Raw genomic sequence first — 57,636 nt, forward strand, 5'->3', positions numbered from 1 at the left:
ATTTCATCTTTTGTTACTAGATATGGACCCATAGGACAAGAGCCATCTAAAGATTTTCCTAAGAAAAACTGAATATGACGTTCTTGAAGGTCACGAGCTGTAATGTCATTTGCAATCGTATAGCCAAATATGTAGTCAATTGCTTGGTTTTTAGGAATATCCTTCCCTGACTTTCCAATGACAACAGCAAGTTCACCTTCATAATCCAATGCATTTGTTTTGTTTGCATGAATAGGTAATACTTGTTGGTCTGCAGCGATGGAAGTTGGAGCTTTTGTAAACACGACTAAGTTTTTCGGTGCTTCTTTTGCACCCATTTCTTTTGCATGTTCATTGTAATTTTTACCGATACAAATAACGTTTTTTGGCGTTCTTGGAATTGGTGATAACCATTCGATGGAAGAAAAGTCATATTTATATTGATTCTCTACACCTGACTCCTTAGCAGCTTCAATTAGTTGTCTAATTTTCTCAACAAAATCAAAGCCTATAGCGATTCCGCCGATAATATCTGATGGAAAAGAAGGGAAAACTTTCAAATCTTGTTGGATTTTTAATACATCCCACACTGCATCTTCTTTCTTAACTTTCGGTCCAAATTTAACTTCACCATTTAATTTAAAAGATAAAATCTTCATTTTAAATGCGCTCCTTATAGTTAATACTGCGTGAAGAATAGTAATAATATTATTAGATTAATAACATTTCCTTTTCTATCATGCAATTTGTAAATAATTTATTGATTAAACTGCTCAATAAATTTGATTCCATCATACATCAAACATTTTCAATTTGCCTACTATTTTTAAAATGTTTTCTGATAATTTATTTTCTTTACTACTGCTTCAAGCGGTCCTTGTTTAAATTTCATGAACCAAGTAAGAGCAAATATAATCTGTACTATAAAAATAGCTATGGCAATTAGGACACCCATTTGTACAGTTACACGACCATATAAACCAAAACCAAAGTCATAAAAAATAATCGAACAAATGATAGATTGCATAATATAAATAGTTAATGACATCCGCCCAACTTGTCCAATAGGACGCAAAATCTTTGGTAATAGTGGTAACATGCAAATACAAACAATTAATGCCATATACCCTAATGATAAAATTGGTCCGCCTATATAAACTTTTAAATATTCAAGTAAATAAGTTCTTTCAAATATATATGGCGCGCTTTTAATAAATAACCCTAGACCCATTCCTACAACAGCCAGTGTGATCCATAAGCCTATTAAATTTTTTGCCCTTTCAATTAAACGCCATTTTGCCAAGGCAGCCCCTATTAACATATACGGAAGAATTGTGAATAAAGCTGATAGCCACATTGCTGGGTTCATTTGAACAGATAGATCATTCAATCTCTGATTAAATGCATCAAACCAGTTTCCAATTCCGTAAGCAGTAATAGCATTTTCAACCATTACAATATCAACTGACATCGCTTCGTAAACTTTATTTGCTATTCCAGCCATACCATAAACACTTAAAATTAAAAAGTGCATTAATCCGAAAATCACTAATCCAAACGTAAGAATCATTTTAGGACTAAAAGGAATAAATAATAGTAGAAAAACACCACAAAATGCATACATTGCCAAAATATCGCCCCACCAAATAAAGAGGGCATGAATCATTCCTAAAACAAATAGAATAATCATTCTTTTTCTTGCAAATGAATAGAACCGAATACCTGTATTCTCTGCTTTTACATATTGCATAGCAATACCATATCCAAACAACATTGAAAACAATGGATAGAAACTACTTTGAACATAGATATCCAATGTTTGAAGCCAAATAATATCCATAGCTTCTCTAAACCAGTCTTGCAAGTCAATATGTGGCATTGGCAAATAGAACCCAAACATGTTAACAAGTAAAATTCCTAATAAACTAAAGCCTCTTATTATATCTAATGAATCGATTCGCTCATTTAATGTAGTTGGTTTAAAATCCACAATTCGACCCCTTTCTAACAATCATATTTTGACGATACCGACTTATAATGACCGTCGAATTGGTTTGGGAGAGGATGTTTATTATAGAAACCTCCCATCCTCTCATCCTAATTTACAGTTGTATATCCTTTACTGCGTTGTACAAATAAACAACTTTTTCATCAACATCAAATCCTAAAACAGCTTTTACAGCTTCACTATAAATTCTGAGTTGAACACCATAACGTTCAGTCATTTCTTTCGTAAGTAGAGGTTCCTCTGCAAAACGTGGTAAAATTTTATCTGTTTTATAGTCCAGTAAGATCCATCTGTCATTTTCATCCAAGAATAAACAGTCGATAATCCCTTGTATAATCTGTCGGTCTCCATCTACATCCGTTCTACTTAATGTAAATGGTAATTCTCGATAGATTTTTTTAGCATGGATAAAACGTTTCCCGATAGCTGACTCAAAAAACTGCATAACCTTTTCACAATCAACTTCTTTCATTTCTTCTTCTGTTAACAGTTGTCGATTGACTAGATTTTGCAAGTACTCATTGATCTTTTCAATTGAGTCAAACCCTTCCTTAGGGGCATGTTGCATAACTGTATGAACAGCAGTACCTATTTCTGTACTAGTCAATCCTTCTTGATGGAGGAACACAGGTCTCTTTGCGACAGATTTAAATGTTCGGTGCTCCAAGAATTCCATTTCATCTTGTTCTTCTAAACGTTGCAGATTTTCGATTCGCTTAATTTCTGTAACACTTGTTTTAGATTTTTTTGTGATTGACTGTTGGAACGGATAGTTTGCAGTAAATCTTTTATTGATTTCTTCATACAAGGTTTCATCTACTTCATGTAAAACTTGTCCTTCCTTTTCGTCTTCAACATTCCAATTGTTACTATTTGAGAATGTTTCATTTGAAATAGCTGATATTTTCCATAAAGATGGATGTTGCACTGGCGAAAAAGAATGGTCATAGTATGATGAGAAGCATTCATGTCTTGCAATAGCTGGACCGATCCAATCTAGGTAAGTTTTTGCTCGTGCTCTTACATACTCTGGAAGCATTGCGCTTGATGAATGACCTGCTTCACACCATTTTGCGAAAGTTTTCTCATAATCCTTAACTGATCCAACTAAAATTAGGCGTTCTTTTGCACGGGTCATAGCGACATATAAAATACGCATTTCTTCCGCTTTCATCTCTAAAATCTTCTTTTCCTTCATCGCTAAAAAAGGTAGAGATGTATACATAATCCTGTTTTCTGGATCTATAGCTTTTACAGCAAAACCATATTTTTGGTCGAACAAATAGGAGTTAGAGAAGTCTTTTTGATTGAATTCTCGTCCAAGTCCTGCAACAAATACAACAGGAAACTCTAGTCCTTTCGATGAGTGGATCGTGACTAATCGAACAACGTCATCTTTCTCACCAATTGATTTTGCTACACCTAAATCATCTCCCCTAGACTTCATTCGATTGATAAAGCGTAAAAATCGGAACAATCCTCGGAATGATGTTTTTTCATACATTAACGCACGATCATGCAATGTTCTTAAATTGGCCTGGCGCTGTTTGCCATTTGCCATAGCCCCTGCCATTTCATAATAGTTGGTGTCACTATAAATCTTCCATATTAAATCTGCTAGTGACCCTCTTCTTGCCATATCTCTCCATACTTCAAGGTTCTGTAGGAACACATGGAGTTTCTCTGCAGTCGTGTATGAAATGCCCGAGCGTTCTTCTTTGACAAACGTCTTCATAGCCTCATAGAAAGGCACATTTTTCTTCGCTAAACGAATAAGTGCTAGTTCATTTTCCTTTAATCCAACAAATGGTGAGCGTAAGACAGAAGCCAAAGGTATATCTTGATATGGATTATCTACAACAGATAGAACATTTAACATAACCATGACTTCTAACGCCTCAAAATAACCTTTTGAGGATTCAGCATAAAGTGGGATTCCAGCAGCTTTAAATTCTTCGACCAAATCGCTAGACCAATTCATTGATCGCATTAGAATAACGATATCACTATACCGCAGTGGACGAACTCTTTTTTCCGGATCTTTTTCTTTGGCATTATAAACAGTTGCTCCACTTGCCATTAATTCTTTAATTCGTTTAATAATAAATCTTGCTTCTTGTTGAGATTTTGCAATTTCTTCTTCACTAATTGTATCAACTGCTTTAAATTCATCTTCTAGTTCTTCAGATTCCCCATTATCTTGATACTCATATAAAACTGCTAATTCAACAGGGGTTTCCACTTCATCATAAGGCGCACTTGGTTTTAAGCCTGCTTTTTCGTCATAAACAATTTCACCAACTGATTGTCCCATAATTTGTTCAAATACAAAATTTGTTGCATGTAAAACTTCTTTTCGACTTCGGAAGTTAGCATTCAAATCTATTTTCAAACCAGATGAAACAGAAACAGGTTTTTCTTCAAAGGTTAAATATTTGTTTAAAAATAACATAGGCTCCGCTAGACGGAATCGATAAATTGATTGTTTAACATCTCCAACCATAAACAGATTTCCATCGGCTTCTTTACCAGACTTCACTAAATTCAAAATTGTTTCTTGAAGCATATTTGTATCTTGATATTCATCTACAAGAACTTCCTTAAACTTTGCTTGAAAATCATTTGCCACATCAGATGGTTGTAATTTTCCACTTTGATTAACAGATAAAATTTCAAGAGCGTAGTGTTCTAAGTCTGAGAAATCTAAAAGTCCGCGCTCTAATTTAGCATCTTTAAATTTCTTACCGTAGTTTTCTGTCAGTTCAACTAATGTTTCAATCATAGGTGCCATCAAACGAATTTCTTCTATTAATCTTAAAGGTGTTCTAGTGAAAAAATCGTCTTTAATTTTAGAAACTACTTTTTTCGCTTGGTCCCGTTTATCCTTGGCCAATTTCTTTAACTCAGGATCACTATCTTGTTTTTTTCGGGATAACGTCGCCCACTTTAACGAATGAAAGTATTCATACAATTCTTCCCATGTACTGTTCTCTAATCGTCTGAAAGCTTCCTGCAATAACACAAAGTCTAACTCAGCAGTTTCACCATATGGAGCAGGTCCATCTGGCAATAAAGCAAGTTCGCGTACTTCTTCTATATAAGAATAGGCTTCTTGGAGGCTGAATTTTATAGCACTTTTCACATGACTTATATAAGGTAAATCATCTATTTTGACATCATCTTCTAACTTGTACTGCTTTGATAATGAATGTAACCATTCATTAGGCTTTGGATGTACAAGTGAAGTTTGATATAGCTTATCAATTAATGTTTCGATTTCTTGATCATCTCGATCAGATGTAAAACTATCTACTAAACGATAGATAGCATTTACTTTATCTTCATCCTTGTTGTCATAGGCTTCTTCAAGAACTTCTGCTAAAACATCATCTTTTATTAATGAAGATTCTCCTTCATTAGCAATTCGGAACCCCGGATCGATATTAAGTAAATAAGCATATTGACGGACAATAGCTAAACAGAATGAATGTAGCGTTGAGATTTGTGCTTTATTCACCAAACTAAGCTGTCTTCTTAAATGCTGATTACTTGGGTCTTTGGCAATTTCTTTTTCTAATGCTTCTGCCATACGATGTCGCATTTCTGCTGCAGATGCATTCGTAAAAGTCACGACAAGCAATTCGTCAACATCAATCGGATTTTCTTTGTCTATTACTTTTTCAATCATTCGATTGATTAGGACTGCAGTTTTACCGGAACCAGCCGCGGCTGAGACAAGCGTATCTTGACCGGAAGCCCAAATTGCCTTCCATTGTTCATCTGTCCATGTTACATCTGGACCTTTAGTTGGAATCTCGCGCATCGTTATTCAACTCCTCACTAATTTTGGTCACCACAACATCTGATTTTTCAGTTTGTAATTTATGATATTTTTGCATATTATCAGAAACGTCAAATTGACAGACTGATTTAAATGAGCAAAAATCGCAAGCCGTTTTAGATTTTAATTTATAAGGGCGGATTGAAGTTTCCCCACTTAAAATTCCATTCCCAGCTTCTTGATGTTTCTTTCGAACAAATTGTTGTAAATTTTGCATATCTAATGGCTGAACAACACGAGAATTTCTTTGGTAAACAGATCCATCATTTTTAAATTGAACAGGAACAATAATCGACTTTCCTGATACTTCTAATTCTTCATCCATTAAAACAAGAGCAGTTGGATCTTCTGAGAGCAATCCTTTCATTCGATATTGTCTTAATCGTTCAATTTCAAGTTTACCTTCGTCCAATTCTTCTTCCAATTTTAGTAGAGGATTGTGAACATGCACATACAAAACTCCTGCTGGTTGTGCAATGCCTTCTATCCAATGGCTAGCATTATCTACAGCAACATTTAAATACGTTAATAATTGTAGAGATAAGCCGTGATAAACTTCATTTAAATCTAAGTCTCTGCTGGAAGATTTATAGTCGACCACTCGTAGATAGGATTTTTCGTTAATTTCCGCACTATCAATTCGGTCAATTCGTCCGCGCAATCGCATTTTTCTTCCACCGTCTAAGTCAATTTCAAGAGGAGGTAACATCTCTTTCCCAGGTCCAAATGATGCTTCAATCGCAATTGGTTTAAAGCCTGAAGATTTCGCTTGATGAGACAAAGCAATCATCGTTTTTTCTACAATGCGCATTAACTTATGTTGGATATATCGATAGCGGGCACTACTTAATAATATTTGGTGTGAGAAAACAGGTACTATGTGTTCGACAGCTTGTCTTGCTAGAAGAGTACACTGTTCACGGGATAGTTTATTCCAATGAATCTTATGTTTGTTCGTCTCCATGGAGATCCATTTTAACGCCTCATGGAATAAATCCCCCATCGCAAAGGTTTCTAACTTATATTCAACACGTTCTTCTAACCCTAAACCGTAAGTAGAAAAATGAGCAAATGGACAGCTATAGAACTTTTCAATACGAGAAACACTTGAATTCAAATCTGTTCCATACAATTCATCTGTAATGTCTTGGGTAAGATTTTCCGCTTCGTTTTTCTTTTCTAACGGTCGCATGACAGCTTCCAGCATGATTTTCCACTTAGCATCTTGCTCATAAAATCTTTTTAAAGCTACCCACTCTGGTGATAATTCATGTGTGTACTGGGCTTGTCTCAGTTGCATCATTAAATACGCAACAGATGTCCGTGGGTGTCTAATATAAGAAAGAACATTATCCTGTTCTAATTCTTCAATAGGGTCAATTAAAATTCGTTGATGAGGCAATGTTTTTTGTCCATCGACCTCAAATAATTTGTGTAATCGATTAACATATAAAGATGGTAATAATGATTTACTCTCCTCGTCGGAGCTTGCAAAGGTCACATATAGCCGATCAGTAGGTGATGAAAACGCACGATAAATTAGAAATGCTTCTTGTAATAGTCGGTGCTTCGATGTAGGTGACAGCTCTGTATCAACAGCAGCAAACCATCCACGTTCTGTATCGGTAATTAAACCTTCATAGTCCATACGCATCGGATATACACCATCATTGACACCGATGACAAATACAACTTTCATATTATCATAGCGAGAATATTCTACTGTCCCGACTTTTACTTCATCAACTGCAGGCGGGATATTTGAAAACTCTAACGTATCGTAGCCCTCGTCTAAGATTTTCGCAGCTTCTTCAACGGTCATTTTTTGATCGCCAAACATGATGACAAACTGATCTAGAACGTTTACCCATTTGTTCCAAGCTTGATCATGTTCACTTGCTTCATTTAACTGATGTTGACCAAGTTCTGAATCCTTTAACGCTTGAAGTTTCTCATAAATTTGTAACTCTTCGATAAATTGATAAAGGCAAATTGCAATCTCACGACCTGTTTCAGCATTTGCTAGTTTGTTCTGCAATTGTTCAAGTGGTCCACGGATCATATCCCTTATCTCGTCAATAATTTTTTGGATTGATAATTCTTCATCCGTTTGACGATTTGTTAAGAACTCTAATCCCCTATATTTTTTGTACAACCATCTTGATTTCTCAAACCATCTATACCCATAAATCCCTTGTGCAATTACAAAGTTTTCGAAGCGGTCAGCTTTTTCCCGCATTTCATTTACATCACTTTTCAATGGGAAAAACAAATCCGTCTTTACACTTCTAAAGACTGGCTCATACTGCCATTTTGAAGTTACTACTTCAAGAATTGAACGACTAAATTCAATTAAAGGGTGGTGTAACATCGTTTTCTTTTCGTTTGTAAATACTGGAATATCGTATTGAGAAAATGTCGTTAATATCAGTGGGTCATAAACATCTGCTTGACGATACATAATCCCAATATCTTTATAACGTACATTTTCCTCCTTCACTAATCGACATATTTCCCGGGCAATCGCGTGAACCTCTGCACGTCTATTTGCGCCTTCAAATATACGAACAAATCCTTGTGCTTTTCTTGAGTTCCAAATCGGCTCATGAAAATTCGCTTCTATATGTTTTAAATCAAGATTGTTATATCGATAGCTTCCAAAAAAATGTTCCCGCGGTTCAATATCGACTTGTAGATTTTTTGCTTCTTCCATTAATTTATCGTACATTACAGCACCACGGAAAAATAACGCTTGGTCATCATCTTTGTCGTGCTCATCTTCGAGTGGAAGCACTACCGTGACACGTTCAGCAAATAATAATAACTGTTTAATAATTTCAAACTCACGAACCGTAAATTGAGTAAATCCATCAATATAAATATGTGCCTCTTTAACTTTTTGCGAGTTTTTCAATTGCTCTAACAAAACTGGATAATAGGCTTCTCCGTCTACATAAGTATCCCCAAGCTCCTGCTCTAACTCTTGTAAAATAATTTGCAAATCTTTTGTTTTTGAAAGCAATGTATGTGGGGCTTGTTTTTCTTCGAGTTGTGCGATAATTTCATTTAAAGTATTACTTTGGATATTAAATTGACTGAATTCTTTTATTAACTGTACTACTTCATTTGTAAATCCTCGCTTATCCGCAGCTTGACGAAATAGTGAGAATTTATCTTTATTTTCCATTAATAATCTTCGTATTAACATTTGGTAACCAATTTTGTCTATTCTATCTCTAGCGATACCACCTGTTTCCTGCAATATGTACCATGCAAGACGTTTAAATGTCATTACTTGGGCACGCATAATACCACTGATTTCATATTTGTTCGTTAAGTCATATTCTGTTGAGAAGGACATTTGGTCTGGAACAATGATATAAATCGGTGCACCAAGTGGATCTTTCTTTAGCTCTTTTACAATCTCCTTATGAATGGTACTTGTTTTCCCTGCACCCGCTCGTCCACTAATGACTCTTAAAGACATTTCCTCTCCCCCTTTTTAGGTCTTTTCTATATGATTAAGTTTTAATAATATTATTTTACTATATTTATAACTTGCTGTTATGAATACAAAAAAGCGATTTACATAACACTTTATTGTAAACCGCATGATGTATAGAAACAAATATATTACTTCGCCTTTTTCTGGTAGGATGCTTCTTTTAAATCTTTTTCAACTCTCTTATTTAATCGTTTCTCCACGGTTTTACTTATTATCCATAGAAGGAATATACCAATCGCAACGAATAGAAGCTTTATTGGATTTGTAAAGTAGGAAGCAATATCATATCCGAGCACACTAATACTTAAAACCATGACAAACTTCCCTGCTAAAATAACAAAAAGATAATATTTTTTTTTTATGTGAGAAAGTCCAGCGACAATATTCACAAGGACAGATGGTGTAAATGGAAAGCATAATAAAATAAATAAGGGACTTAGGCCTCTCATATCGACAAATTTTATGAGCTTTTGGACATTTTCTCTTTCAATAAATCGCTTTAGCTTAGGATGTCTTCCGAATTTTCTAACAATTAAAAAGACAACATACGAGCCAAGCACAGTTCCAACCCACGATAGGAAAAAACCTAACCATAAACCATAAGAACTAACATTTGCTACAACGATGACGACAAGGGGCAAAAAGGGTAATAATGCTTCCAAGAAAGGAAGCAAAATTCCAATTAGCGGTCCGAGTGTACGATAACTTGAAGCCAATGATTGGATATTTTCTTCTGTAAACCATTCACTCAATTGGTACCACCTCAACTCACAATGATGTTTTAAATCTAAATCTGATGATTGGATAACTTTATATCTATGTACGACATAACATTAACGTGATAAAATTACAATTGGTTCCATAGACATTCTTTGGCACTATTTATTATAATATAAAACCAAATATTTTGAACATTATACTCCCTATTTTTGAAAGGAGATATTTCAATTGGTATCACAAACTGAAATGAAAACAGTGACTACAGATTCATTTTCTCAAGGAATACGAGATTGTATACCAACATTACTCGGATACATAAGTATTGGACTAGCTTTTGGAGTTATAGGAATCACATCTAACTTATCAATATTAGAAATTTTCTTATTGTCTGTTTTTGTTTATGCAGGCTCAGCTCAGTTTATTTTTTGTGGATTGTATGTTGCAGGTGCACCTGTATCCATCATTATTATTACAACATTCATCGTAAATCTTCGACACTTCTTAATGTCATTGACAGTTGCGCCTCATTTAACTAGATACTCGTCACTTCGCAATATTGGTTTCGGTTCATTATTAACAGATGAAACATTTGGTGTAGCTGTGACAAAGCTAATGAAAGAAAATCACCTTGGTGGCAGGTGGATGGATGGGTTAAATTTAACTGCTTATTTATCATGGATTGCTGCTTGTACATTAGGTGGAATTGTTGGTAAATGGATTCCTGATGCAGAAAGTTGGGGGTTAGATTTTGCCCTGGTTGCGATGTTCGTTGCTTTACTTGTACTTAACTTGGTGGATGTAGGAAAATCTAAACTAATGCATTATTTAAAGTTGATCGGTTGCGTCGCGGTTTGTATGTATATCCTTTCTTATTTTTTACCTGGCCACTTAGCCGTTTTGTTTTCAACAATTATTGTTGCAACAATTGGGGTGGTGACTGAGAAATGACAACTAATCTAGCTATGTTTCTAATTATTTTAGGGTGTGCTGTGGTTACTTGGTTACCAAGGGTCATCCCATTTATGCTTGTTCGAAGCGTTCAATTGCCAGATGTTGTACTTAGATGGTTAACATACATACCGGTTTGTATATTAAGTGCGCTAGTTATAGAATCCCTTCTTAATGCTGAGGGGAAATTTGTTACCTTTGAGTGGCTAAATTTAATGGCATTTATCCCAACGGTTTTTGTTGCGATTTTCACTAAGAGTTTATCTCAAACCGTGATTGCTGGTGTGTTGACGATGGCGGTTTTAAGAAATCTATTTTAAGCTAGTAGTTATATAGAGGGACAAACTGTACATAAAAATGCGATGGATTATAGAATCCATCGCATTTTCGTTGTTATTCATCATCACGATTACTATTCTTAACACGTTTTATCATTCTCGTAGCGTACCAAAAACCAATTGTTAATGATAATGCATCAACAACAAAAACAATTGCTGGAGTAGAATATCCGGCATAAACAGATGCTGCAATAAGGGCAATCGATAAAATTAGTGCTACGATGTGATTATAGGTTAATCGTGTAAAAAGAACGACTAATAATCCAGGTAAAAATAGTGCAAGTATTATTTTATCTACGACTGACTCCATAATAAGACTCCTCTTGTACCCCTTGCTTTGATTCCCGGAACTATTCAGCTACTATAAGACCAATTTGATGATGATCTTTACTATAAACAACTTGTTGCGTTAACCTTAACTCATCTTTATGATCAAGTACTTCTAATTTACAATGGGCTGCATTTATTTGTAATGCTTCATAAAGCTCTTGTTTCGTTTGAACATCTACACCGTTTACTTTACGAATCACTTCCCCAGCTTTCAATCCCATTTTTTCTGCTGGAGATACTGGTAGAATTGCTGCAATCATTACCCCATTAGATTTTTGTGATACGGCATACACATCTTTTCTTTCCTTTAATGTGTAATTAAACGAAATCATTAATCGTAAAACTGCCCCGCCAAATAAAACAATCAGACCGATAATTGGCATGAAATATGCAAATAAACCGCCAATCACAACAATTTGACCTAATATTAGAACTGTTCGACCTAATTTAGGATATAAATAGACTGGTAATGTCTTTCTTGCCATTTGTTGATATCCAATTACTATAGGGAAAAGAATGATTGAAAACTCGTTAGACCCTAAAGTGAATTGTGGCCAGTACGGTAAAAAGGACTGTATGGCATCACCAGGGACGATGAAAAAGATCGGTAACACCCAAAACTTTTTACTGAAAAAGGACACTGCTTTTAAGCCTCGTTTTGTTTGTTCAAATCGAGGAGATGCGTATTGGGCACCCTTCTTCCGTATAAGTAACCCTTCAGCAATAAGTAATAGACCTACTATTACCGTAATCGTTAAAGCGAACCCATCATTTATTGCTAATCCATTGAATTCTATTCCTAATACGTTAAATGACCAATTTTGCCATCCTATGATAAGAAGGGCTAAGACGCTTATGGCAACGTAAATGATCGGTGAAAGTAAATGGAAGAAGAAGGTTAGTAGCGATAATATACTAACTATCGTTACGATGTATAGTAGTTCTACTGGTAATGTTAATCCAATAAGTAGGCTGAGTACTGAAATACATAATGAGAATAATAGACTTTCACTTACAAGTCCTTTTACCTCAGCCCAACCAGATAATATTCGAATATGAAAATGTCTTCGCTCATTTTTCACACGTCTATATCCTACATAAACAGCCATTAATAATGTTAAATATAGAATTGGGTTAACAAAAACGCGACCAACCGCTCTTAAAAATTCGTACAATATATCTATCATCTATTAAACACCCACCGTTCGCTACTCACTATTATTGTCATTGTATCATTCTAATAGATTAGTTGCGTAGTGAAAAAGGGATTATTTGATAAATTATTAGAAAAAGTTTTTTCTTATGGTAGATTACGTTACGGGGGGTGCAATAATCATGAAACGGCATTCATCTGAGTTATGAAGGACATTTCGGGTGTGTTTCGGGTTTCGTTTACACTTTCTAAACGAGTGGTTACTTTTTCCATCAGATTTTCATGCCCAAAAGGTCTTCATCATCCTTATGATAACCTTTTCTAACCGATTTCCCGGCCCAAAAGGTCTTCATCTCCCTTATGATGACCTTTTCCAACCGGTTCCCTGGCGCAAAAGGTCTTCATCACCCTCATGATGACCTTTTTCAACCGATTCCTTAGCCCAAAAGGTCTTCATCTCCCTTATGATGACCTTTTCCAACCGATTTCCTGGCGCAAATGGTCTTCATCACCCTCATGATGACCTTTTCCAAAAGATTTCCCGGCGCAAAAGGTCTTCATTAGCCTTATGATGACCTTTTCTTGCGGATTTTCTGGTGCAAATGGTCTTCATTACTCTTATGAAGACCTTTTCCTGCGGATCTTCTGGCGCAAATGGTCTTCATTACCCTTATGATGACCTTTTCTTACGGATTTTCTGGTGCAAATGGTCTTTTCATTACCCTTATGAAGACCTTTTCTTGCGGATTTTCTGGTGCAAATGGTCTTCATCACCCTTTTGATGACCTTTTCCTACGGATTTTCTGGCGCAAATGGTCTTCATCACCCTTATGATGACTCTTTCCAACCGATTCCCTGGCGCAAACGTCCGTCATAGCCCACTTAAACAGTAAAACCATCAGCAGAGACTCTCCTTTCTCTCCACTGATGGTTATTTCTTTTAATCAAATATTCCCCTGTATCGTATGAATCATTACGCTTATACCCATCTGTAATTGCAAATCGTGTTGTTGCTCTTGTTTGTAAGCAACTACTTTCTCGCTAATGCTATTAAATAATTCGTCGTTCATTTGACGGCCTTCCGCTAAGTTGCTTCTTTCACGATATAATGCCACTGCATCTGCTGTTTCTTTATCATAAAAACCGTCAGTTCTCGTCACAGTATATCCAAGTCCGTTTAATACTTTTTGGACATACGCTACTTCTTCACTAAAGTCTCCTTCTTCAAAGTTACCTTTGAGAGGGATTACTTCTAGTAAAAATAATGGATGTTGCTCTACTTCAATATCTACTTTAATGCCTGTTCCATGGATCCAATCACGTTTTGGCGTTAACCATTTATTCGTCGAAAGCTTTAATTCGCCTCCATTTTGTAAATCCATTGTTTCTTGAACAGTCCCTTTACCAAAGCTTTGAACGCCTACAATCGTCGCGCGATCCCAGCTTTGCAGTGCGCCTGACATTACTTCACTTGCCGAAGCACTTCCTTCGTTTTGAAGAACGATGATTGGAATGTCATTCATTTTATTTATATATTCTTGTTCTACTTCTATTTTAGATGTATGCAGTGGTTCCATCGCACCTGCACCATTTTGCATATAAGCAAATACTTCTCCCTCTTTTTCAACACTACTTACAACAGCTGCAACGCTATGTAGATAGCCTCCTGGGTTATCACGTAAGTCTACTAACAAGCCATCAACATCTTGGGATAATAATTCATTTGTTGCTTCAACCCATTCATTTGCTGTTTTTTCGCCAAAAAGTGATATTGAAATGTAGCCAATTTTAGCATTTTCCACTTCAATTACTTGCGATTCAACAGTATCGTTCTTTATTTCCATTCTTTCTAATGTTACTGTAATATGCCTGTCTGTGCTTGGACGATAAATGACGAGTGTTACCTCTTGACCAGCTTCACCTTGAATAAGGTTTAACAACTCTCCCATAGTTTTTCCATCTAGTCTTTGATCATCAACTTGTACAATTTCGTCGAATGGTCGAATACCTGCTTTTTCTGCAGGAGAGGACTTCACCGGTGATACAACGATAAAACGCCCATTCTTTTCGGTTACTTCAATCCCTATTCCAACTCTTTGACCAGCAAGCGACTGCTTATGAAGTGCAGCTTCTTTCTCCGTATAGTATGTACTATATGGATCTTCTAGCGCATTTGTCATTCCTCGAAGTGCCCCTTCGATTAGCTTTTCTTGGGTAATGCTATAAACCGATTTCTCTGAAATCAATGAATATACCTCATCAATTACAGCTACATTACTAACACTTGTTTCTACCTTACTTTTACTATTCAAACTCTGCCAAACTATAAATAATGCAATCATTAAACAAACAGTACCTAATAAAATAAAAATTCGACCTTTTTGCAAAGATTAACCTCCTCTCCTTCAATTTATGAAAGAAGGTGGTCACCTAACACTTGCATAGGTCGAATTTCTTTTTCTTATTACAATCGTCATATTTTGTTAATCAATTTGTCTTACATATTCATGGATTGAATCTACGTTTAATGGACCTATAATTTGACGTTGAATTCTGCCTTCCGTATCAATCATAAATGTTGAAGGTATAGTAATTATTTGATAAGTTTTACTAATCGAATCTTCCTTCATTAACGGAATTGGAAACGTAAGATCGTAGCTTTCAGCAAATAGTTTAACATTCTCAACAACATCTGTTGTAGAAATAGTTCTCTCTGTATGGGTCAAGTTTACTGCTACAATTTCAACATTTTCTTCATTTGCAAATTTTTCATAGTAATGTTGTAAATCTGGCATTTCTTTTTTGCATGGAGGACACCAAGTTGCCCAAAAATTGAGTAATACCTTTTTCCCCTTTAAATCAGATAATGTAATAGGTTCACCTGATAGTGTTTCCAGTGTGAAATCTGGTGCATACTGTCCCTTTTTTAGGCCATACTCTGCTTTACTTAAATCTACTTCGTAACCTTTTACAAGGGATTTTTCATTGACCGTTTCACTTGCTTCTATCTGATTTTTTATATATCCTCCTAGCATAATAGCCACAAGTCCAAGTATGACGATTACACCAATAATGGATTTTTTCACAATAATCCTCCTTACATAAAGAAACCATTATATCAAATATAACTCGTATGTTTTCGTATAGTATTTTCCAATAGAATAACACATATTTCCTTAACTTAGTCAGAATAGACAATGACAATTTTCCAAATTATTATGGTATTCATAAAAAAAAGTGACTCAATCGGTCAATTAACCTAATGAGTCACTTTACTATTTTTTTATAAAGAGATATAACGTAATGGGTTTACGTTCCCTGCCTTTTGGCCATTCCAAGGACCAGTATGGATTTCAAAGTGTAGGTGAGGACCTGTAGAGCGTCCAGTACTACCCATTAATCCAATTTGTTGACCCTTACCTACAGATTGTCCAGGACTTACTTGAATTGAACTTAAGTGAGCATAAACAGTTGTAAAGATCTGTCCGTTAACTGAGTGAGTAATAATTATACAATTACCATAAGTTGATAACGGCGCAGCATAAGTGACGATACCACCTGCTGAAGATACAATTGGTGTACCTGTGCTATTGGCAAGGTCAATTCCATAGTGGAATTCTGCACCAAAGCCTAGATTACGCCATCCCCAAGGACTTGTTAATCTACCGTTTGCAGGCTTTGTAAATGTACCATCAGAAGTACTCGGTAAATTCCCAGCATTTTGCTTTCTTATTTCTTCTAGTATTCTTTGTTGCTCTGCTTTAATTTTCTGGTCTAATTCTTTATCTAAAATTAGAGCTTCTGAATATTCTTCTTCAAGTAATTGCTTTTCATTCTTTAATTTTTCTTGCTCAGCTTCTAATTGGCTAATATAACGATCTTTTTCAGCTTTTTGACTACTTAATGATTCTTTAAGTCTTTGAAGCTCTGCTTGTTTTTCTTCAAGTTCTTTTTTCGTATTCTCTAATACTAGTTTTTGTTCTTCTAATTGTTTTTGATCGTCTTGTTGTTCGCGCATGATTTGGCGATCTGCTTCGATTAATGTATTCACCGCAGAAAAACGGTCAATAAAATCTACGAAACTATTAGCACCAAGTAAAACGTCTAAATAATCGACCGTCCCATTTTCTTGAATGGCACGGGCACGATCTTGTAAAAGTAGATCTCGCTGATCAATTTTCTCTTGTAGAATTGCTATTTCTTCTATTAATGCATTGATATTATTTGTCGCTTCTTCAATTTCAGCATTTACTGTAGTAATTTCTTTGTTTGTAGATGTAATTTTTGCACTCAATGTTTCTATTTGAGCTACTAATTCATCGAGTTTTCCTTCGATTGTGTTAATCTCTGAGGATTTTTCTTTAATTTCTGAGTTTAATTCACTTTTTTGTTTCTCGATTTCACTTTTTTGCCCTTTTAGCTCAGACAAACTAGTTGCATATGTAATCGGAACTTGTACGATCAGTAGTATAGCTACAATCGCAGCGAATAAACTTATACGCTTTTTAATTTGTTTCTTCACTCACAAGACTCCCTTCAACTAAGCTTTTAAAAACTTACGAACTGACATGAAACTTCCCCATAAACCAATGAAGATTCCTAGAATAATCATTAATCCATTCACTTGCCAAATTAACGGTGATACTTCAAGTAGTTGTAGTAATTGTCCTTTTAGTCTTGGTGCTAACGCATCGTATATATTGTGGTAGGCAACAGACACTGCAATCATAGGAATAATTGATCCTAAAATTCCAATCCATATTCCTTCAAGTAAAAATGGAATCCGAACAAAGGAATTTGTAGCACCTACAAGTTTCATAATCTCAATTTCATCTTTTCTAGCGATAATTGTAATTCGAATCGTGTTGGAAATTAAAAATATTACTGTAAATAGCAGACCTAAAATTAATACTAAACCTATATTTCTAGCAGTTTCTAAGAAACCAAATAGATTTTCGACAGTATCTTTTCCATCTACAACGCTATGTACGTTTTCAAGTTTTCTAATCTTTTCTGAGATTGTTAGTATTTCTAATGGGTCTTCCGCTTTAACATAAATGGCACTACGTAGCGGGTTACTTTGTTCATAAAGCTTGAATTCTTCACCAAGTTTTTCAATGAGCAGGTTTAATTCTTCATCTTTAGAAGAATATCTTGCCTCAGCTACACCTGAAATACTCTTTACCTGTTGGATTAGCTTGTCCTCAGCAGCTTTTAATTGTTGCTCGTCTTCAATAATATTAATAAGGACTTTAACTTCCACGTCTTCTTCTACAGAACTAGCAGTATTGTTTAAGTTCAACATAATGATGGCAAATACCCCAACCAGTAATAGCGTAACAGTTACTGCACTAATTGACGCAAAAGACATCCAACCATTTCTACTGAGTGATTTTAGACTCTCACGGAAATGTCGACGAATTGTTCTAGCCTTCATAACCGTAATCACCCCCGTCTATATCCCTAGCAATCATGCCGCCTTCAATTGCTATAACACGTTTACGAATTGTATTTACAATTTCTCTATTGTGAGTTGCCATGACAACTGTAGTTCCACGTGTATTAATTTCTTCGAAAATTTTCATAATTTCCCAAGAGTTTTCAGGATCAAGGTTACCAGTTGGCTCGTCCGCGATAACAATTTTCGGAACATTAACAATGGAGCGAGCAATTGAAATTCTTTGTTGTTCGCCACCGGATAATTCACTAGGTAACATACGCATTTTATGTTTTAACCCTACTAAATCAAGTACTTCCATCACTCGTTTTTTAATCACTTTTGGGTGTTCCTCAATTACTTCCAATGCAAATGCCACGTTTTCAAATACACTTAGTTTAGGTAATAATTTAAAATCCTGAAAGACTACCCCTAATTCCCTTCTTAGTTGAGGAATTTGGTTTCTTTTCATTTTAGTTATATTTTTTCCATTTATAATAACATCACCAGATGTTGGTTTTTCTTCACTGTACATCATTTTTATAAAAGTGGATTTCCCCGCACCGCTTGGTCCAACCACGTATACAAATTCGCCTTGTCGAATATCAACTGAAATACCGTTCGCAGCTACAACGCCATTCGGATATTTTTTGTAGACATCTTTCATCGAAATCATGTATTCACCTAAATTCTATCTTTTTTTCCCGTTGTGAGCGTCCTATGTTCCCTACTACCAAATTCAAAAAAGTACGCAGAAGTTGGGTTGGAGTCACCGGATGCTAACACACTGTTCGGTTCAACTAACCACAAATGAATAATCGCAGGATTACTAAAAGTAACCCTGTAGTTTCCACTTATGGATGTTTCACTTCATTCCTTTTTTGATTATATCACTCTTTCAAACTCATATTATTACATTTTTATTTCATATTCCGTTTAGAATTGTTTTTTCTTCAAGCAAATGACAAATTTCTACTTACATAGACCGTCAAATTCAGATATATTGGCATTTTCATAAGTGAAAATTAATTTTCCCTTTAATATAAACAAAAACATAGAAAAAAGAGTGAACCGCGTTATTCACTGCGATTCACTCTTTATATTTGTACCTATTCTTTGTGGTCTGATTGTACTGTGTAGCGAACGATTATGCTACCTGTTCGCGATTCACCTAATAATTTCAATGTAGGAGCCCCTTCGACAATTTTACCAAAGGATAAAGTTTTACTTAAAAATTGGTCTTCTTCTGAACGATGTGTTACATCAGTTAAACCAATATCGGATTTTCCAAAGTTCGTTGAAACTTGTCCGTCAATACTAACATTCCTAGGAACATAAATTTCAACTGAACCAGCTACTGTATTGGCTTTAATCTTGCGTGGAGCTTCCGAAGTCGTTGTCACAACTACTGCTCCATTTACGGATTCAGCTTCTACTTCTTGCAAATTACCATCAATATAAATGCGTCCATTGACAGTTTCTGCTTCTATATCATCACCTGTCACGTTGCGTAAATCGATTGCTCCGTTACCACCATTTATCGTAGCTGTTTCGAATTTAATATGATCTAGTTTAACTGCGCCGTTATATGTTTTAATTTTTAATAATTTCGTATCTAGTTGTGAAACTGTAACTCCACCATTTAATAATCGGAACATTACTAAATCATAGTGCTTTTCAGGTAATGCTAAACGAATTGTAACTTGTGACATTTTAGAAGGTGTTGAAATATCTAATTTTCCTTCTTTTAGAGAGATAAATTGCTGTTCAAAGTCTTCTTTCGTCTTTGCCTCATCGTTATTAACAAGTGCAGCTTTTACATTTGTTTCAACGATGACTTGATCTGTTTCACTTTTTACGACATCAATTTTCCCTGTAGGAAGGTCAACTTCAATTCCTCTTACTTCATCACTATTGAATTCATAAGTGTTACTAAATTCTACTTTTTCACCGAAGGGAAATTCGAAATCAAAATCCTTAACTTTCGTGAATGTGGTATTTACTAAGTCCATCATTTTACTACTAAATTGAGACAAATCTTGCTTTAAGTCATTAATAAACTCATTCATTTTCTTATTTGATTCTTTATTGTTAAACATATTGCTGAACATTTCTTCAAAGTTATGTTTTGATTTATGCTCTTTGTTGTATTTTTCAAATTTTGGTTGATCTGATTCTTTTTCTTGGTTAGAAACCGCAGATGGTACTGGAACAGGTTTCCCCTGAGTGGATTCTTTTTCTTTTGATAACGCTTCTAATAATACAATAGCCTCTTCTGCTGAAATGGTTCCATTTTCAACTAAATTTAAAATGCGTTTTCTTTCATTTTCCATACTAAAAAGCCTCCCTCAACTTTGTATACCAAGTATACGTCAAGGGAAGCTAAAAAGTTTCATTTCTCTGTTGACAATTTCAAATATTTTGGAATAACAGGCTGGGCAATAAGTGAAAAGGTACAATCATTCAATTTGAATTGTACCTTTTTGATATAGCGACGTTTGTTTCCGATGCATGCTTCGCTTTCCGCAGGGAAGCCATGAGCCTCCGGAAGCTAAAGCTTTCCGGGGTCTCATGACTGCTTCTACGTCCTGCAGGACAAGGAATACTTCCTTGAATAATCATCGCAACGAGAAAATGCTTTAGCATTTTCGAGAGAGTCTCCGCATGCCTCTCCAACAAACGACTTTCTAATATAGAAATAGCAAATTTTTATTATACTTAATTTTGACTTTTGATTAAAAGTAATATTTTGTCCCAGCCTCGTTGTTTTTAGTAACTACTTGCTACTTGCGTTTTCTAGTAACTCTTCCATTCGTTTTCGATCTCGGTCTAAAATCGGCTTTAAATAAAGACCTGTATAAGAACCTTTTGCCTCAGCAACTACCTCTGGAGTACCTGTTGCAATAATTGTGCCACCCATATCGCCACCTTCAGGTCCAAGATCAATAATGTAATCTGCAGTTTTGATAACATCTAAATTGTGCTCGATGACCAAAACAGTATCACCATTTTCAACCAATCTTTGAAGGACTTTTAACAGTCTTGCGATATCATGAGCGTGTAAACCAGTTGTAGGCTCGTCCAAAATATAGAAGGACTTTCCTGTAGATCGGCGGTGGAGCTCAGAAGCAAGTTTTACACGCTGTGCTTCCCCACCTGATAAAGTTGTCGCCGGTTGTCCAAGTTTCATATAACCTAGCCCCACATCAACAATGGTTTGTAACTTTCGTTGAATTTTAGGTACATTTTCAAAGAATTTAACGGCATCTTCAATTGTCATGTCCAAAATTTCAGCAATATTTTTTTCTTTGTAGCGTACTTCTAGCGTTTCACGGTTGTAACGTTTCCCGTGACACACTTCACAAGGAACGTAGACATCAGGCAGGAAGTGCATTTCAATTCTTATAATCCCATCCCCACTACAAGCTTCACAACGTCCACCTTTAGTGTTGAAGCTGAAACGTCCTTTTTTATATCCACGGATTTTTGCTTCATTTGTTGAGGCAAATAAATCACGGATATCATCAAACACTCCTGTATATGTTGCCGGGTTTGAACGTGGTGTTCGACCAATTGGCGACTGGTCAATATCAATGACTTTATCTAAATGCTCCATCCCAGTTATTTCTTTATGTTGACCTGGTTTACTTCTTGCCCGGTTTAAATTATGAGCAAGGGATTTATATAAAATTTCATTAATTAATGTTGACTTTCCTGAACCTGAAACGCCTGTTACTGCAATGAATTGTCCTAAAGGAATATCAACTTTTACGTTTTTTAAGTTGTTTTCCTTCGCACCTTTAATCGTTAGCTTTCGTCCATCAGATGCTCTACGTTCTTTTGGAAGTGGAATGAATTTTTTACCACTTAAGTACTGTCCAGTGATGGAATCGTCATTGTCCATCACTTCTTGCGGAGAACCTGCAGCAACAATCTCGCCTCCATGTACACCTGCATGTGGCCCAACGTCGATTAAATAATCGGCTGCAATCATTGTATCTTCATCATGTTCTACTACTATCAATGTATTTCCCAAATCTCGCATTTCTTTCAGTGTAGAAATTAAACGGTCATTGTCACGTTGATGTAGTCCAATCGAAGGTTCATCGAGTATATAAAGTACACCAGTTAAGCGTGAGCCAATTTGAGTGGCAAGTCTAATTCGCTGTGCTTCCCCACCAGATAATGTACCTGCTGAACGAGATAATGTTAAATAATCTAACCCAACATTAATAAGGAAACTTAAACGCTGTGTAATTTCGCGAATAATGAGTTTTGCAATTTGCATTTCCTTTTCAGTTAAAGTCAATGTTGAGAAGAAGCCGTACATTTCTTGAATGGAATGTTGTGTTGCTTCGGAAATATTTAATCCTTCTACTTTAACAGCCAATGATTCTGGCTTTAAACGAAATCCTTTACAAGAAGGACATTTTTGTTCTGCCATGTATTTCGCCATTTGTTCGCGAACATATTCGGAAGAAGATTCACGGAAACGGCGATCAATATTGTTCACGACGCCTTCAAATGGAATTTTTTTATTATGAACACTACCGTAGTCACTTTCATAATAGAAATAAATTAGTTCTCCATTTGAACCGTATAAAATCTTATCCATTTGTTCCTTTGGAATTTCGGATACTGGAACGTCCATTGGAATTTCATAATGATCGCAAACAGACTTTAACAGCTGAGGATAATATTGCGAGCTTGTTGGCTCCCATGGTGCAATTGCATGTTCTTCTAATGATTTACTCCAATCAGGGATGACTAAATCTAGATCCACTTCTTGTTTAAATCCTAAACCGTCACAGGATGGACATGCTCCGAACGGACTGTTGAATGAAAACATACGAGGTTCTAGTTCACCAATGGAGAAACCACACATTGGACATGCATGATGTTGACTAAATAACAATTCCTCTTGTTCCATGACATCAACCAACACACGTCCCTCTGCTAAATTACAAGCTGTTTCTATGGAATCATATAATCTTGAATCAATTCCGTCTTTCATCACGATACGGTCAATTACTACTTCAATATCGTGTTTTTTATTTTTATCTAATTCAATGAGGTCGTCTAAGTCACGCATCTCCCCATCAACTCGCACGCGTACATACCCTTGTTTTTTTAAATCTTCAAGCAGTTTGACATGAGTTCCTTTTTTCCCCGAAACAATTGGTGCCAACAGCTGCATTTTTGTTCGTTCTGGGTATTCTAATAGTCGATCTACCATTTGCTCAATTGATTGTGATGCAATTTCAATACCATGGTTTGGACATATAGGTCTCCCAACTCGTGCAAACAATAGACGGAAATAATCGTAGATTTCTGTGACGGTACCAACAGTTGAACGCGGATTACGACTTGTTGTTTTTTGATCTATCGCTATTGCAGGTGATAGTCCTTCAATTGAATCCACATCTGGCTTATCTACATTTCCTAAAAATTGACGTGCATAGGCAGATAATGACTCTACATATCTACGTTGGCCTTCAGCATAAATCGTGTCAAAAGCAAGTGAAGATTTCCCAGATCCAGATAGGCCTGTTATGACAACAAGCTTATCTCGAGGGATTGTTAGACTGACATTTTTTAAATTATTGGAACGTGCGCCTTGCACAACAATTTCTGTATTTTTCACTTTGGTCACCCTTCTACCTTCAGTTCGAATATTGTATCTCGTAGTTCTGCTGCTCGTTCAAAATCAAGCGCTTTTGCCGCTTCTTTCATTTCTAATTCTAGTGTTGCAATGAGCTTTTCCAATTCGGCCTTTGTTAATTTTTTGCCTTTTGTCACTTTTGTCACGTATGTTTCTTCTACTTCGGCAGCCTGGGTCGCACGGATTAGTTCTGGGATTTTCTTCTGAATTGTTTGTGGTGTAATTCCATGTTTCTCATTGTATTCCTCTTGAATGGCGCGACGACGTTTCGTTTCACCAATAGCTTTTGTCATGGAATCTGTCATTTTATCTGCATATAAAATAACATGACCATTAGAATTTCGGGCAGCTCGTCCAATTGTTTGGATTAATGAACGCTCCGAACGTAAGAAGCCTTCTTTGTCTGCGTCTAATATTGCAACAAGGGATACTTCAGGAATATCAAGCCCTTCACGAAGTAAGTTAATACCAACTAAAACGTCATACTTTCCTTTTCGAAGTTCACGTATTATTTCGATTCGCTCTAACGTTTTAATATCAGAGTGAAGATATTCTACTTTAATGCCTATTTCTTTTAAATAATCGGTTAAGTCTTCTGACATTTTCTTAGTCAACGTCGTTATGAGAACTCGTTCTTGCTTTTTCACTCGTTCATTAATTTCATCTATTAAATCATCAATTTGTCCTTCAATAGGTCGAACATCAATTGTTGGATCAAGTAATCCTGTTGGTCGAATAATTTGCTCCACCATTTCTGGTGTATGCTCTATTTCATACGGACCAGGTGTCGCAGAGACATAGATTGCTTGGCTTATATGTTGTTCAAATTCTTCAAATCTTAATGGTCGGTTATCAAGAGCAGATGGTAAACGGAAACCATGCTCTACTAATACATTCTTCCGTGCTTGGTCACCATTAAACATTCCACGAATTTGTGGCAATGATACGTGACTTTCATCGACTACTAGTAAGAAATCTTTTGGAAAGTAATCAAGTAACGTATAGGGAGTAGCACCTGCTTCCCTTAATGTTAGATGCCTTGAATAATTTTCAATTCCTGAACAGAATCCCATCTCACGCATCATTTCTAAATCATAGTTCGTTCGTTGTTCTAGTCGTTGCGCTTCTAAAAGTCTATCTTCTGAACGGAATTGTTCTAGTCGGACTTCTAACTCTTTTTCGATATTTTCTATTGCTATTTTCATTTTTTCGTCTCGTGTAACGAAGTGGGATGCTGGGAAAATGGCTACATGATCACGTTCACCAAGAATCTCTCCTGTTAAAGCATCCACTTCACGGATTCGATCGATTTCGTCACCAAAAAACTCCACGCGAATACAGTGTTCGTCACGGGATGCTGGGAAAATTTCCACTACATCTCCTCGAACTCTAAAAGTTCCGCGCTGGAAGTTGACATCATTTCTCTCATATTGAACATCTACTAGTTTTCTTAGTAGTTGGTTGCGTTCGATTTCCATTCCTGTTCTTATTGAAACAACAAGTTCACGATATTCTTCCGGATTCCCCAAACCGTAAATACAAGAAACAGAGGCAATAATGATAACATCATCTCGTTCAAATAAAGCAGACGTTGCAGAGTGTCTGAGTTTATCGATCTCATCATTAATGCTTGAGTCTTTTTCGATATATGTATCAGTTTGTGGTACATAAGCTTCTGGTTGAAAGTAATCATAATAACTTACAAAATATTCAACTGCGTTATTTGGGAAGAATTGTTTAAACTCACTATAAAGTTGTCCAGCAAGTGTTTTATTGTGTGCGATCACAAGTGTAGGTTTATTAATTTCTTTTATAACGTTGGAGATAGTAAATGTTTTTCCTGTACCAGTCGCTCCTAGTAATGTTTGGTGACGTTTACCTTGTTTAACACCTTCAACAAGCTGTTTTATCGCTTCGGGTTGATCACCACTAGGTTGGTAAGGGGAGTGCAATTCAAATGTCATTAATTGGCCTTCCTTTCACCCATTTATCGTAAGTTTAGTGTAGCATACAAATTATAAAAAATCGATAAATAAGCGAACGTATATTCTTTTTCTTTTTTTGATATTTAGTTGCTACCGCTTAAAATCTTTTAGAAATAGTAAGGAAAAGCCGCTTATATCAACTTGTTCTTTAGTCTTTAGAACAAGTTGTATAAGCGGCCTTATATTGTTTATTTCATCGATTCTTGTAATTCACTTAACTCTTCTGCATACAAATGGAATGCATTTCGGTTTCTTTCGTCTAACGCTGTATCGATGAGATGTTTTAACTCTTCAATACGTTGCATTCTTTGAATTCGATTCAAAAACAAGTCCAAATAAATGTCATTCAACAATTTCTCAGATTCATTCGCATGTTGATATTGTCCAACTGCCTTAAGAAAATCTGTGTATGAATAATATTTATCCATCGATATCACCCCGATTCCCTTTTTTCTATTATAAAAAATTAAATATCAATTTGCAATATATTCTGAAAAATAGATTTTAATTTAAGTTTTTTTAATCTTTCGACAAAATGATGTTGAGTTTTGATGAGATTTGTATTAATATGTATTTGAATTGGAATTATTGTAATATTTTTACATAAAGGGAGGTGTTTAATATGAGTAAGCTGAAGCCGGTCAATTCCTATTATCTATCTTTCAATTCTTATTTAATTGAGCCAATTCAACATGGGGACAAGCTATATTCTCGGGTGTATGATAAGAGTGGAGAAGTTGTTGTCTCAAGAAAACCTCTTTACATCATTCGAAAATCATGTGATTTAATGGGCTCAAGATACAATGCAGCACGTGAAGTCTCTAAGAATTTCCTTGGTCCGGATAAACATAAATTGCCAATCATTATCGCCTATGATTATGGGGTTCCACTTGTTTTCTTTCCAATTCTATCTCCAACATCGCCAAGTAATGTTTGGGTTGGTCTACATAGCATCATTAATATTCAACAAGATATGGACCAAACAAAAATTACATTAAAAGATGATCGCGAGATAATTTTACAAGTGCCACAATCATCTTTCAACAATCAGTACGTAAGAGCAACCATGTTACAAAAACATGCTAGCAACCAGCGTTTAATCATTCAGAATGCCATACTTCTTTAACTTCATATAAAGCGTGTTTAAAGTAATATTCCAGTAAATTTTCTATTTTATTGCGAAGGCGTATATTTGAATACCTTCTTACTTCCATCGCCTGTTGATAATGAAAATAATACTCGGTAAATAATTCATCACTGTTACCACGGACAACCTTTAACTGGTGACGATGTAGATACGCCTTCGTCTTTTTAAAGTCCTCATGTACGTTATTCCTAGCTTTATCAATCAAATGAAAATAACGATATTTCAACTTAAACTCACCTGCATCAATTACAGCAAAGTCATTATCTAAAACATCTAATACCATTGGTAAATATATTGCAGCTTCTAGGGTTGGAACAGCTTCAATGGGAACATGTGCCACTAAAATACCCCCTTAAATAGAACGTTTGTTCTTATATTTTACACCGGATTTAAAATTATGCAACAGAGAACTAAAATTTTGAGCAGTTTTTTGACTGGTAATAAATCCCTCTATATTTTGTGGCATTGTTGTTCAATTATTATTTCTATATAATTTAAATTTAGCAAATACTAATTTTGGAGGTGTCAATATGAGTGAAATGAATGCGGTATTGCAAGCAATATTAGAGTTGTCTAATAAAATGGATTCGCTTGAGAGTAGAATGGCTTCTTTGGAAGATAGAATGGGTTCTTTGGAAGATAGAATGGGAATTCTAGAAGAAAGATTTAATTCTTTTGAGGAAAATTCAAACAAAAACCAACAGATTTTAATTGAAAAACTCGACAGTATCAATGAACAAATAATGATTCTATCCCACGACTCGATAACTTCAAAAGGCGATATACGTTTATTGAAAAAGAAAATTGGTATGCTTGATTACTAGTCCATTAACATAAATAAAACAGCATCCATTGTCTTTTTAACAAATGAATGCTGTTTTATATTTTATCCGATACGAGATCTTAAGTATGCATTAATAAATCCATCTAATTCGCCATCCATTACGGCATGAACATTACCCGTTTCAAAGTTTGTACGGTGATCTTTTACCATTGAATATGGATGGAATACATAAGAACGGATTTGTGAGCCCCATCCGATTTCTTTTTGTTCACCGCGGATTGCATCTAGTTCAGCTTGTTGCTTTTCAATTTCTAATTGATAAAGTTTTGCTTTTAACATGCTCATCGCTTTATCACGGTTTTTAATTTGTGAACGTTCTGCCTGACAAGATACTACAACACCTGTAGGTATGTGTGTAATACGAACCGCTGAGTCTGTAGTATTAATATGCTGTCCACCAGCACCAGTTGCACGATACGTATCTACTTTTAAGTCTTCTGTACGCACTTCGATTTCAATTTCATTGTTGAATTCAGGCATAACATCGCAAGAAACGAAAGATGTGTGACGGCGACCTGCAGAGTCAAATGGTGAGATTCGGACTAATCGATGGACACCTTTTTCAGCTTTCAAATAACCATAAGCATTATGTCCTTGTATCAATAACGTAACAGATTTAATGCCTGCTTCATCACCAGGTAAATAATCCATCGTCTCCACCTTAAAGCCGTGGTGTTCAGCCCAACGTGTATACATGCGTAGCAACATCGAACCCCAGTCTTGTGACTCCGTTCCACCTGCGCCAGGGTGAAGTTCTAAGATGGCGTTGTTTTTATCGTATGGCTCACTAAGTAGCATTTGTAGCTCAAAGGCAGCCATTTTTTGTTGGAAGTCGGCAAGTTCTTCACCAAGTTCAGTTTGTAAATCCTCGTCCGGTTCTTCTTTTAAAAGCTCCAAAGTCATTTCTAAGTTTTCCTGTGTTGACACAAGGTCATTAAATTCATTTACTACCGCTTTTAAACCATTTGCTTCATTGATCACTTTTTGAGCTGCTTCTTGGTCATTCCAGAAATCAGGCATCAACATCATTTCGTCAAGCTCTTGTATGCGTGGCTCTTTGTTCTCTAAGTCAAAGAGACCCCCTGAAGTCCGCCAATTTAGTGGCTGTTGTTTCTAATATATTTCTTACTTCTGCTAATTCAATCATCAAATGAAATCCCCCGTACTTTATTAAATTGAGAGAACCGTGCCGAAAAGATTTATGCGTGGCATCGGTTCAGAATGTTAGTAAGTAGAAAAGGTACACGAATTTAGTTATAGCTGATCGTGGCCATTATCCAGTAATTTTGCGTTTTTTTGTCCCCGAGATGCGGTCTCAAGGACATTTTTTCTGGTATTCTGCGGTTTTTGTCCTTGAGATAAGGTCTCAAGAACATTATTTCGAGTTTTTTGCGTTTTTTGTCCTCGAGAGGCGGTCTCAAGGACATTTTTTCGAATATCTTACGTTTTTTGTCCTTGAGATGCGGTCTCGAGGACACTTTTTCTTAAATCTAGCGGTTTTTGTCCTCGAAAAGCTTTCTCAAGGACACTTTTTTTGGAATTTCTGCTTTTTTAGTCTTCGAGAAGTGGTCTGATAGTCATTTTTTCGGAATTTCTTCAAATTCTGTCCAGTAAATCGCATTTATTAGATATTTTTCCGGGATTTCTCCATATTCTGTCCAGTAAATCACTTTTACTAGACACTTTTTTGGAATTTCTTCAAATTCTGTCCAGTAAATCGCTTTTACTAGACACTTTTTTGGAATTTCTTCAAATTCTGTCCAGTAAATCGCTTTTACTAGACACTTTTTCGATAAATCCCCAAACTTTGTCCAGTAAATCATCCATACTGACTACCCTTCCAAAAGGTCCCGTATGCATTTTACCTAAAGCTAATGCATCTTGTTCGCCGTCATCCACTTTACTTACTGCGCAGCACCATGACAGTTTTTATATTTCTTGCCGCTTCCACATGGACAAGGATCATTACGTCCAATGTTTTCTGCTTTACGAACTGGTTGTTTTTTCTTCGGTCCAGCTTCTTCTTTCGGATTTACCGCTTGTCCCTTTGCAACTTCTTCACGTTCTAAGTTGTTGCGAATCTGAGCTTTCATTGCGTACTTCGAAACGTCTTCACGGATGGAAGCAACCATATCTTCGAACATCGCAAATCCTTCTTTTTGATATTCGCGAAGTGGATCTGTTTGACCATATGCACGTAAATGAATCCCTTGACGTAATTGGTCCATCGCATCAATATGATCAATCCATTTCGTATCAATTGAACGAAGTAAGATAACTTTTTCAAACTCGCGCATACGTTCTGCTGAAAGTTCTTCTTCTTTCGCATCGTATTTTTTCTGAACCTCATCGTAGATAAAGTTAATAATTTCTTCTGGAGACTTCCCTTCAAGGTTAGCCGCCTTCACAACACCTTCATCTAAAAGATTCGCTTGAACATAGTCCTCGATTGCTTTTAAGTTCCACTCTTTTTCATCACCTTGTGTGTGAACACCAACAATGGATTCAATCGTTTCTTGAATCATAGACTCCACAAGTTCACGCATATTTTCAGATTCTAGTACTTGACGACGTTCTTGGTAAATAACTTCACGTTGTTGACGTAAAACATCATCATATTGCAATAAACGTTTACGAGCATCAAAGTTATTTCCTTCTACACGTTTTTGAGCACCTTCAACTGCTCTTGACACCATACCAGACTGAATTGGTTGAGAATCATCCATACCAAGACGTGTCATCATTGCTTTCATTTTATCTGAACCGAAGCGACGCATTAGCTCATCCTCAAGTGAAAGGTAGAATTGCGTATAACCAGGGTCACCTTGACGACCAGAACGACCACGTAACTGGTTATCAATTCGGCGTGATTCATGACGTTCTGTACCAATAACAGCAAGACCGCCAAGCTCTAAAACACCTTCACCAAGTTTAATGTCTGTACCACGACCAGCCATGTTTGTAGCAATTGTTACTGAACCACGTTTCCCTGCATCTGCAATAATTTCTGCTTCACGTTCATGGTTTTTCGCGTTCAATACATTATGTGGAATTTTATATTTAGTTAATAGATTAGAAATAATCTCCGACGTTTCAATCGCAACCGTACCAACTAACACAGGTTGACCCGCTTTGTGGCGTTCAGCAATATCATTCGCAACAGCTTTAAATTTACCTTCCATTGAAGCGTAAATTAAATCTGGTTTATCCTGACGTGCAATCGGTCTATTCGTAGGAATTGCAACAACTTGCATGTTATAAATATTACGGAATTCCTCTTCCTCTGTTTTTGCAGTACCAGTCATACCTGATAATTTTTCATACATACGGAAGTAGTTTTGGAACGTAATTGTAGCCATTGTCATCGATTCGTTTTGAATCTCTACGCCTTCTTTAGCTTCAATCGCTTGGTGTAACCCATCTGAGTAACGACGCCCCTTCATTAAACGACCTGTGAAGCCGTCAACGATTACGATTTCGCCATCTTGAACAACATAGTCAACATCAAGGTGCATAGAAGCATGCGCTTTTAATGACTGATTAATTGCGTGTAATAAGCGTACATGTGTTAAATCAAATAAATTATCAACACCAAAAGCTTTTTCCGCTTTTGAAATACCACTTTCCGTTAACGTTACGCCTTTTGTTGTTTCTTCGTAAGAATAATCTTCTTCCGGTTTTAACATGCGTACAAATGCATTTGACTGTACATAAAGTTTCGCTGATTTACCAGCTTGTCCAGAAATGATTAATGGTGTACGCGCTTCATCGATTAAGATGGAGTCAACTTCGTCAATTACTGCGTAATACAACGGACGCTGAACACGGTCTTCTTTATAAAGAACCATGTTATCACGTAAATAGTCGAACCCTAATTCATTGTTCGTTGTATATGTAATATCCGCAGCATAAGCTTCACGTTTTTCATCTTTTGATAAGCTGTTTAAGTTTAAACCAACCGTCAAACCTAGGAAGTTATATAGTTCACCCATTTGAGATGCGTCACGACTAGCAAGGTATTCGTTCACTGTTACAACGTGTACACCTTTACCTGTTAACGCATTTAAATAAACGGCCATCGTGGAAGTTAACGTTTTCCCTTCCCCAGTTTTCATTTCTGCGATATTGCCGTCATTCAAAGTTGCCGCACCCATTAACTGAACACGGAACGGGTACATTCCTAACACACGTTTAGATGCTTCACGACAAACAGCAAATGCTTCTGGAAGCATTTGTTCTAACGATTCACCATCTTGATAACGTTGTTTAAATTCTGTTGTTTTTTCTTTTAATTCATCATCTGACAACTTCTCTATTTGAGAAGCAAGAGCCTCTATTTGATCTGCTTTTTTTTCAAGTTTTTTAATTTCTTTTTTGTTCGGATCAAAAATTTTACTTAATATGTTAGCCATAAAATTTTTCACTTCCTATTTAGTCTCACTCTCCATTCTAACAAATAGTAAGGAGTGGGGCAAATGACCTTATCTATTTCTTTTTGCGCCTTGCCACTCACCCAGTTCGATAACGCCTTTTGGTTTAGTGAATAAAAAATATTCAGTTAGGATAAAAGGGATATGATGTACATTTATTGAATTAAAATAACGAAGTTAATTTTGGGAGGATAATAAAATGGGCGTAGAAGTATATTTAGTTTTTAACGGCAATTGTCGTGAAGCAGCTGAATTTTATGCAGAGGCATTTAAAACAGAAAAACCACAAATTAGTACATTTGGAGAAGCGCACAACGATCCGAATTTTGAAATGCCAGAAGAAGCTAAAAACTTAGTTATGCACACTCGACTGAATATCGCTGGAAGTCGTGTAATGTTTTCGGATACATGGCCAGGTCAACCTTATGTTGTAGGTAACAATGTGACAGTTGCAGTTCTATCAGATGATGAAGAATATTTAAGAAATTCATTTGATGCATTAAAAGAAGGCGGCACAGTAACCATGGAGCTACAAGAAACATTTTGGAGCAAAAGTTACGGTGCATTAAAGGACAAATTCGGAGTCGAATGGCAATTCAGCCATGAAGTTTCTGAAGGACAGTAAAATAAAACACCTTCGATAATTTCCTCGAAGGTGTTTTTATTGCTTAGTATTTAAACTTAGAAATTAACATGCGTAGATCTTCAGCCATTTCTGTTAAAGACTGTGCCATAGCAGACATTTCTTCTACAGCTGCCAACTGTTGTTCCGCAGAAGCGGCAACTTGTTCAGAAATTGCAGCATTTTCTTGTGCCAAAATGGCTTGTTCGTTCACAACTACAATTGTTTTTTGGATTGAATGAGAAACCTGTTTAGTCGTAATAGAAACTTCTTGCATTTGAGGAGTAACTGTATTCAGACTTTCTAAGATTTGATGGAACTTAATCACCGCTTCATTAGAAATCTCTACTCCTTCTTCTACCCCTTTTGTTACACGGGTCATAATTTCATAGGTATTATCAGTGTCATCTTGAATAGCATAAATAATTTCTCGGATATCCGTTGCAGACGCTCGGGATTGTTCAGCTAATTTTTTCACTTCATCCGCCACTACGGCGAACCCTTTGCCATGTTCCCCTGCTCTTGCTGCTTCTATAGATGCATTCAGTGATAGTAAATTTGTTTGTTCTGCAATCCCTGTAATAATTTTCAATATAGAATCTATCTGTTTAGAGCGATCAGTTAACGATTGAATAATCTTATTAGATTCTGTGACTAGTTGTTGAATGGATTGCATTTTATTAACAATATTTCCAACTGACTTTCCGCCTTCTTCAGCTTGCTTCGTTGCTTCAGAAGATAATTCTGTCACTTTATTTGAAGCTTGCGAAATGCGCTGTGCACCGTTTGAAATTTCAGCTAAGGATCTAACACTTACTTCTGCATCATCTTTTTGTTTTTCAGCGCTCACAGAAACTTGTTGAATAGATGTAGCAACCTGTTCTGTCGATGCACTCGTTTCCTCTGTACTTGCGGATAACTGCTCAGCTGAAGCAGCAACTTGTTCTGCATTCTGTTCAATATTACTTAACAGCGATTTCAAGTTATTTTGCATACTAATAAAAGCCTCACCTAACTGACCAATTTCATCATTTGTTTTCACGTGGATTGTTTCGGTTAAGTCCCCATTACTAACCTTAACTGCTTTTTCTTTTAAATCTTTAATCGGTCTAACAATTGAGCGGATGATAAAGAAGATCAGAATAGCACCTATTCCAGTAGCAATAACTAGAATGAATAACATAGAATCCAATATTGGAGAAGCTGCTTCATTTATTTCTTCTGTATACATATTTCCTGCAACTTTCCATCCTGTTAACTCATTGGTTGTGTAGCCCATTATTTTATGTTTTCCATCTAAATCATATTCAAACGTTCCAGAAGTATCAGTAAATAACGTTTGATAGAAAGATTCAGTTGCCTCAGAACCAGCTTTGTTCACTGGATGTGAAATATAATTTCTATTTTGGTCTAATAAAAGAGCGTACCCTTCATTTCCAATAGTTATTTGGTTCGTCAGTTCTTGAAGATAACCCATTTTCAAATCAATTCCGACTACCCCTATACCATTACTATGGGCTATAGTAACCGTTACTTCATTAGTCGCTGCTGATACATACGGATCCGAAATTAGTGACTGCCCTTTTTGAGCCATTGCATCTTGGTACCAACTTCTTTCTCCTGCATCAAAATCTGATCCTAGTTCAACATGCGGATAAATAATTAATGAACCATCAGGTCGCGCCATATAAATCGCTTCGGCTTCAGGGTGCAAATCGATATAATGTTTTAAAATATTCTCCACTAAATCCCTATCTTGCAGTTCGCTTTCACTAAACGAATTTGCTATTTGGCTTGCATCATTTAATTTCGGTTCAATCGCGGTGTCGATTGCGAGATTTAGGATATTAAGATTATTCTCAATAGCAGAGTAAAATTCGTTTTGAACCGCTTTTTTTGCAGCAAAAAACGAACTTGTTCCTATAAGGAGAGAAGGAATTATTAATATGAGGGCAAAAGATATTATTAGTTTTGGTTTTAAATTTTTAATGGTAAACCATCTTGATGTTTGTTTCATGTGTGAATTCCTTCCAATTAAATAATGTTATGTAAATTCGGTAACGAAATATTTTATTTTATAGTTTTTTGTAAGACAAATATTAGCAAAATAGTTATCACTATTTATATTACTGTGTATTTTTTTAGAAGAATACATGAAAAATTTTACAATGAATTAAAAAAGAACTGAGTTCAATAATTTCCCAGCTCCACCTCCCAACCGTTGCGATTTTCTCCCGTCTTCGCCCACTTCTTTGTATGTATGGTCGTGAAAGCACCGAATCTATTTCTACTTTGTAACTCTTGTATGTAAATAAGTAATGCTTAGTAAAATCAGTAAAATTTATAATCAAATAAAAGAATCCATTGTGAAATTGTGAATTTCAAACGGATTCTTCAACACCTTAATTTCGATTATTTGCTATGGCAGAACCAATCGCATAGAACATCATATGCGAACAATAGATTGCAGAAATTAACCAAAATGCTAGTAAATCGTGGAATACAGCAAGCGATAAAAACCAGCAAATAAAGATCACTACTAACGAACCAATCCAACCATAAGAACGGCCAATGTGATCGTTATAGACAAATCGCTCATCATGTTGCTTTTTCTTTTTCATAATCTGACGTGGAATAAGAAATGCACTTAACACAATGACCGCTAAAATACTCCAGAAAACAATCTGCACCCAAATATTTTCAAAATCCATTTACTTTTCCTCCCCTTCGAAAATAAATACATCTTCAATTCGACACTGAAACACTTTAGCAATCTTGTAAGCAAGCATTATGGACGGATTATATCTTCCCTTTTCAAGCGAACTTATAGTTTGTCTTGAGACTTCCAACTTTTCTGCGAGTTCATCTTGAGTTAAATCAAAAATCGTTCGTAAATCCCTAATGCGATTCTGCACCTTCTCACCCCTCATTAAAATGTAAAGTCAACTTTACGTAAAGTGTACTTTACATTTACGGTGAATGTCAAGTAGGCTTTACATATTTTTCGAAATTTTTGGTGTGTCTGGAGTTAATCGGACACTTTCCTAATTTTATCGGACAGTTTGGGAGAATTATCGGACACTTTTTTCATCTTATCGGACAAATCTACACTTTTATCGGACATTTCGGCCTTCCTCTGAACTGAAGAACTCTTGCACAGGCACCCTACAAGGCGAATGTCCATATATTAGAGGAAGATCTCTTATGGAGAGAAGGGTTGTTGTGGGAAATGAAGGCAGTAGTAAGTTAACCACATATAGTTTACTTATTTTTTTAATCGTCGTATGGGGTGTGAGTTGGCCCATCTATAAGAATGCAGTCCCCTATATGCCACCATTTCTATTTGCAGGATTCCGCGCATTTGTAGGCGGCCTAATACTCTTAATATTCATTTTAAATCGAAGACATCTGCTCAAACTAAAAGAAAATTGGCAGTTTTATATACTATCAGCCACGCTGAATATTACATTCTATTTAGGAATTCAGACAGTTGGCCTAAACTTTCTACCTGGGGGACTCTTCTCTGTACTCGTTTATTTTCAACCAGTGCTACTCGGCTTACTTTCTTTTTGGTTTCTAAAAGAAAATATGACTTTATTAAAAATTCTCGGGCTTATTCTTGGTTTTATAGGAATAATTTTTGTTAGTGTGGATGGTTTAACAATTCACTTATCTGTAATCGGTGTTTTACTCGCCCTCGCTACCGCATTGAGTTGGGCGATTGGAGTTGTCTATGTTAAGAAAAATAAATTGAGAATCGATGCCTACTGGATGGTTGTCATGCAGTTGCTTATTGGGGGAGCAACTTTATTAATTGCTGGTGGGTTTACTGAAAAAGTGAATGACATCGTTTGGAATACAGATCTCATACTCACTTTAATCTGGGGTTCGACATTAGGTATGCCGATTGCACAATTTATTTACTATAAGTTAATGAATGAAGGCGAAGCAAGTAAAGTAGGAGCATTTACCTTCTTAGTACCGATCATTTCAGTGTTAGTCAGTGCACTATTCTTAGGAGAAGCTATTACATTTAAATTGTTCATCGGAATGATCCTAGTTGGTGTGAGTATTTATTTAGTAAATGTGAATTTTAGAAAAGGAAAAAAAGTACCAGGTTCTAACTAATTAGCCCCTGGTACCTTCTATTAATTTGCAAACTTCAAAATCTCTTTTTCGATTTGATCAATAACTGAATCTTCTTGATTAACCAATCCCATATAGAACTTACATTTTGGTTCAGTTCCTGATGGACGGGCACAAATCCAAGAACCATCTTCAAGAATGAACTTCAACACATTCGAATTTGGTAACTCAATCGTTTCCTCTGTTCCATCAGCTAAAGTAGCAATTCCTGTTTTATAATCCTCAATTCGCGAAACTTTTAAACCAGCAAACTCATTTGGCGCAGATGCACGTAAGTTGGACATGATGGCACCAATCTTTTGTTGGCCTTCCATTCCGTCAAACTTCAAGGAAATCAGTCTTTCTGTATATTGGCCATACTGAGCGTATAAAGCATCAAGTACTTGCAACAGTGATTTGCCTTCATTTTTATAATATGCAGCCATTTCAGCGGTCAATAAAGCAATTTGCACTGCATCTTTATCACGAACAAAATCTCCTGCTAAATAGCCATAACTTTCTTCATACCCAAATAGGAATGTATGCTCACCTGTTTTCTCAAAGTGTGCCATTTGTTCTGCAATAAATTTGAAGCCTGTTAACGTATTAATCGTCTTAACGCCAAATGACTCTGCAATTGCAGCACCCATTTCAGAAGTAACGATAGTTTTCACCATTGCACCATTCTCAGGTAACGTTCCATTTTCTTTTTTCGTAGATAATAAATAATGAAGAATCATTGCGCCAAGCTGATTGCCCGTTAATAATTTATACCCTTCTCCATCCTTCACCGCAACCCCAAGACGATCTGCATCTGGGTCCGTTGCAAGAAGCAACTCTGCCCCAACGCGTCCACCTACTTCAATCGCCATTTCAAATGCAGCTTTTTCTTCTGGATTTGGATAGGAAACAGTTGGAAACGCACCATCTTGTACAGCTTGTTCTTCCACAGTGTGAATGTTTGTAAAACCTGATTCACGCAGTCCACGAACAGTCGGTACAAGCCCTGATCCGTGTAAAGGTGTATACACAATACTTAAATTCTTCTCTATGTCTTTACGTTGCATCAATGACATTAACGCCAAGTTATAAGCGTCATCGATTTTTTCAAGAATTTCCGTGCAATATCCGGAAGCTAGTAGCTCATCCTTCGACATTGAACGGATCTCAAAAATATCATCCACTGCTTCCATATGAGAAACAATTTCGTCCGCAAATTCAGGAGTTAACTGCGCACCGTCTTCTCCGTATACTTTAAACCCATTATATTCTTTTGGATTGTGACTCGCTGTAATAACTACACCTGCAATAGCATGTAAATAACGTACTGCGAAAGATAACTCAGGCGTTGGGCGACTTTCAGTAAATATGTATACCTGAATACCATGTCGCGCTAAAACTCCAGCTGTTTCATAGGCAAACTCTTGAGAAAAATGACGTGTATCATAAGCAATGACAACACCACGAGCTTTCGCTACGTCGCCTTGACCTTCGATTTGTCTAGCAAGCCCTTCAGCGACTAAACGAATCGTATGGTAATTCATACGGTTTGTTCCAGCACCAAGAAGACCGCGCATACCACCAGTCCCAAAAGGTACTGTCTGGTAAAAGCGATCTTCAATATCTGCTGTTCGATCTAATATGGATTCAAGTTCTGATTTATATATAGCATCTGCACGCTCAAGCCATTTTGTATAGGTACTACTCATGAATATTCACCACATTTTCTTTTAATAACTCTAACATTTTCTTCTTATATGCTTCTACGCCTGGTTGGTCAAATGGATTCACTTCTAATAAGTTCGCACTTATTACACAAGCCTTCATAAAGAAGAACATTAAATAGCCAACATGATAAGCATCAAGCTTCGGTATGCAAATCTTCATTACTGGTACTCCGCCTTCTTCGTGAGCAAGGACGACACCATCTTTAGAAGTTGCATTGATTTCGTTCATCGAGCGGCCAGCTAAATAATTTAGTCCATCCGCATCATTTAACATAAACGGAACTTCAATATCTTCTTCGATTTCATCAAAATGAATTAATGTTTCAAAGAGAATACGACTTCCTTCTTGGATGAATTGACCAATCGCATGTAAATCAGTTGAAAACGATACCGTTGTTGGATAAAGGCCTTTATGCTCTTTCCCTTCGCTTTCGCCAAATAATTGCTTCCACCATTCATGGAGCTTTATTAAACGTGGCTCAAAGGATGCAAGTAGCTCAAGCGAATATCCTTGGTTGTAAAGGTCAAAACGAGCTAAAGCATATTGATAGGCAGCGTTTGACTCTACATCTTCATTGTCCAAGTCACTTTCAGCACGCTTAGCCCCTTCTACAAATGCTTGAATGTCAATACCGCTCGCTGCAATTGGTAATAATCCAGCAGGTGTAAACACAGAATAGCGTCCTCCTACCTCTGAAGGAATTACAAACTGACGATATCCACATTGTTCTGCAATTTGTTTCAAAATCCCTTTATGTGCATCTGTTGTTACTAAAATACGCTCACTAGCTTCAGATCCGTAGCGATTTTCCATATATTCTTTTATGATACGGAATGCAAGGGCTGGCTCCATCGTAGAACCTGACTTTGATACAACATTTACATAAACACTTTTATTCTCTAAATACGAAATAAGTTGTTTTAAGTAAGCACCGCTCATGTTATTTCCTGCGTATATGATCTCTACACCGTTATTTGTACGGAAATAAGGTGTTAACGCATCAATAACAGCTCGAGCCCCAAGGAAAGAACCCCCTACCCCGATGACAAGCAAGACATCGGCATGTTCTTGAATCTCCTCTGCCACTTGTTGAATTGCAAATAGTTCTTCCACTCGGCAATCTATATAATGCTTCATATCTGGAACTACAACCATATCAAACTGTCCAGTGTTATTTGGATAATCAAATTTTAGCATGATTCTACTCCTAAAAAATGCTTGCTCAAACGACCTCAAGCAAGCGCTATATTTTTAATACTATTAACTATTATATTTATAAAGGATAGGCAAATATGTTTCAATAACAATATTTACCTTGGCTCTTGGCACATTAAATCTCGCAAATAAGTTACGAGTCCCCTAGGTTCAGAAAAATAAAGGGCCACCCTAAAAATAAAACCTTTTGAGGGGCCCTGCCTAAAAATTCTACAATTCCTCTTGAATAAATGTACGCAAGTATTGGCGTAATCGATCTTGTAAATCTTCGCGCTCTAATGCAAATTCAAGTGTCGCTTGGATAAAACCGAATTTACTTCCAATATCGTAAAGCTTTCCAATAACATCTTGTGCAACAATACGTTCACTATGATTTAATAATTCAATCGCATCTGTTAACTGAATTTCTCCACCAACACCTGGTCTTGTCGCTTCTAACGCTTTGAAAATATTTGGCGTTAATACATAACGACCCATAATAGCCAGGTTAGAAGGTGCATCTTCTGCTTTTGGTTTTTCAACAAATCCTTTTACCTCAATCGGTTTTCCTTTTTCAATGCCGTTTGCTGGATTGATAACACCATATTGATGAACAGCACTCATCGGTACTTCTTGAACACCAATAACAGACGCTTGTTCTTTTTCATATGTTTTAATTAATTGCTCTAGTGCAGGAGTTTCTGCATTTAACACAATATCTCCTAAAAGAACGGCAAATGGCTCGTCCCCGATGAAACGATGTGCACAGTAGATCGCATCTCCTAAACCTTTTTGCTCTTTTTGACGGATATAGTGGATGTTGGCAAGGTTCGTAATATCTTGAATTTCCTTAAGATCATCCCACTTACCTTTTTTCGCAAGTAATTCTTCAAGCTCATACGTTTTATCGAAATGGTCTTCAATAGCGCGTTTATTACGACCACTAATAATGATGATATCCTCGATCCCAGATTGAACAGCTTCTTCTACGATATATTGAATCGTTGGCTTGTCCACGATTGGTAACATTTCTTTTGGTTGTGCTTTTGTAACAGGTAGGAAACGTGTACCTAAGCCTGCTGCTGGAATAACCGCTTTTCTAACTTTTTGACTCATTTCAACAACTCCGATTCGTATTATAAAAATAAAAATTAATTTTGATTTTGATAGATACAATAATTGTACTATATTCTTTTGTTAAATTCGTTAAATTTCCATAAATTAATACTAGCATAAAAAAGAATATCTTCAATATATTATCCCGAATAATTGTAACTATTTGGATAAAAGGAGGAAAATGAGCACATAAAAACCTCGATTTAGGAGGAAATTTTCCTAAATCGAGGCTGGAAAGGCTGTTATTGAGTTTCAATTAAACCGTATTTACCATCTTTACGTTTATAAACGATGTTTGTACCGTTTGATTCTGCATCTGTGTAGATGTAGAAATCATGGCCAAGTAAGTTCATTTGAAGAATTGCTTCTTCATCGTCCATAGGTTTAAGGCTAAATTGTTTTGTTCGAACGATTGTGAATTCTTCTTCGTCAGTTGTTGTTTCTGGAGCTGTTCCATTCGCTGCGTAGAAGATCCCTACACCTTCACGTTCACGGAACTTACGGTTTACCTTTGTTTTGTGTTTACGAATTTGTCGTTCTAATTTATCGACGATTAGGTCAACTGCTGCATACATGTCATTATGACGTTCTTCTGCACGGAGTGTTACGTTTTTCATTGGGATAGTGACTTCCACTTTTGTTTGCTTGTCGTTGTAAACTTTCAGATTGACATTGGCTTTGGCTTCAAAATCTTCGCCAAAATAACGCTCAATTTTTTCAATTTTGTTCTCAACATACTCGCGTATTGCTGGAGTTACCTCAATGTTTTCACCACGAATGTTAAATTTAATCATGTAAACTCCTCCTTTTAGTCAATTGCGCCTTGGCTTTTTTTACTTCCTAGATTTTTTCGAGCACGCTCGATCAAACCTGTGGCATCCGCCAGTGGCTATAACTGCATTCAGTGATAGTTAAACTATACTGATAGTAGTATCTTCGTCTTAAGCTAACAACATTCATCATTGTAAAAACTATGTGAATGAAGTTAACCCTTAGTAAATATATTCTACATAGTGTGAAGAATATCCTGCCATTCCTGTCGAAATCTTTCATTATCTAGCAACAAATTTCGCATCACCTGAGATTGATATAAAAGACTCAACAAAGTTAATCATATATACGATTTGGAGTCCAATTATTTATATTTCTTTGCAAATACCTCTTTTTTTCTACGCTGCTTCATCTCGTTAATGATTAAATCCACTATGTCTGGCTGGTCAACAATTTGAACCCCTAACTGTTTACCTTGTCCAAATCGTTTTGACCAAACGACCTCACCTATGACACGAATATTTGTCACATCGAGAACGAATTGGACTTCTAATTGTAATGGCTTACTTTTACTTTCCCCAATTTCGACATTCGTATATATTTTTATACCTCGAGGACTTAAATCGAGAATTTTACAAGGATGACTAATATTAATGATTTTATCATTGGCTTGTTCATCCTTATCTATAAAGACGAAACTGGCTTCAATTGGTTCATTAAACACGAACCGAAAGCCTTCTTGCCTTTTAAATTGCATGGAGTTTCCTCCTATACTTATTAGTTACTTCTTACTATTATTATCTTCCTTACGTTTGGGAAAGTCGAATAAAATCATTGGTTTGTGAAGTGAATTTATTAAGGATGTTCAAGGATTTGTAAAAAATATTAAGGGGATTATTTGTGTTTGGTGATATGAAAATTTGAGTATTTTTGGATTATCTGAATATGTCTTGTGTTGAGATTGGGTATCTTCGGTTTATTGAATAATTATAGGGAAATATAATAAAAAGCTCTGCAGGAAATTTCTTTCATGCAGAGCCGGTAGTTACTATTAAATTTGTTGTGCATTACTAAATTGTTGTTGTCGTGTAATTTGAATGACTTGCTTCCAAGTGTCGCGGAACTCAGTTGTAAGACCAATTACTTCATCGATAATTTCTTTATTGTTATTGATATTTGCCTCCATTAGACGTCGATTCATATAGTCATATAACGAAAGCATTTGTTGACCAACTTCTTGATCTGTTTTTAACGTAACCATCAATTCATGGATAATGGCTTGAGCTTTTTGAATGTTTGTGTTTTTTTCTTGAATATCATTTGCGTCAATCGCCATTTTCGCTTTAGTCAAAAACTTTAAACAACCGTTGTATAACATTAATGTCAATTCACCTGGAGAAGCGGTTGTAACACTATTTTGTTGATATGCATTAAATGCTGCATTGTTTGTTACCAATGTTAACACTCCTTTTTTAGATAGTAGAGATTATTTTTTCTTATCGTAATATTTGCCATCCATCACTCGAACAGATGAATAGGGATTAATATATTGTTTTTCCTTTTTCTTTGCAGTTTGTAGGGTTTTCATATCTGATTTTACTTCTTGCATGACTGTTTCCAATCGTTCACGAATTCCTCTGTCTAACTCTATGAATATGGCGTGAACTTTGTTTTCAGGATTTATTTTGAATCCTTCATCTTGTAATAAAGCTAATACTTTCCCACGTTGATCCAGCTGACGATCAAGTTCTTGTAAAAACGTGTCCCTTTCTTCTCCCTTTGGAACCTTTTCTAATAACTGAAATAGCTTCGCTGAAAGTTGCAGGAACTGTTGCTCATGATCCATTGATGTCAACTCCAATCAAATTAATAAAATTGATTCATTAACATAGTCGATTGATTATTCGCCTTGCTAATCATCGTTTCCATTGCGGAGAACTGTCTCCAATAGCGATTTTCAATATCAACTAATTTATCCTCAAAAGAGTCAATACGCTTATTGACATCGCGCAAGTAATTTCCAAGTGTAAACTGAGTTTCATTCCAAGTAGCTTTACCAGCTCGTTCATCGATATTATTCTCAATGGTATCAATCGTTGTACGAATTTTACGTAATATGCCGTTTGTATTAATTTTTTTAGTTTCATTATTAATAGTAAATTCAGCTTCTTTTTCACCGCTTAATGTAAACAACTGAGTTACTGCATCGGGATCTTCTTCAAGAGCTTTTTGTAATTTAAACTCGTCGATTTCTAAAGTTCCACCCGACCTATAATCCCGTGAAGTCGTAATCCCAATATTGAATAATGTGTTAAATTTCGAATTGGAGACAGCAGGATTTGATTCATAGATTAAACTTCTCAATGAAGAAAGACCATTTTGAATAATGGCATCACCGCGCAACATACCACTTTTCGCTTTTTCCTCCCAAAGTTCAATCTCTTTTTCTTCCATTTCTTTACGTTGAAGGGATGTTAATGGTTTAAAATCACGATATTTTGTTTCACTTGTTTTATTTTTTAAATCTGTAATTAAACCGTTGTAAGTTTTTACAAATTCTTTAATTTTATCAATAATTTCATTGACATTGCTATTAGATGTAAGTTGTACTGTATTTACTTTAGTTTCTGCATTAACATTCGTTTGATTAATCGTTTTGTCAGGATTTAAAATTCCTGCTTCTTGTGCATCTTTTTCTGCTGTATCCAACGCATATTTAGCATTCGTTTCGCGTGCAATTGCAGCTTCATAATCCTCTTTTGCTTCAGTGTAATTTTTATGAAGTTGATCTTGTTTTGCTAATTTTTTAAATGCATCTTGTTGTGTGGTTGAAATATTATCCCATAGACTTTGCTTATCTCCTAATTCACCAACTGTGACCGTATCAGTGTTTGAATCGTAAGTTAGTTTATCTTTAAGAGAGTTATACTTCGTTTTTAAATCATCAGCACTTGCTTTTGCCTTATAGGTAGATAAGTTACTAAATAAATGGTCTAACTCTTCTTTATCATATGATTTTAATGCATTTTTCAAATCATCATTAAAACCAGTAAAACCGCTAATCTCATTACGAATTGTATCAATATCTTTATTACTATCATAGGTGAAATCTGATAACTTCGTGAAATCCTTCAATTTGTTTTTATATTCTTCGTATTTCGCCTGTTCTTTATAAATTGCGATCTCCGATTGATTCGAGAGACTTAATAAGTTGTTATCCGTAATAGTTAATAAATTTTCTTTATTTTCTAAGCTACTTTCGTTAATCGCTGTTTTAATAGCATTAACAGATAATCCATCGCCTAGTTCGTCAAAAAACTTTTTTTCTGAATCAGAAAGGTTTTTCCAAATGTTATAAGTTTCCTGTTGGGATAGATTTAAGGTTGCGTATGTGGGACTTACCCCAAAAGCTGCTAAATATGCGTAGTCATGGTCTTGTGCATAACTTTTGGAAGTGTCATTACCACCAAAATATTTATCCTTCTCACCTACTATTGGAGGTTCAGAATCTGTTGAGCCATTAAGTACAATATTTTTTGCAGTTTTATCTTCTGTAGCAAGTTCCATCTCTTTTAATGCTGCTTTATATTTTTCAGCAAAAGTACTTTTAATATTAAATTTCTCTTTTAAAGTAACACTGTAGCCCGAGATAGTAAAACTGTTCGTAGATCTCTCCGTTGCAATACCATTTACCTGAAAGACTGCATTTGTTCCATCTATAGATTGAACAAGCCCTTCAGCATCAGTTGAAAATCCGAGTTTAGTTAAGATTGCATCATTGCTAGCTACAATCTCAATTTCTCTACCTTCTTTATTGTCCCCCGTATTTTTAGCCGTAATTGAAAATCGACCATTTTCAAAAACCATTGTAACTCCAGCTTTACTTGAGTTCACTTTGCTAACAAACTGATCCACAGTCATATCTTCTGTAATTTCAATTTTTGTTGCAGTATCCGCCATCTTACCATTACTTTGAAGTGCTTTTAATTCAATAAATCCTGTCCCCGTTAAATCACTAACTTTTGAAGTATTCGTTAAATTTACTTGAGATCCAACTGCACGTGCTGCTGTTGCAAGTTGGGATACTCCTTCAATTGATAGCGTTCCTGAAGCTGCGCTTGTAGCAACAGCAGTTAAATAATCTGAATTTGACGATGTTACGGTTTTCGGATTCATACTTTTTAATATAAAATTATCGGCAATATACGTATCAAAGGTTTTTAATTTTGTATTAATTTCTCGATATGCATCTCGTTGCCATTCATAGGTTTGTTTTTTCTGTTCTAGTTTATCTAAAGGTGCACGTTCAGCAACCAATAACTTTTCTACTAAACTATCGATATCCATACCAGAGGCTAATCCGCCAATTCGCATTGTCATCTTTGAATCACCCAATTCCTATATCTTTTTATCTATAATCATTCCTGCTAATCTTTGCATCTCATAAAATACATCTAATAATTTTTTTGGAGGAATTTCTCTTACAACTTCTTCAGTTTCAGAATTTACAAGTTGTACAAAATATTGTTCTAATCCCTCATGGTAAATAAATTTTAGCTCACTGTTGTTAATTTTAAAGAACTCATTTACCGAATCAACTGCTTTTTGTAATTTTTCGCTAGACTGTTCTTGTTTATTTTCTGTAAAATTTGGTAGGTGTTCTTCAACCCTATCCTGTTTTACAGCATAATCTTGATTTACATTTTCTAGTTTATTATTTGAAGCTACTTTATCTATTGTATGGCTATGAGAATCTATACGCATAAATCTATCCTCCAAACAAAAAGTATCTTGTTATTATTATCGGTTGATTATTTTAATAGTTTACTTTTTGAATGAAAGTGGAGTAATTTCTTTCAATAAATAGCCCCTACTTTTCAATAGGTAGTGGTGAATTATGAAACTATTTTATCCTCAAATGTGGGCAATCTAGATGCATGTTTGTTGATTCCTCGTATCCAGGCATATTACCATAGAGTGCTCTCGATCCACGTCACCTAGAAATTCCTTGATTAATAAATAAGCATTATGAGCTGAACAAATACGACGATTCTTGTACATCAATATTTTCTCCTCACTAACTTCACCTAATGCTACAGGTTTTACAGGTTGTTGCTTTTCCATGTGAATTCCTCCTAAAATTAAAATCGACCCTACTCCGATGATTGAAGTAGAGGCTTTGTCACTTGATTCTTGAACATCTGATGTTCTTGTTTTGTTGTTACTGATTATGTATTTTTGTAACTTTAGATTCGGTGTGCAACAGGGGGAATTGTAATATAAGTGTACTTTCGGGGCACAATTGATTTTCTTTGTTTTCCTTAAAAAAAGCAACATCCCCAATCCTAATTGACTTCGGATTGTAGCTGCTGCTCTAAGGAATGTACTCCCTGATTTAATGTATTCATTTGCTCTTGCAACCTGCTACGCTCAATTGGCGTAAGTTCATTGTCACGAGCATACTCTGCAAGTTCTTTCATCTCATATAGCTTGTTCTCTATCTGTTCTAAGATAGCGTCTCTCTGTCTACCCCATTCAACCTGTTCTTCTAGAAATTTTTTATGCTCCTGTTGATCTTTGTCCATGGGTCACCTCCTATTGAACAACCTTTTACTGTTAAAAAAGAGACCCTAGCATTGCTAGAGCCTCTAATATTGTAATTATTAACGTAATAATTGAAGTACTCCTTGTGGTTGTTGGTTTGCTTGAGCCAACATAGCTTGAGCAGCTTGAGAAAGGATAGAGTTTTTAGTTTGTTCCATCATTTCTTTTGCCATATCTACGTCACGTACACGAGATTCAGCAGCTGTTAAGTTTTCACTAGCAGTACCTAAGTTATTAATTGTGTGCTCTAAACGGTTTTGGAATGCACCAAGTTTAGAACGCTCTGAAGATACTGATTTGATTGCCCCATCTAAAACCTCAATTGCTGCTGTAGCAGATTCAGATGAAGTAATATCTAGAGAATACTCTTCAGTTGTATTACTTGTACCATTTGTCGCTGCTGTAGTTGATGTCCACTTAGCACCAGCAATAGCCTCACCATTACTGTTTTTTATAGCTTCAGTATTATCTTTAGAACTGATTCCTAATGCATCAGAACGCATATCATTAATATTTACTGCAAATGTTTGACCATTGTTAGCACCAATCTGCATTAGTAATGATTGATCGTTTACTCCGCCTTCAACTTCAAATGTTGCAGTACCATTTGTAGCATCAGCTATATCCATAGTCAATCCATTACCCCAGTCTATACTACCTGCAGTAATATCAGCCGAAATGTCAGTTTTGCTTGCTATAGTAGTTGCTCCAAGCTTTAGCTCGGCTCCTGTTGTTGCGTTATCAACCACATCAAATGTTGCAGTTCCAACAGCAATTGGATCCGCACCCGTTGTAAATGAAATTCCATTACCGAAATTATATGATCCGTTTGATGCAAGGTTAATTGTTCCTACACCAGATACTGCGTCTCCATTACTATCTTGGAGTTCAGCCGTATATACATCAGCATTTTCAACTACAATTGTTGAACTTTCTTCATTACCAGTACCAGCAGTGTAATCCGCAAGATTATTACTTAATGTAACTTGTACACCAGTAGCTGCATTTATTGTATCCCCAAGTGATGCAGCATTATATGCACCGCCATTCACCGATACATTAATATCATTTTGAATATCAAAATCTGTTGTTTTTCCTGTAATTAAAGTATTTCCATTTCCAATATCAAGGGTAAAATCAACACCGTTTGCATCAGTAATTGTCGCAGTTCCTGTTACATCTGTCGCATCTACTGTTACACTACCTTGTGAAGTAGCACCTTTAAATAGTTCGAGTTTAGTGTCAACATCAAAGGTATTAGAACCAGACTCATTAGCTCCATCCATAGCAGTATTAACACCAGCAACTGTTGTAAAAGAAATACCAGTTGCTGTACCACCACTAAATACCTCATATGTTTGTACATTGTTATCCAATGTTACAGCATCACCAATATTGACTCCAAGTGCATCTTTAAATTGCGCAGTGAATACACCTGATGTTCCAACTTCAGCAAATTCAACAGTAAATCCATTGCCTGCAGCAACAGAAGCTGTGTCACTAAATTGCACACCACTAATATAGTTAGCATTTGCTGTACCGGCTGAAGTGCTTCCAGCTACCGCTGTAGATTTAATAGAATATGATCCATCTACACCTGCATCATCAGCTATTGCTACAGCAGTAATACCTGTATTTCCACCATTTACAAAAGAAGTAACAGAATCTAAACGTTGAACATCAACAGTAGTAGTTCCCGTTGAAGCTGTGTTTGCAACCGTAACTGAACCTACAGTATCTTCAATTGTACTAGAATCGCTATCTAATGATTTTGTTTGAGTTAAAGAAACATCAATTTTATAAGAGCCTTCATTTAATCCTGTTGTAGATGCAGCATCAATGTTAGAAATGCCTGTTGAAGCATAGTTTTCATTAGCAGTAGACTGTGTTACAGTATCGGCAATTACTACACTATAGTTTCCTGCTTCTAGACTTGACTTATTATCTAATGAAACATTTGATACTGTTGTTGTACCTGCTGCAAATGGGTTATCAGTAGTATTTAAATTCACAACCCCAGCTTTATCAGAAATATTACCATTTAATAATGACTTTTTATTAAATTCTGTTGTATTACCGATACGGTTAATTTCAGAAGTTAATTGGTTCATTTCTTCTTGAAGATATTGACGGTCTTCTAATTCATTTGTACCGTTGGCTGCTTGGTTTGCAAGCTCACGCATACGTTGTAGGATAGAGTGAGTTTCGTTTAACGCACCTTCTGCTGTTTGGATTAAAGAGATAGCATCTTGCGAGTTACGAGAAGCCATATCTAGACCACGGATTTGTGAACGCATTTTTTCAGAGATTGCTAGACCTGCAGCATCATCACCTGCACGGTTAATACGTAGACCTGAAGATAATTTTTCCATTGATTTTGCTTGTCCTGCATTACCAGCAGTTAACTGACGGTAAGTGTTAAGAGCAGCAATATTGTGATTAATTCTCATTATTAGTTCCTCCTTGGAATTTACTGCTCACATCCTTGTGAGCATTTTGTGTATGTACAAGAAATTCGAGTCGGCCGTTCTCTATTTTCTTGCTTACATATTTAATATCGGATTGACTCGAATTAGTTTAATAGTTTTTAAAATTTTTTTGTGAAATTTCGACTATTTTTTTGTATTTTTTAATAGTTCGATATTCTTTACTATTGCTTCTATATTGGAAGCTGATACATCTTGTCTAAGTTCACCGCGAACGACTTCTATATTTCTCGGAGCTCTAATGCCAATCTTCACCTGTTCCCCTTTTACTTCTGAAATAAAAATCTCTACGTCTTCCCCAATCCAAATCGTTTCACCAACTTTACGAGAGAGTACTAACATATACTCACCCCTTTACACTTTCAAAAGAAATTTTATGTCGGATTGCGTAGTCTTCATTGTCTAAAATGACTTGTTTTGCTTTTCTATTATTGGTATTTAATACAATTGGGGCTTTTAAATTCACTGTTGAATCAGAGAGCGTATCTTTTAATGATACTATTGCAAATACAGCTACTTCGTTTTCGTTTTGAATATTTAAGGAGTGAAGTGTCGCTTCATCTAACTCAAAATTATAATTCTCTGTTAAAGCGTACGGGCTTGTTATTATAAAAGCTAGACCTTCTGTTCGTGTCGATTGTAGTATTTGGAATACACTATTTTCTTCAATGGGCAAAGAAACAAAATTCTTTTCTTCCTCAAAGCCTGGGATTCCATGTTCAAACCAAATCATTTCCTTTGGATTGATCTCTATTTCACCCATATATGCTGTTTTGATTTTCATATTTTTAACTCCTTTTAATTAAAGGTTAGATGATCCAATCAATTTTTATAGACGGCTTTTGTAGCATTTCCACATCTACTGAGCCTGGTGTATATTGATGTATTGGTTTATTGATCTTGGTATTGTTAATTACTTTTTGTGGTTCCACATTAATATCTAATTTCGCTGGATCGAAGTTAATCTTTACACTACCAGCTTGTGGCGTAAACTTAATTCCTAAACTAGTGTACGTTTGTTGACCCCAACGTTTGGCATGTTCAACAATGGGATTTCCCCCATTTTCAATACGCATGAGATCATTGCCTTCCTGGGCACGCCTAGCAACTCCTTCTAATGACTCTTGCATTGCTTTTTGGGTAATTTCAGCAGTCCTACTACGAGTATTTTTCATCTCTAAATCTTCTCTTGCTTGAAAAGAATCAATAGTCAACTTTGATTTTGATGTTTCAATGGTTAGTTTTGCTTTTGGCTGTTGAAGGTCAAGGTCTGCTTTAGGTTGTTCTATTTTTTGAATAGGTTGTTGTATGTTTAGGCCAATTTGTGCTTTAGTTGTTTGAATTTGAAGTTTTGGGAAATTCATCTTTTCTCCCCCTTTAAAGAAAGCGTTTGGAGACTAGTCCAAACGCTTTTCATTATCTTAGAAAATCAACTAATGTTGGTTGAATAATTCGTCCACCTACAGAAAGGGCTGCCCGGTGTATTGATTCTTGAGTAATCATTTCCGTAATTGCTTTTTCATAGTCAATGTCTTCATTTTCAGACATTCGTTTGGTTGCAATAATCTCTTGTGATTGGAGACGTGCATCCATTAATTCGACACGGTTTTGCCGAGCGCCAATATCAGCTCTAGTTTTTATTAATTCATCCATATTATTAGAAATTGTTTGCAGATGCTGTGAAAGATCTTTACCAGTTTTGCCAGCAGTAATATCTGAGTTTATTTGTTGGAATGTACGATCAATCTCATTAAATAATTCAATTGGTGTCGTGTTTACTTTTAGCTTAATACCATCAAACACTTCAATTTCAATTGATTTTTCGAATGCTTCATCAGTTGTTGCTGGATCAGAACCAGTTTCATATTTCTTTGTATCTGTATTAAAAGGTGGGGTAGTTGTTTTCGTACCACTAAATATATATCGATTTCCTATTTTTGTATTAGATAAATTTTGTACATGTTGTCTTAACTGTTGTAATTCACTATTAATTTTTTCGCGGTCTTCTTTTGTATTAGTATCACTTGATACCTGAACCATTAATTCATTAGCACGTTGTAATGTTGAACCGATTTTATCGAAAGTATCATCTGTTGTATCTAACCAATTATACGCTTCACCAATATTTCGAGAGAATTGTTCAACATTATTTAATTGTGTTCGGTACCCAATACCTTTCATAGCAACAACTGGATCATCAGAAGGGCGAGTAACTTTTTTTCCAGTATTGATTTGCTCTTGGATTTTACCCAACTTAGAGTAGCTGTTTGATAGATTTTTAAGCATATTTCCCGAAAGCATTGATTGTGTGACACGCATTGTTGTTACCTCCTACTATAATCCAACTCGACCCAAGCCGTTTATGATTTTATCTAATGTTTCGTCGATTACAGTAATCATTCGGGCATTTGCATTATAGGCTTGCTGGAATGTAATCATATTTGTCATTTCTTCATCAAGAGAAACTGAACTTATGGATGCACGGCGTTCAGTAACTGCTTGTTGAAGAGTTTGAGCGTTGTATTGTAATCGATAAGCTTGTTGACCATCTACACCAAGTTGACCAATTAATCCTTCAAAATATGTTTGCACACTTACATCCTCTAGTGCATCAATCTTAGTGAATTTAACATTTGCAAGATTTAAGGCATTTTTACCGTTCCCAGGTTCCGGATTAGGAATAAATACACCTAAAGATTCTTCTATTTCTTGTGAATCAGAAGCAGCGATTAAATTTTGATCATTAATTAGGCGTGAAGAAACATAAATATTACCAGCAGTAATACCATCTACTGCTTCATTATCATTTGGGTTAACCGCACCATTTTCCACGAAAAAGTTTTCACCAGTATTTCCACTTAAATCGGTTCCCAATTTATGCACTCTATTAAACTCACTTGCAAACTCCTGTGCCATTAGATTCAAGTTTGAAAGCATTTGTGGGAGTAGTCCTCTTTCAATGGGAAGTCCATTTGCGTCAATACCAGATTTGTATCCATATGATTCTACAAGACCTTTATATTTTCCTAATGCGCTGAAACTACTAATGTTATTTATAGTTTGTTCGGTTGTACTCCAATCGTTACTTAAAAATGTTTCTGTTTTATCTTCATTAACTTTTACTATATGTAATCCAGTAACCGCACCGTTTGGGGTAATTCCATCTGTTTCTGTATCAAGTCCAGAATTCCTAAGTTGTGCATAGTTTTTTCCATCTACAAGTTTTATCGTTTTACCATTTGTTAATTTTAATGAAACCGTTAATGATCCTTCAGCAATAGCTAACGAATTACCACCAGATTTTACTTGTTCAATTTCAACAGGAAAATATGTTGATAGTTGATCTATTAAATTATCACGAGCATCGTATAAGTCATTTGGCATGTAACCATTTGGTTCTACAGCGATAATTTGTTGGTTGAGACTAGCAATTTGTTCGAGTATTGAATTTGTATCCTTTAATAATATCCCAATTTCTTCTCCGGCATTTTCTTTTAGTTGATTAATTGAGTTGGACATATAGTGAAAAGAATCAGCCACTGCTATAGCTCTTTGTACTACTACAGCACGTGCTCCACCATCTTCTGGATTCACGTTTAAATCTTGTAGAGAATTCCAAAACTCGTTCATTGATTTTGCTAACCCATAATCTGAAGGTTCATTTAAAATATCTTCCATTTGTGTAATGTTATGCGATCTTGCTTCCCAATAACCAAGCTTATTTGTCTCTTGTCTAAATTGTTTATCAACAAAATCATCTCGAACACGTTGAACTGCAGAAGCTTGGACTCCTGTACCGATAAATCCAGCTGTTTTTGGAGTATCTAAACCTACCCCAGGATATCCTAATGTAGGTTCCATATTTACTTTTTGACGTGAGTAGCCAACTGTATTCGCATTACTAATATTATGCCCTGTTGTATATAAAGCGCTTTGCTGTGTGAATAGTCCGCGCTTGCTTGCTTCTAAACCCATAAATGTGGAGCGCATTAGTCGTCTCCTCCTTTAAATCAAAAATTTAGTGTGGAGGATTACTCCACACACACTTTACTTCTTATGCTTGCGAATCAAAAATTGATTTTTTCGGTTGTACATTTGGCCCTTTTACTTCTTTACCTGTGTAATTTATTTGTGTTTCAGGTGGGCGTACCAGTTCAAGCGACATATTAACAAATTGCAATGATTGAAAAATAAGTTTTTGATTTAACTCGTTCTGACTTTTAAGTTCATCAACGACTTGCACTAAGCGAGATCGTACTTGTTGCAATTGTTCACGTTCATTTTCGGAATTAGCAACATCGATAACATCAGCAACAGTAGGGATGTCAGAGAAATCGATTCCTTTCGATTTTAGGTAATCCGTTACCATAACTTGACGCTGTTTTTCGATTGTTTCGATAGCCGCTACATGGGATTGTTCGTTTTTTAATATTTGGTAAAGTTCAACCATGTCACCCTTTTTAACAACTTCCGTTTTTTTCAGGGCCAGTTCAAGCAAACTTTTATGCACTTTTTCAAGTTTTTCTAGAATCTCTACGATTGGTTGTACTGACATTGGTTTGAACTCCTTTTGTATTATTTACGGTAATATTTCAACAAATCTTCAGCTACTTTACGTGCATCAACTTTATATTCACCAGATTCGATTTGTTGTTTGATTGCTGATACTTTTTCAGCTCGCTCTGTATTTACTGTTGAATTGACTTGCATTTCTTTAGCTGCAGATGAAATTTCAATTTTGTCTGCGAAAGGTGTATTTGCACTAGCAGATTTAATTTTTTGCTGTTGTTTATTGTAAGGATTAATATTATTAACGCCATAAGAAGTAATTTTCACAATTACCCCTCCTTTCATAATCATTGTTACTTATTATTTCGGTAAGTTCACAAAAATGTTAATAACAAATTCAAAAAAACAATCTTAAAAGGTAAAGTGAACAAAAAAACTTACATTTTGGCTTGAATTACTTTCAATACATAAAAACATTGATAGTATAGTGCCAAAATGTAAGCTTGTATCAATTCCTTTCAGATAAATATGTCCCTTTTTCACGATTCTTAATTTCTTCCCTGAATTCTTTTGCAGCTTCAAATGTTCTTAAATCAGATTTTAACTCAGAAGTACAATTTTCACAAAGCTTTCCTTGATTTGTAAGGCGACCACAATTATCACATGGATAGCCTAAATTTGGGAAAACTGCAGGATGCAAACGTCCTTTACGAACCCAAGTGTAAAGCATTTCTTCTTTTACACCAGTCGCTTCAACAATACGCTCAACTGTTGCAGCCCTATTTTCACGTTTTCTAAGAAAACGGTAAACAATTTGATACATATCTTCTTCTTGTTGAGCACATTTGTGACAAATGTCTCTTACACCTATATAGTTAAAAAACTCACCACAGCTTGGGCAATTTCTTAATTCAGCCATTTATATTCCCCCAATTAATACAGTTCTATATGTTTTATCTATTTTTAGTTAAATGCTACTATCCAACTTTCAAAAAGTAAATGAAGTTCACTATTTTTATAATTTTACATGTAAGGATTAACCTCTAATTAATGTAAATGCCTTTACTGATCTTCCTCCTTTTTGTAATAGTAAGTTTTGCGCGTGTTTGATGGTAGTTCCGGTAGTAATAATATCGTCCACAAGGATAATATCTTTATTTTTCACGCTGACATTTTGTTTTAGTTTGAATAATTGAGGTGTGTTGATCCGTTCTTCACGGGATTTCTGAGCTTGTGTTTCAATGGTTAGTTTTTCTAAGAAATGTTTAAAGGGGATATTTGCTGCTATTAATAGTTCATCTATGTGCGCAAAGGTTCGTTCTTTAAGTTTTAATTCGTGAATTGGAATGGGAACGATGATTTCTTGGCGTTTGGACAAGTGTTTTCTTAGTTGATTACGAAATACTTTCGCAAGGACAACATCATGCATAAATTTATATCGATGAAGGTAATCTTGCATTTTGTCGTTGTATTTAAATAGTGAAATTACATCGGCTGAATTTTCGGTTTTGAGTACAGGCTCAAACTCATTCTCACATTCCGCACAAATTGTTTTAGGGTATTCATTCCCCAATAGCGATTTCCAAGTCACACTATCATTAAGTGGTGTACCACACAGTAAACAATCATATATTTCCTTCTTCAATCCACTCCCCTCCCAAAACCCATTTTATTTAATCTCAAAATTTCATTTTTCGCTTCGTCCATTGCTGTTGTAATCCCGTGATGAAAGTAGACTATATCACCATTTGCGAAATCTACATTACGCCCAACTCGTCCGCTAATTTGGATAAGTGCACTAGCTGTAAATATTTTTGATTCAGTTCCAACAACTGCGACTTGTACATTTTTGATCGTAACTCCTCGTTCAAGGATGGTGGTTGTGAGTAAGCCAGGGATTTCCTCATTGCGCAGTTTCATCACTTTTTCTTTCCGATCCGTATCATCTGCGTAAACGCTTAAAATATTTGGGTGAATTTTTTTAAATAACGGTGTCGCTGTTTTCATTAATTGGATTGTTGGGAAAAAGATTAAAAAAGGCTCTTTGTATTGCAGTCGTTGTTTTGTCCAATGAAGTAGTTTTGGTGGAATTGCCCCTTTTTCAAAAGGTTTATTGTAACTCCACAGTGATGCAAATCGTGGTACTGGTAGTGGCTGGCCGTGGAATCTTCTTGGAATAAATGAAACGCCCCATCCTTCTTTTTTAGTTTGGGCTAGTATTTTCGTAGAGGGTGTGGCGGTGACAAAAACGGTAGGCGCTTTGTATTTTCTAGCTTTAATAACTGCTTTTTGTAGCGATTCGTCAAATGTATATGGGAAAGCATCAGCTTCGTCGACAATGACAACATCAAATGCATTTTCGAATCTGTAAAGTTGGTGAGTTGTTGTTATGATGAGCTCCGCGTAGCCTGATTGATGTGGTGAGCCACCGTATAGAGCATGAATCGTGGTTTTTGGGAAAACTTTTTGAAATCTTGGCAATAATTCAAGCACCACATCGGTTCTTGGAGTTGCGATACACACACGGTCTCCCCGATTTAGTGCGAAGTAAACTGCTGGGAATAAAATTTCGGTTTTACCTGCCCCAGTTACTGCGTGAATAAGGTGATTACGATTTTGCCCTAAGCTTTCAATTAACTCATTGGATGCTTTTTGTTGAGAGTCAGTAAACTTACCTTCCCAGTCTAAAACATGATTCCCTTTTGATTTGACAAATGACCCCTTCCATAAAATCAAATCCGTACAGCTACTCATTCTCCCCATATTAATGCAATGCCTACAATAAAAACACTTATTTTCACATTTTGCACAAAAAAACTCGATAAATTTCTGTTTATTACTATTATGGCAACGATTGCATTTGTACTGCTTTTTCGTAAATGGGCCGACAGAATTTGATTGAATAGAGATAGCTTTTATAGTATCGAAATAACCTTTTTCAATATATTTCTCAATCTTCCCCTCCGGAAACCGTGTATGATTTCTAGTCCAAATACGCCCTATAAAAAAATCCCGAATTTGAGGTTCTACAATAATGCCTTTATACAATTTAAATTTACTAGTTTTATTAAGTTTTAATCTCAACGATTATTCCTCCTCATCCGCACAATCGAGTAGAGGGAAAATAAGTTAACTTATTTTCGCCCCTCTCACA

Annotated in this window: 51 protein-coding genes (1 of these 51 cut by a window edge); 6 read left to right on the top strand and 45 right to left on the bottom strand. The window is 35.8% G+C overall.

Annotated elements, in window-relative coordinates; translation table 11 throughout:
* From CD29_RS01400 to CD29_RS01420, 5 genes are all read right to left on the bottom strand, one after another.
* Positions 1-638, bottom strand: partial view of a fumarylacetoacetate hydrolase family protein gene (locus tag CD29_RS01400; protein ID WP_036182021.1) — the 5' portion only. 265 nt of this gene lie to the left of the window's left edge; the window shows 638 of its 903 coding nt (coding positions 1-638); its start codon is at positions 636-638; its stop codon lies off the left edge, out of view.
* 167 nt (positions 639-805) lie between these two features.
* Positions 806-1,969 (bottom strand): DUF418 domain-containing protein, encoded by a 1,164-nt coding sequence (locus CD29_RS01405; protein ID WP_036182023.1) that lies wholly within the window; start codon positions 1,967-1,969, stop codon positions 806-808.
* Between the two features lie 112 nt (positions 1,970-2,081).
* Positions 2,082-5,810 (bottom strand): helicase-exonuclease AddAB subunit AddA, encoded by a 3,729-nt coding sequence (gene addA, locus CD29_RS01410; protein WP_036182025.1) that lies wholly within the window; start codon positions 5,808-5,810, stop codon positions 2,082-2,084.
* Entirely contained in the window at positions 5,791-9,315 is a 3,525-nt protein-coding gene (addB, locus tag CD29_RS01415) for a helicase-exonuclease AddAB subunit AddB (RefSeq protein ID WP_036182027.1), read from the bottom strand. Before addB ends, addA begins: the two co-directional genes overlap by 20 nt.
* 146 nt (positions 9,316-9,461) lie before the next feature.
* Positions 9,462-10,085: a TVP38/TMEM64 family protein gene (locus tag CD29_RS01420; protein ID WP_036182028.1), complete on the bottom strand. Its 624-nt coding sequence runs from the start codon at positions 10,083-10,085 to the stop codon at positions 9,462-9,464.
* Positions 10,086-10,299: 214 nt separating this feature from the next.
* On the opposite strand from CD29_RS01420, the gene CD29_RS01425 reads away from it, so the two are divergent.
* Positions 10,300-11,001 carry an AzlC family ABC transporter permease gene (locus CD29_RS01425; RefSeq protein WP_036182151.1) on the top strand — a complete coding sequence of 234 codons (702 nt, stop codon included), beginning with the start codon at positions 10,300-10,302 and terminating at the stop codon, positions 10,999-11,001.
* Positions 10,998-11,321, top strand: a complete 324-nt coding sequence (locus CD29_RS01430) for an AzlD domain-containing protein (RefSeq protein WP_036182029.1) — start codon at positions 10,998-11,000, stop codon at positions 11,319-11,321. The genes CD29_RS01425 and CD29_RS01430 overlap by 4 nt, the downstream gene beginning before the upstream one ends.
* A 73-nt stretch (positions 11,322-11,394) precedes the next feature.
* Here the strand turns inward: CD29_RS01430 and CD29_RS01435 are convergent, their stop codons facing one another.
* The 11 genes from CD29_RS01435 to CD29_RS01485 all read right to left on the bottom strand — a co-directional run bounded on the left by CD29_RS01435 (position 11,395) and on the right by CD29_RS01485 (position 26,334).
* Entirely contained in the window at positions 11,395-11,649 is a 255-nt protein-coding gene (locus CD29_RS01435) for a CsbA family protein (RefSeq protein WP_036182030.1), read from the bottom strand.
* A gap of 40 nt (positions 11,650-11,689) precedes the next feature.
* A complete protein-coding gene (locus tag CD29_RS01440) occupies positions 11,690-12,856 on the bottom strand; it encodes a PDZ domain-containing protein (RefSeq protein WP_036182031.1) in 1,167 nt (388 codons plus the stop codon).
* Between the two features lie 910 nt (positions 12,857-13,766).
* The gene (locus tag CD29_RS01445) at positions 13,767-15,209 is read right to left on the bottom strand and encodes a S41 family peptidase (RefSeq protein WP_036182033.1); all 1,443 of its coding nucleotides are present in this window, start codon (positions 15,207-15,209) and stop codon (positions 13,767-13,769) included.
* A 96-nt stretch (positions 15,210-15,305) separates the two neighbouring features.
* Positions 15,306-15,908, bottom strand: a complete 603-nt coding sequence (locus CD29_RS01450) for a redoxin domain-containing protein (RefSeq protein ID WP_036182035.1) — start codon at positions 15,906-15,908, stop codon at positions 15,306-15,308.
* 197 nt (positions 15,909-16,105) lie between these two features.
* Positions 16,106-17,344: a murein hydrolase activator EnvC family protein gene (locus CD29_RS01455; RefSeq protein ID WP_052123938.1), complete on the bottom strand. Its 1,239-nt coding sequence runs from the start codon at positions 17,342-17,344 to the stop codon at positions 16,106-16,108.
* 18 nt (positions 17,345-17,362) lie between these two features.
* Positions 17,363-18,259, bottom strand: coding sequence for a permease-like cell division protein FtsX (ftsX, locus tag CD29_RS01460; RefSeq protein WP_036182037.1), 897 nt, complete (start codon positions 18,257-18,259; stop codon positions 17,363-17,365).
* A complete protein-coding gene (ftsE, locus tag CD29_RS01465; protein ID WP_036182039.1) occupies positions 18,249-18,935 on the bottom strand; it encodes a cell division ATP-binding protein FtsE in 687 nt (228 codons plus the stop codon). The genes ftsX and ftsE overlap by 11 nt, the downstream gene beginning before the upstream one ends.
* A 433-nt stretch (positions 18,936-19,368) precedes the next feature.
* Positions 19,369-20,592 carry an SHOCT-like domain-containing protein gene (locus tag CD29_RS01470; RefSeq protein ID WP_036182041.1) on the bottom strand — a complete coding sequence of 408 codons (1,224 nt, stop codon included), beginning with the start codon at positions 20,590-20,592 and terminating at the stop codon, positions 19,369-19,371.
* 443 nt (positions 20,593-21,035) lie between these two features.
* Positions 21,036-23,903 (bottom strand): excinuclease ABC subunit UvrA, encoded by a 2,868-nt coding sequence (gene uvrA, locus CD29_RS01475; RefSeq protein WP_036182043.1) that lies wholly within the window; start codon positions 23,901-23,903, stop codon positions 21,036-21,038.
* Positions 23,904-23,908: 5 nt separating this feature from the next.
* A complete protein-coding gene (uvrB, locus tag CD29_RS01480) occupies positions 23,909-25,885 on the bottom strand; it encodes an excinuclease ABC subunit UvrB (protein ID WP_036182045.1) in 1,977 nt (658 codons plus the stop codon).
* A 209-nt stretch (positions 25,886-26,094) separates the two neighbouring features.
* Complete coding sequence (locus CD29_RS01485) at positions 26,095-26,334, bottom strand: IDEAL domain-containing protein (protein WP_036182048.1); 240 nt, start codon at positions 26,332-26,334, stop codon at positions 26,095-26,097.
* 194 nt (positions 26,335-26,528) lie between these two features.
* On the opposite strand from CD29_RS01485, the gene CD29_RS01490 reads away from it, so the two are divergent.
* Positions 26,529-27,032, top strand: a complete 504-nt coding sequence (locus CD29_RS01490) for a competence protein ComK (RefSeq protein WP_036182050.1) — start codon at positions 26,529-26,531, stop codon at positions 27,030-27,032.
* On the opposite strand, the gene CD29_RS01495 is transcribed toward CD29_RS01490, so the two are convergent.
* Positions 27,007-27,393, bottom strand: a complete 387-nt coding sequence (locus CD29_RS01495; RefSeq protein ID WP_052123939.1) for a hypothetical protein — start codon at positions 27,391-27,393, stop codon at positions 27,007-27,009. The genes CD29_RS01490 and CD29_RS01495 overlap by 26 nt on opposite strands.
* Before the next feature lie 190 nt (positions 27,394-27,583).
* On the opposite strand from CD29_RS01495, the gene CD29_RS01500 reads away from it, so the two are divergent.
* Positions 27,584-27,877 carry a hypothetical protein gene (locus CD29_RS01500; RefSeq protein ID WP_036182052.1) on the top strand — a complete coding sequence of 98 codons (294 nt, stop codon included), beginning with the start codon at positions 27,584-27,586 and terminating at the stop codon, positions 27,875-27,877.
* Between the two features lie 62 nt (positions 27,878-27,939).
* Here the strand turns inward: CD29_RS01500 and prfB are convergent.
* The 3 genes from prfB to secA form a co-directional block, all read right to left on the bottom strand.
* Positions 27,940-29,041, bottom strand: a protein-coding gene (prfB, locus tag CD29_RS01505) for a peptide chain release factor 2 (protein WP_140422883.1) whose coding sequence is annotated in 2 segments (ribosomal slippage) — positions 27,940-28,968 and positions 28,970-29,041 — 1,101 coding nt in all. Because the reading frame shifts where the segments join, the coding sequence is not laid out codon by codon here.
* A gap of 433 nt (positions 29,042-29,474) precedes the next feature.
* Positions 29,475-29,720 (bottom strand): hypothetical protein, encoded by a 246-nt coding sequence (locus tag CD29_RS01510; protein ID WP_036182054.1) that lies wholly within the window; start codon positions 29,718-29,720, stop codon positions 29,475-29,477.
* Between the two features lie 81 nt (positions 29,721-29,801).
* Positions 29,802-32,309 carry a preprotein translocase subunit SecA gene (gene secA / locus CD29_RS01515; RefSeq protein ID WP_036182057.1) on the bottom strand — a complete coding sequence of 836 codons (2,508 nt, stop codon included), beginning with the start codon at positions 32,307-32,309 and terminating at the stop codon, positions 29,802-29,804.
* A gap of 217 nt (positions 32,310-32,526) precedes the next feature.
* On the opposite strand from secA, the gene CD29_RS01520 reads away from it, so the two are divergent.
* Complete coding sequence (locus CD29_RS01520) at positions 32,527-32,952, top strand: VOC family protein (RefSeq protein WP_036182059.1); 426 nt, start codon at positions 32,527-32,529, stop codon at positions 32,950-32,952.
* Between the two features lie 43 nt (positions 32,953-32,995).
* Here the strand turns inward: CD29_RS01520 and CD29_RS01525 are convergent, their stop codons facing one another.
* From CD29_RS01525 to CD29_RS01535, 3 genes are all read right to left on the bottom strand, one after another.
* Positions 32,996-34,966, bottom strand: coding sequence for a methyl-accepting chemotaxis protein (locus CD29_RS01525; RefSeq protein ID WP_036182061.1), 1,971 nt, complete (start codon positions 34,964-34,966; stop codon positions 32,996-32,998).
* Between the two features lie 385 nt (positions 34,967-35,351).
* A complete protein-coding gene (locus tag CD29_RS01530) occupies positions 35,352-35,660 on the bottom strand; it encodes a hypothetical protein (RefSeq protein ID WP_036182063.1) in 309 nt (102 codons plus the stop codon).
* The gene (locus CD29_RS01535; protein WP_235801752.1) at positions 35,661-35,879 is read right to left on the bottom strand and encodes a helix-turn-helix transcriptional regulator; all 219 of its coding nucleotides are present in this window, start codon (positions 35,877-35,879) and stop codon (positions 35,661-35,663) included. It abuts the gene before it with no gap.
* Between the two features lie 274 nt (positions 35,880-36,153).
* Between CD29_RS01535 and CD29_RS01540 the strand changes: the two genes are divergently transcribed.
* A complete protein-coding gene (locus tag CD29_RS01540) occupies positions 36,154-37,077 on the top strand; it encodes a DMT family transporter (RefSeq protein WP_052123940.1) in 924 nt (307 codons plus the stop codon).
* 20 nt (positions 37,078-37,097) lie between these two features.
* Here CD29_RS01540 and CD29_RS01545 read toward each other — a convergent pair whose 3' ends face one another.
* From CD29_RS01545 to CD29_RS01650, 22 genes are all read right to left on the bottom strand, one after another.
* Positions 37,098-38,783: a phospho-sugar mutase gene (locus tag CD29_RS01545; RefSeq protein ID WP_036182067.1), complete on the bottom strand. Its 1,686-nt coding sequence runs from the start codon at positions 38,781-38,783 to the stop codon at positions 37,098-37,100.
* On the bottom strand, positions 38,776-39,999 hold the full coding sequence (locus CD29_RS01550; RefSeq protein ID WP_052123941.1) for a glucose-6-phosphate isomerase: 1,224 nt from the start codon (positions 39,997-39,999) through the stop codon (positions 38,776-38,778). The genes CD29_RS01545 and CD29_RS01550 overlap by 8 nt, the downstream gene beginning before the upstream one ends.
* 228 nt (positions 40,000-40,227) lie before the next feature.
* Positions 40,228-41,112, bottom strand: coding sequence for a UTP--glucose-1-phosphate uridylyltransferase GalU (gene galU / locus CD29_RS01555; RefSeq protein WP_036182069.1), 885 nt, complete (start codon positions 41,110-41,112; stop codon positions 40,228-40,230).
* A gap of 242 nt (positions 41,113-41,354) precedes the next feature.
* Positions 41,355-41,906, bottom strand: coding sequence for a ribosome hibernation-promoting factor, HPF/YfiA family (gene hpf / locus CD29_RS01560; RefSeq protein WP_036182071.1), 552 nt, complete (start codon positions 41,904-41,906; stop codon positions 41,355-41,357).
* Positions 41,907-42,247: 341 nt separating this feature from the next.
* Positions 42,248-42,640, bottom strand: a complete 393-nt coding sequence (locus CD29_RS01565) for a PilZ domain-containing protein (protein WP_036182072.1) — start codon at positions 42,638-42,640, stop codon at positions 42,248-42,250.
* A gap of 294 nt (positions 42,641-42,934) precedes the next feature.
* Positions 42,935-43,339, bottom strand: coding sequence for a flagellar export chaperone FliS (fliS, locus tag CD29_RS01570; RefSeq protein WP_036182074.1), 405 nt, complete (start codon positions 43,337-43,339; stop codon positions 42,935-42,937).
* Positions 43,340-43,369: 30 nt separating this feature from the next.
* On the bottom strand, positions 43,370-43,729 hold the full coding sequence (locus CD29_RS01575) for a hypothetical protein (protein ID WP_036182076.1): 360 nt from the start codon (positions 43,727-43,729) through the stop codon (positions 43,370-43,372).
* 20 nt (positions 43,730-43,749) lie between these two features.
* Positions 43,750-46,263, bottom strand: a complete 2,514-nt coding sequence (fliD, locus tag CD29_RS01580) for a flagellar filament capping protein FliD (RefSeq protein WP_036182077.1) — start codon at positions 46,261-46,263, stop codon at positions 43,750-43,752.
* Between the two features lie 18 nt (positions 46,264-46,281).
* Positions 46,282-46,647, bottom strand: a complete 366-nt coding sequence (locus CD29_RS19865; RefSeq protein WP_036182079.1) for a flagellar protein FlaG — start codon at positions 46,645-46,647, stop codon at positions 46,282-46,284.
* Positions 46,648-46,812: 165 nt separating this feature from the next.
* Positions 46,813-47,007 carry an MPN domain-containing protein gene (locus CD29_RS01590; protein ID WP_052123942.1) on the bottom strand — a complete coding sequence of 65 codons (195 nt, stop codon included), beginning with the start codon at positions 47,005-47,007 and terminating at the stop codon, positions 46,813-46,815.
* A 221-nt stretch (positions 47,008-47,228) separates the two neighbouring features.
* Positions 47,229-47,468 (bottom strand): hypothetical protein, encoded by a 240-nt coding sequence (locus CD29_RS01595; RefSeq protein WP_036182080.1) that lies wholly within the window; start codon positions 47,466-47,468, stop codon positions 47,229-47,231.
* Positions 47,469-47,546: 78 nt separating this feature from the next.
* Positions 47,547-49,937, bottom strand: a complete 2,391-nt coding sequence (locus CD29_RS20850; RefSeq protein WP_036182081.1) for a flagellin N-terminal helical domain-containing protein — start codon at positions 49,935-49,937, stop codon at positions 47,547-47,549.
* Between the two features lie 162 nt (positions 49,938-50,099).
* A complete protein-coding gene (gene csrA, locus CD29_RS01605) occupies positions 50,100-50,315 on the bottom strand; it encodes a carbon storage regulator CsrA (protein ID WP_036182084.1) in 216 nt (71 codons plus the stop codon).
* Between the two features lie 4 nt (positions 50,316-50,319).
* Entirely contained in the window at positions 50,320-50,757 is a 438-nt protein-coding gene (gene fliW / locus CD29_RS01610; protein ID WP_036182085.1) for a flagellar assembly protein FliW, read from the bottom strand.
* 25 nt (positions 50,758-50,782) lie between these two features.
* On the bottom strand, positions 50,783-51,337 hold the full coding sequence (locus tag CD29_RS01615) for a DUF6470 family protein (RefSeq protein ID WP_036182086.1): 555 nt from the start codon (positions 51,335-51,337) through the stop codon (positions 50,783-50,785).
* Positions 51,338-51,389: 52 nt separating this feature from the next.
* On the bottom strand, positions 51,390-52,292 hold the full coding sequence (gene flgL / locus CD29_RS01620) for a flagellar hook-associated protein FlgL (RefSeq protein ID WP_036182087.1): 903 nt from the start codon (positions 52,290-52,292) through the stop codon (positions 51,390-51,392).
* A 15-nt stretch (positions 52,293-52,307) separates the two neighbouring features.
* Entirely contained in the window at positions 52,308-53,963 is a 1,656-nt protein-coding gene (flgK, locus tag CD29_RS01625) for a flagellar hook-associated protein FlgK (protein WP_036182088.1), read from the bottom strand.
* A gap of 64 nt (positions 53,964-54,027) precedes the next feature.
* Positions 54,028-54,528: a flagellar protein FlgN gene (locus CD29_RS01630; protein WP_036182090.1), complete on the bottom strand. Its 501-nt coding sequence runs from the start codon at positions 54,526-54,528 to the stop codon at positions 54,028-54,030.
* 20 nt (positions 54,529-54,548) lie between these two features.
* Positions 54,549-54,809 carry a flagellar biosynthesis anti-sigma factor FlgM gene (gene flgM, locus CD29_RS01635; RefSeq protein ID WP_036182092.1) on the bottom strand — a complete coding sequence of 87 codons (261 nt, stop codon included), beginning with the start codon at positions 54,807-54,809 and terminating at the stop codon, positions 54,549-54,551.
* 181 nt (positions 54,810-54,990) lie between these two features.
* Positions 54,991-55,401 carry a TIGR03826 family flagellar region protein gene (locus tag CD29_RS01640; protein ID WP_036182096.1) on the bottom strand — a complete coding sequence of 137 codons (411 nt, stop codon included), beginning with the start codon at positions 55,399-55,401 and terminating at the stop codon, positions 54,991-54,993.
* 117 nt (positions 55,402-55,518) lie between these two features.
* Positions 55,519-56,127 carry a ComF family protein gene (locus CD29_RS01645; protein ID WP_036182098.1) on the bottom strand — a complete coding sequence of 203 codons (609 nt, stop codon included), beginning with the start codon at positions 56,125-56,127 and terminating at the stop codon, positions 55,519-55,521.
* Entirely contained in the window at positions 56,124-57,566 is a 1,443-nt protein-coding gene (locus CD29_RS01650) for a DEAD/DEAH box helicase (RefSeq protein WP_081976104.1), read from the bottom strand. The genes CD29_RS01645 and CD29_RS01650 overlap by 4 nt, the downstream gene beginning before the upstream one ends.
* Positions 57,567-57,636 lie beyond the last annotated feature (70 nt).

The sequence above is a fragment of the Ureibacillus manganicus DSM 26584 genome, assembly GCF_000772945.1.
Taxonomy (GTDB): Bacteria; Bacillota; Bacilli; order Bacillales_A; family Planococcaceae; genus Ureibacillus; species Ureibacillus manganicus.

Bases quoted from the DNA above. Each gene is read 5' to 3' on its own strand.
- flgK (WP_036182088.1), bottom strand. From the start codon at position 53,963: ATGCGCTCCACATTTATGGGTTTAGAAGCAAGCAAGCGCGGACTATTC.
- CD29_RS01525 (WP_036182061.1), bottom strand. From the start codon at position 34,966: ATGAAACAAACATCAAGATGGTTTACCATTAAAAATTTAAAACCAAAA.
- fliW (WP_036182085.1), bottom strand. From the start codon at position 50,757: ATGAAAATCAAAACAGCATATATGGGTGAAATAGAGATCAATCCAAAG.
- hpf (WP_036182071.1), bottom strand. From the start codon at position 41,906: ATGATTAAATTTAACATTCGTGGTGAAAACATTGAGGTAACTCCAGCA.
- ftsX (WP_036182037.1), bottom strand. From the start codon at position 18,259: ATGAAGGCTAGAACAATTCGTCGACATTTCCGTGAGAGTCTAAAATCA.
- CD29_RS01615 (WP_036182086.1), bottom strand. From the start codon at position 51,337: ATGAATTTCCCAAAACTTCAAATTCAAACAACTAAAGCACAAATTGGC.
- CD29_RS01595 (WP_036182080.1), bottom strand. From the start codon at position 47,468: ATGGACAAAGATCAACAGGAGCATAAAAAATTTCTAGAAGAACAGGTT.
- CD29_RS01630 (WP_036182090.1), bottom strand. From the start codon at position 54,528: ATGTCAGTACAACCAATCGTAGAGATTCTAGAAAAACTTGAAAAAGTG.
- galU (WP_036182069.1), bottom strand. From the start codon at position 41,112: ATGAGTCAAAAAGTTAGAAAAGCGGTTATTCCAGCAGCAGGCTTAGGT.
- ftsE (WP_036182039.1), bottom strand. From the start codon at position 18,935: ATGATTTCGATGAAAGATGTCTACAAAAAATATCCGAATGGCGTTGTA.
- CD29_RS01520 (WP_036182059.1), top strand. From the start codon at position 32,527: ATGGGCGTAGAAGTATATTTAGTTTTTAACGGCAATTGTCGTGAAGCA.
- CD29_RS01425 (WP_036182151.1), top strand. From the start codon at position 10,300: ATGAAAACAGTGACTACAGATTCATTTTCTCAAGGAATACGAGATTGT.
- secA (WP_036182057.1), bottom strand. From the start codon at position 32,309: ATGGCTAACATATTAAGTAAAATTTTTGATCCGAACAAAAAAGAAATT.
- CD29_RS01435 (WP_036182030.1), bottom strand. From the start codon at position 11,649: ATGGAGTCAGTCGTAGATAAAATAATACTTGCACTATTTTTACCTGGA.
- CD29_RS01485 (WP_036182048.1), bottom strand. From the start codon at position 26,334: ATGGATAAATATTATTCATACACAGATTTTCTTAAGGCAGTTGGACAA.
- CD29_RS01530 (WP_036182063.1), bottom strand. From the start codon at position 35,660: ATGGATTTTGAAAATATTTGGGTGCAGATTGTTTTCTGGAGTATTTTA.
- CD29_RS01490 (WP_036182050.1), top strand. From the start codon at position 26,529: ATGAGTAAGCTGAAGCCGGTCAATTCCTATTATCTATCTTTCAATTCT.
- CD29_RS01430 (WP_036182029.1), top strand. From the start codon at position 10,998: ATGACAACTAATCTAGCTATGTTTCTAATTATTTTAGGGTGTGCTGTG.
- flgL (WP_036182087.1), bottom strand. From the start codon at position 52,292: ATGCGTGTCACACAATCAATGCTTTCGGGAAATATGCTTAAAAATCTA.
- fliD (WP_036182077.1), bottom strand. From the start codon at position 46,263: ATGACAATGCGAATTGGCGGATTAGCCTCTGGTATGGATATCGATAGT.
- CD29_RS01440 (WP_036182031.1), bottom strand. From the start codon at position 12,856: ATGATAGATATATTGTACGAATTTTTAAGAGCGGTTGGTCGCGTTTTT.
- CD29_RS01500 (WP_036182052.1), top strand. From the start codon at position 27,584: ATGAGTGAAATGAATGCGGTATTGCAAGCAATATTAGAGTTGTCTAAT.
- CD29_RS01565 (WP_036182072.1), bottom strand. From the start codon at position 42,640: ATGCAATTTAAAAGGCAAGAAGGCTTTCGGTTCGTGTTTAATGAACCA.
- CD29_RS01575 (WP_036182076.1), bottom strand. From the start codon at position 43,729: ATGGATCATGAGCAACAGTTCCTGCAACTTTCAGCGAAGCTATTTCAG.
- addA (WP_036182025.1), bottom strand. From the start codon at position 5,810: ATGCGCGAGATTCCAACTAAAGGTCCAGATGTAACATGGACAGATGAA.
- CD29_RS01545 (WP_036182067.1), bottom strand. From the start codon at position 38,783: ATGAGTAGTACCTATACAAAATGGCTTGAGCGTGCAGATGCTATATAT.
- CD29_RS01590 (WP_052123942.1), bottom strand. From the start codon at position 47,007: ATGGAAAAGCAACAACCTGTAAAACCTGTAGCATTAGGTGAAGTTAGT.
- CD29_RS01470 (WP_036182041.1), bottom strand. From the start codon at position 20,592: ATGGAAAATGAAAGAAAACGCATTTTAAATTTAGTTGAAAATGGAACC.
- CD29_RS01640 (WP_036182096.1), bottom strand. From the start codon at position 55,401: ATGGCTGAATTAAGAAATTGCCCAAGCTGTGGTGAGTTTTTTAACTAT.
- CD29_RS20850 (WP_036182081.1), bottom strand. From the start codon at position 49,937: ATGAGAATTAATCACAATATTGCTGCTCTTAACACTTACCGTCAGTTA.
- addB (WP_036182027.1), bottom strand. From the start codon at position 9,315: ATGTCTTTAAGAGTCATTAGTGGACGAGCGGGTGCAGGGAAAACAAGT.
- uvrB (WP_036182045.1), bottom strand. From the start codon at position 25,885: ATGACATTTGAATTGCACTCCCCTTACCAACCTAGTGGTGATCAACCC.
- CD29_RS01510 (WP_036182054.1), bottom strand. From the start codon at position 29,720: ATGATTTACTGGACAAAGTTTGGGGATTTATCGAAAAAGTGTCTAGTA.
- CD29_RS19865 (WP_036182079.1), bottom strand. From the start codon at position 46,647: ATGCGTATAGATTCTCATAGCCATACAATAGATAAAGTAGCTTCAAAT.
- CD29_RS01550 (WP_052123941.1), bottom strand. From the start codon at position 39,999: ATGCTAAAATTTGATTATCCAAATAACACTGGACAGTTTGATATGGTT.
- CD29_RS01540 (WP_052123940.1), top strand. From the start codon at position 36,154: ATGGAGAGAAGGGTTGTTGTGGGAAATGAAGGCAGTAGTAAGTTAACC.
- CD29_RS01535 (WP_235801752.1), bottom strand. From the start codon at position 35,879: ATGAGGGGTGAGAAGGTGCAGAATCGCATTAGGGATTTACGAACGATT.
- csrA (WP_036182084.1), bottom strand. From the start codon at position 50,315: ATGTTAGTACTCTCTCGTAAAGTTGGTGAAACGATTTGGATTGGGGAA.